This window comes from Amycolatopsis circi, assembly GCF_003385235.1.
Classification (GTDB): Bacteria; Actinomycetota; Actinomycetes; order Mycobacteriales; family Pseudonocardiaceae; genus Amycolatopsis; species Amycolatopsis circi.
Window position 1 is genome coordinate 1 of record NZ_PQIA01000077.1, and the last position, 44,247, is coordinate 44,247.

At 68.9% G+C, this 44,247-nt stretch carries 44 protein-coding genes and 1 pseudogene; 21 read left to right on the plus strand and 24 right to left on the minus strand.

The genetic code is table 11. From position 1 onward, the window contains the following. The 6 genes from D0D37_RS28210 to D0D37_RS28235 form a co-directional block, all read right to left on the minus strand. A partial coding sequence (locus D0D37_RS28210; protein ID WP_244223704.1) for a PfkB family carbohydrate kinase occupies positions 1 to 349 on the minus strand: 349 nt, incomplete at its 3' end. Positions 350 to 373: 24 nt separating this feature from the next. Continuing rightward, the gene (locus tag D0D37_RS28215) at positions 374 to 1,261 is read right to left on the minus strand and encodes a carbohydrate ABC transporter permease (RefSeq protein ID WP_116203619.1); all 888 of its coding nucleotides are present in this window, start codon (positions 1,259 to 1,261) and stop codon (positions 374 to 376) included. Then, positions 1,258 to 2,178, minus strand: a complete 921-nt coding sequence (locus tag D0D37_RS28220) for a carbohydrate ABC transporter permease (protein ID WP_116203620.1) — start codon at positions 2,176 to 2,178, stop codon at positions 1,258 to 1,260. The genes D0D37_RS28215 and D0D37_RS28220 overlap by 4 nt, the downstream gene beginning before the upstream one ends. Before the next feature lie 11 nt (positions 2,179 to 2,189). Beyond that, the gene (locus tag D0D37_RS28225) at positions 2,190 to 3,467 is read right to left on the minus strand and encodes an ABC transporter substrate-binding protein (RefSeq protein ID WP_116203621.1); all 1,278 of its coding nucleotides are present in this window, start codon (positions 3,465 to 3,467) and stop codon (positions 2,190 to 2,192) included. 60 nt (positions 3,468 to 3,527) lie between these two features. Beyond that, a complete protein-coding gene (locus D0D37_RS28230; RefSeq protein ID WP_116203622.1) occupies positions 3,528 to 4,709 on the minus strand; it encodes a Gfo/Idh/MocA family protein in 1,182 nt (393 codons plus the stop codon). A 79-nt stretch (positions 4,710 to 4,788) separates the two neighbouring features. Continuing rightward, positions 4,789 to 5,577: a DeoR/GlpR family DNA-binding transcription regulator gene (locus D0D37_RS28235; protein ID WP_116203623.1), complete on the minus strand. Its 789-nt coding sequence runs from the start codon at positions 5,575 to 5,577 to the stop codon at positions 4,789 to 4,791. 232 nt (positions 5,578 to 5,809) lie between these two features. Between D0D37_RS28235 and D0D37_RS28240 the strand changes: the two genes are divergently transcribed. The 3 genes from D0D37_RS28240 to D0D37_RS28250 are packed head-to-tail and all read left to right on the plus strand — an operon-like array spanning position 5,810 to position 8,357. Further along, on the plus strand, positions 5,810 to 6,637 hold the full coding sequence (locus tag D0D37_RS28240) for an SIS domain-containing protein (protein WP_116203654.1): 828 nt from the start codon (positions 5,810 to 5,812) through the stop codon (positions 6,635 to 6,637). Beyond that, positions 6,637 to 7,524 (plus strand): 1-phosphofructokinase family hexose kinase, encoded by an 888-nt coding sequence (locus tag D0D37_RS28245; protein WP_116203624.1) that lies wholly within the window; start codon positions 6,637 to 6,639, stop codon positions 7,522 to 7,524. Before D0D37_RS28240 ends, D0D37_RS28245 begins: the two co-directional genes overlap by 1 nt. Next, on the plus strand, positions 7,521 to 8,357 hold the full coding sequence (locus tag D0D37_RS28250; RefSeq protein ID WP_116203625.1) for a class II fructose-bisphosphate aldolase: 837 nt from the start codon (positions 7,521 to 7,523) through the stop codon (positions 8,355 to 8,357). Before D0D37_RS28245 ends, D0D37_RS28250 begins: the two co-directional genes overlap by 4 nt. Before the next feature lie 498 nt (positions 8,358 to 8,855). Here D0D37_RS28250 and D0D37_RS28255 read toward each other — a convergent pair whose 3' ends face one another. Then, on the minus strand, positions 8,856 to 9,512 hold the full coding sequence (locus D0D37_RS28255; protein WP_116203626.1) for a GntR family transcriptional regulator: 657 nt from the start codon (positions 9,510 to 9,512) through the stop codon (positions 8,856 to 8,858). A gap of 137 nt (positions 9,513 to 9,649) precedes the next feature. Here D0D37_RS28255 and D0D37_RS28260 point away from each other — a divergent pair, with 137 nt between their 5' ends. After that, positions 9,650 to 11,116: a chlorohydrolase family protein gene (locus tag D0D37_RS28260; RefSeq protein WP_116203627.1), complete on the plus strand. Its 1,467-nt coding sequence runs from the start codon at positions 9,650 to 9,652 to the stop codon at positions 11,114 to 11,116. A gap of 68 nt (positions 11,117 to 11,184) precedes the next feature. On the opposite strand, the gene D0D37_RS28265 is transcribed toward D0D37_RS28260, so the two are convergent. The 3 genes from D0D37_RS28265 to D0D37_RS46890 are packed head-to-tail and all read right to left on the minus strand — an operon-like array spanning position 11,185 to position 14,008. Continuing rightward, a complete protein-coding gene (locus D0D37_RS28265) occupies positions 11,185 to 12,345 on the minus strand; it encodes an amidohydrolase (RefSeq protein ID WP_116203628.1) in 1,161 nt (386 codons plus the stop codon). Further along, positions 12,342 to 13,796: a sodium:solute symporter family protein gene (locus D0D37_RS28270; protein WP_162834512.1), complete on the minus strand. Its 1,455-nt coding sequence runs from the start codon at positions 13,794 to 13,796 to the stop codon at positions 12,342 to 12,344. Before D0D37_RS28270 ends, D0D37_RS28265 begins: the two co-directional genes overlap by 4 nt. Beyond that, positions 13,793 to 14,008 (minus strand): hypothetical protein, encoded by a 216-nt coding sequence (locus D0D37_RS46890; protein WP_162834513.1) that lies wholly within the window; start codon positions 14,006 to 14,008, stop codon positions 13,793 to 13,795. The genes D0D37_RS28270 and D0D37_RS46890 overlap by 4 nt, the downstream gene beginning before the upstream one ends. A gap of 312 nt (positions 14,009 to 14,320) precedes the next feature. Between D0D37_RS46890 and D0D37_RS28275 the strand changes: the two genes are divergently transcribed. Beyond that, complete coding sequence (locus tag D0D37_RS28275; protein ID WP_116203630.1) at positions 14,321 to 14,668, plus strand: hypothetical protein; 348 nt, start codon at positions 14,321 to 14,323, stop codon at positions 14,666 to 14,668. 30 nt (positions 14,669 to 14,698) lie between these two features. Here D0D37_RS28275 and D0D37_RS48520 read toward each other — a convergent pair whose 3' ends face one another. After that, entirely contained in the window at positions 14,699 to 15,313 is a 615-nt protein-coding gene (locus D0D37_RS48520; protein WP_116203655.1) for a TetR/AcrR family transcriptional regulator, read from the minus strand. 101 nt (positions 15,314 to 15,414) lie between these two features. Here D0D37_RS48520 and D0D37_RS28285 point away from each other — a divergent pair, with 101 nt between their 5' ends. The 3 genes from D0D37_RS28285 to D0D37_RS28295 all read left to right on the plus strand — a co-directional run bounded on the left by D0D37_RS28285 (position 15,415) and on the right by D0D37_RS28295 (position 17,893). After that, entirely contained in the window at positions 15,415 to 16,200 is a 786-nt protein-coding gene (locus tag D0D37_RS28285; protein ID WP_116203631.1) for an SDR family NAD(P)-dependent oxidoreductase, read from the plus strand. A gap of 88 nt (positions 16,201 to 16,288) precedes the next feature. After that, positions 16,289 to 17,197 carry an NAD-dependent epimerase/dehydratase family protein gene (locus D0D37_RS28290; protein ID WP_116203632.1) on the plus strand — a complete coding sequence of 303 codons (909 nt, stop codon included), beginning with the start codon at positions 16,289 to 16,291 and terminating at the stop codon, positions 17,195 to 17,197. Between the two features lie 51 nt (positions 17,198 to 17,248). Then, positions 17,249 to 17,893 carry a GntR family transcriptional regulator gene (locus D0D37_RS28295; RefSeq protein WP_116203633.1) on the plus strand — a complete coding sequence of 215 codons (645 nt, stop codon included), beginning with the start codon at positions 17,249 to 17,251 and terminating at the stop codon, positions 17,891 to 17,893. A 366-nt stretch (positions 17,894 to 18,259) separates the two neighbouring features. Here the strand turns inward: D0D37_RS28295 and D0D37_RS28300 are convergent, their stop codons facing one another. Further along, a complete protein-coding gene (locus D0D37_RS28300) occupies positions 18,260 to 18,493 on the minus strand; it encodes a hypothetical protein (protein WP_244223705.1) in 234 nt (77 codons plus the stop codon). 192 nt (positions 18,494 to 18,685) lie between these two features. On the opposite strand from D0D37_RS28300, the gene D0D37_RS28305 reads away from it, so the two are divergent. After that, positions 18,686 to 19,684, plus strand: coding sequence for an alpha/beta fold hydrolase (locus D0D37_RS28305; RefSeq protein ID WP_116203657.1), 999 nt, complete (start codon positions 18,686 to 18,688; stop codon positions 19,682 to 19,684). On the opposite strand, the gene D0D37_RS28310 is transcribed toward D0D37_RS28305, so the two are convergent. Together D0D37_RS28310 and D0D37_RS28315 are read right to left on the minus strand one after the other, a co-directional pair. Next, on the minus strand, positions 19,681 to 20,445 hold the full coding sequence (locus D0D37_RS28310) for an ABC transporter permease (RefSeq protein WP_116203634.1): 765 nt from the start codon (positions 20,443 to 20,445) through the stop codon (positions 19,681 to 19,683). The two genes, D0D37_RS28305 and D0D37_RS28310, sit on opposite strands and share 4 nt — an antisense overlap. After that, complete coding sequence (locus D0D37_RS28315; protein ID WP_116203635.1) at positions 20,442 to 21,206, minus strand: ABC transporter ATP-binding protein; 765 nt, start codon at positions 21,204 to 21,206, stop codon at positions 20,442 to 20,444. The genes D0D37_RS28310 and D0D37_RS28315 overlap by 4 nt, the downstream gene beginning before the upstream one ends. A 159-nt stretch (positions 21,207 to 21,365) precedes the next feature. Here D0D37_RS28315 and D0D37_RS28320 point away from each other — a divergent pair, with 159 nt between their 5' ends. Beyond that, positions 21,366 to 22,064 carry a GbsR/MarR family transcriptional regulator gene (locus D0D37_RS28320; RefSeq protein WP_116203636.1) on the plus strand — a complete coding sequence of 233 codons (699 nt, stop codon included), beginning with the start codon at positions 21,366 to 21,368 and terminating at the stop codon, positions 22,062 to 22,064. A 131-nt stretch (positions 22,065 to 22,195) separates the two neighbouring features. Here the strand turns inward: D0D37_RS28320 and D0D37_RS28325 are convergent, their stop codons facing one another. Further along, the gene (locus D0D37_RS28325; RefSeq protein WP_162834514.1) at positions 22,196 to 23,044 is read right to left on the minus strand and encodes an 8-oxoguanine DNA glycosylase OGG fold protein; all 849 of its coding nucleotides are present in this window, start codon (positions 23,042 to 23,044) and stop codon (positions 22,196 to 22,198) included. Between the two features lie 236 nt (positions 23,045 to 23,280). On the opposite strand from D0D37_RS28325, the gene D0D37_RS28330 reads away from it, so the two are divergent. From D0D37_RS28330 to D0D37_RS28340, 3 genes are read left to right on the plus strand one after another with little or no spacing between them, the layout of a single operon-like run. Then, on the plus strand, positions 23,281 to 25,131 hold the full coding sequence (locus D0D37_RS28330; protein WP_208720177.1) for an alpha-L-fucosidase: 1,851 nt from the start codon (positions 23,281 to 23,283) through the stop codon (positions 25,129 to 25,131). Positions 25,132 to 25,140: 9 nt separating this feature from the next. After that, positions 25,141 to 27,012, plus strand: a complete 1,872-nt coding sequence (locus tag D0D37_RS28335; protein ID WP_116203638.1) for a glycoside hydrolase family 84 protein — start codon at positions 25,141 to 25,143, stop codon at positions 27,010 to 27,012. Positions 27,013 to 27,023: 11 nt separating this feature from the next. Continuing rightward, entirely contained in the window at positions 27,024 to 28,853 is a 1,830-nt protein-coding gene (locus D0D37_RS28340) for a beta-galactosidase (RefSeq protein ID WP_208720178.1), read from the plus strand. 13 nt (positions 28,854 to 28,866) lie between these two features. Here the strand turns inward: D0D37_RS28340 and D0D37_RS28345 are convergent, their stop codons facing one another. From D0D37_RS28345 to D0D37_RS28360, 4 genes and pseudogenes are all read right to left on the minus strand, one after another. Further along, on the minus strand, positions 28,867 to 29,706 hold the full coding sequence (locus D0D37_RS28345) for a TolB-like translocation protein (RefSeq protein WP_162834515.1): 840 nt from the start codon (positions 29,704 to 29,706) through the stop codon (positions 28,867 to 28,869). A gap of 448 nt (positions 29,707 to 30,154) precedes the next feature. Continuing rightward, positions 30,155 to 30,367, minus strand: a complete 213-nt coding sequence (locus D0D37_RS28350) for a hypothetical protein (RefSeq protein ID WP_116203640.1) — start codon at positions 30,365 to 30,367, stop codon at positions 30,155 to 30,157. A gap of 52 nt (positions 30,368 to 30,419) precedes the next feature. Continuing rightward, positions 30,420 to 30,866 (minus strand): hypothetical protein, encoded by a 447-nt coding sequence (locus D0D37_RS28355; protein ID WP_116203641.1) that lies wholly within the window; start codon positions 30,864 to 30,866, stop codon positions 30,420 to 30,422. Next, positions 30,863 to 31,300: pseudogene (locus tag D0D37_RS28360) on the minus strand (ferritin-like domain-containing protein). The gene D0D37_RS28355 and the pseudogene D0D37_RS28360 overlap by 4 nt, the downstream one beginning before the upstream one ends. 396 nt (positions 31,301 to 31,696) lie before the next feature. Here D0D37_RS28360 and D0D37_RS28370 point away from each other — a divergent pair. Further along, positions 31,697 to 32,860, plus strand: coding sequence for a hypothetical protein (locus D0D37_RS28370; RefSeq protein ID WP_116203644.1), 1,164 nt, complete (start codon positions 31,697 to 31,699; stop codon positions 32,858 to 32,860). A gap of 16 nt (positions 32,861 to 32,876) precedes the next feature. On the opposite strand, the gene D0D37_RS28375 is transcribed toward D0D37_RS28370, so the two are convergent. Then, positions 32,877 to 33,359 carry an Lrp/AsnC family transcriptional regulator gene (locus D0D37_RS28375; RefSeq protein WP_116203645.1) on the minus strand — a complete coding sequence of 161 codons (483 nt, stop codon included), beginning with the start codon at positions 33,357 to 33,359 and terminating at the stop codon, positions 32,877 to 32,879. A 61-nt stretch (positions 33,360 to 33,420) separates the two neighbouring features. Here D0D37_RS28375 and D0D37_RS28380 point away from each other — a divergent pair, with 61 nt between their 5' ends. Beyond that, the gene (locus tag D0D37_RS28380) at positions 33,421 to 34,437 is read left to right on the plus strand and encodes a Glu/Leu/Phe/Val dehydrogenase dimerization domain-containing protein (protein WP_244223706.1); all 1,017 of its coding nucleotides are present in this window, start codon (positions 33,421 to 33,423) and stop codon (positions 34,435 to 34,437) included. Positions 34,438 to 34,503: 66 nt separating this feature from the next. Here D0D37_RS28380 and D0D37_RS47150 read toward each other — a convergent pair whose 3' ends face one another. Further along, positions 34,504 to 34,659, minus strand: coding sequence for a hypothetical protein (locus D0D37_RS47150; RefSeq protein ID WP_086024889.1), 156 nt, complete (start codon positions 34,657 to 34,659; stop codon positions 34,504 to 34,506). A 296-nt stretch (positions 34,660 to 34,955) separates the two neighbouring features. On the opposite strand from D0D37_RS47150, the gene D0D37_RS28385 reads away from it, so the two are divergent. After that, a complete protein-coding gene (locus D0D37_RS28385; RefSeq protein WP_244223707.1) occupies positions 34,956 to 35,411 on the plus strand; it encodes an STAS domain-containing protein in 456 nt (151 codons plus the stop codon). 120 nt (positions 35,412 to 35,531) lie between these two features. Beyond that, complete coding sequence (locus D0D37_RS28390; RefSeq protein ID WP_116203647.1) at positions 35,532 to 36,494, plus strand: TIGR03557 family F420-dependent LLM class oxidoreductase; 963 nt, start codon at positions 35,532 to 35,534, stop codon at positions 36,492 to 36,494. Positions 36,495 to 36,551: 57 nt separating this feature from the next. On the opposite strand, the gene D0D37_RS28395 is transcribed toward D0D37_RS28390, so the two are convergent. Both D0D37_RS28395 and D0D37_RS28400 read right to left on the minus strand, forming a co-directional pair. Next, entirely contained in the window at positions 36,552 to 37,643 is a 1,092-nt protein-coding gene (locus D0D37_RS28395) for an Rv2629 family ribosome hibernation factor (RefSeq protein WP_116203648.1), read from the minus strand. Positions 37,644 to 37,676: 33 nt separating this feature from the next. Next, positions 37,677 to 38,969 (minus strand): NAD(P)/FAD-dependent oxidoreductase, encoded by a 1,293-nt coding sequence (locus D0D37_RS28400; RefSeq protein ID WP_116203649.1) that lies wholly within the window; start codon positions 38,967 to 38,969, stop codon positions 37,677 to 37,679. 116 nt (positions 38,970 to 39,085) lie between these two features. On the opposite strand from D0D37_RS28400, the gene D0D37_RS28405 reads away from it, so the two are divergent. Together D0D37_RS28405 and D0D37_RS28410 are read left to right on the plus strand one after the other, a co-directional pair. After that, the gene (locus tag D0D37_RS28405) at positions 39,086 to 39,547 is read left to right on the plus strand and encodes an SRPBCC family protein (protein WP_116203650.1); all 462 of its coding nucleotides are present in this window, start codon (positions 39,086 to 39,088) and stop codon (positions 39,545 to 39,547) included. 111 nt (positions 39,548 to 39,658) lie between these two features. Continuing rightward, positions 39,659 to 40,165, plus strand: coding sequence for a type 1 glutamine amidotransferase domain-containing protein (locus D0D37_RS28410; protein WP_116203651.1), 507 nt, complete (start codon positions 39,659 to 39,661; stop codon positions 40,163 to 40,165). Positions 40,166 to 40,317: 152 nt separating this feature from the next. On the opposite strand, the gene D0D37_RS28415 is transcribed toward D0D37_RS28410, so the two are convergent. Next, the gene (locus D0D37_RS28415) at positions 40,318 to 41,670 is read right to left on the minus strand and encodes a cytochrome P450 (RefSeq protein ID WP_116203652.1); all 1,353 of its coding nucleotides are present in this window, start codon (positions 41,668 to 41,670) and stop codon (positions 40,318 to 40,320) included. 341 nt (positions 41,671 to 42,011) lie between these two features. On the opposite strand from D0D37_RS28415, the gene D0D37_RS28420 reads away from it, so the two are divergent. After that, on the plus strand, positions 42,012 to 42,413 hold the full coding sequence (locus tag D0D37_RS28420; RefSeq protein WP_116203653.1) for an STAS domain-containing protein: 402 nt from the start codon (positions 42,012 to 42,014) through the stop codon (positions 42,411 to 42,413). A 167-nt stretch (positions 42,414 to 42,580) separates the two neighbouring features. Next, a complete protein-coding gene (locus D0D37_RS28425) occupies positions 42,581 to 43,609 on the plus strand; it encodes a GAF and ANTAR domain-containing protein (protein ID WP_244223708.1) in 1,029 nt (342 codons plus the stop codon). Positions 43,610 to 44,247: the final 638 nt, after the last annotated feature.

Consider the following 44,247-nt stretch of genomic DNA (forward strand, 5'->3'; position numbering starts at 1 on the left):
CTCCGGAACTGGTGATGATGGCCCGGCTGTCGTCGCGGGTCAGGATCGCGGTGAGCGGGGTCGGCAGCGTCGGATCCACCGTGAGCGCCTGGGTGTCGACGCCGCGGTCGTCGAGGATGTCGCGGACGAATCGACCGGCGGCATCGTCGCCGATCCGTCCGGCGAAGGCGACTTTCAGCCCCAGCCGAGCGGCCCCGGCGGCGGTGATCGCGGCGGACCCGCCGAGCGTGAGCGAGCCGTGGCCGACGAGGTTCTCCCTTTGCCGGAAGTCGAGGTCCTCGGTCAGCGGCCCGAGGACGACGTCGGGATTGACGTCGCCGAGCACGAGCAGGTCGAAGCGGTGCGGCATGCGTGATTCCTCGGATGACTCGGTTCAGCCTTTGAGACCGCTGGAGGTGATGGACTGGATGAACGTCTTCTGCGCGCCCAAGAACGCCAGCAGCACCGGCAGCACGGTGATGACGTTCCCGGCCATCACCGCCGCCCAGTTGGTGTGGTGCTGTCCCTGGAAGGTGGTCAGGCCGAGCTGCAGGGTGTACTGGGTGTCGTGGTTGATCGCGATCAACGGCCAGGTCAGGTCGTTCCAGGTGCTGAGGAAGGTCAGCACGGCGACGGTGCTCAGCGCGGGCCGGGACAACGGAAGCACGATCCGCACCAGCACTCGCAGCCGCGAACAGCCGTCGATCCAGGCCGCCTCTTCCAGTTCGCGCGGCAGCGACAGGAAGAACTGGCGCAACAGGAACACCGCGAACGGCGTGACCAGCGACGGAACGATCAGCGCGCCGAGCGAGTCGATGAGGCCGAGCTTCTTCATCACCAGGAACGTCGGGATCATGGTGAGCTGGAACGGCACCGCCATGGTCGCCATCATCAGCCCGAGCATCACCTTCGAACCGCGGAACCGCATGCGCGCGAACGCGTACCCGCCGAGCGAGCCGAACACGAGGTTGGCCGCCACCGTGACGACCGAGACGATCAGCGAGTTGGAGAACCAGCGCAGGAACAGCGCGTTCTCCAGCACGTACCGGTAGCCGGAGAAGTCGATGCCGGACGGCCACAGCGACGGCGGGAACCGGTTGATCTCCGCGTTGCTCATCACCGAGCTGAGCAGCAGCCAGACCAGCGGGGCCGCGAACACCAGCGCCAGCGGGGCCAGCAGCAGATGCCACGGGCTGAACGGGAGCCGCCAACGCCTGCGCTGACGGAGCACGTCGGGCAGTTGAGCTGCCGAAACCGGGGCGACGTGCGCGCGCGTGGTCATCGAACCTCCTTGTTGCGGCGCAGCAGCCGAGCGCCGAGCCCGAGCGCCAGCAGCACGACGGCGAGCACGTACGCGGCGGCGGCGCCGTATCCGGCGGTGAAGTTCTGGAAGGCTTGCTGCCAGATGAAGTAGACGATCACTGTGGTCGAGCCGAGCGGCCCGCCCTTGGTGGTGACATACGTCAGATCGAACACTTGGAGCGATTGGATCAGCTGCCACAGCGTCAGGAACGTGGTCACCGGCAGCACCGCGGGCAGGGTGACATGCCTCAGGATCCGGAATGGACCGGCGCCGTCCAGTCGTGCGGCTTCGACGAGCGACGGCGGCACGTCCTGCAGCGCGGCCAGGAAGACCACCATGCAGAATCCGGTGCCGCTCCACAGCGTGATGGCGACCAGGATCAGCAGCGCCTGCGACGGGTCGGTGAGAAACCCTTGCTGGCTCAGGCCGATCCGGTGCAGCAGCGAGTTCGCGACCCCGAATTCCGGGTCGAGGATGAACGAGAACAGGACGCCCTGCGCGGTCGCCGACAGCACGAACGGAACGAACATCAGCGTCCGGTACGCGCCGATGAAGCGCACCTTCCGGTTCAGCGCGAGCGCCAGCGCGAGGCCGAGCACGATGCTCAGCGGGACGTATAACGCCGTGTACAGCAGCGTGTTGCCGACCGCTTGGCCGAAGTGCGGGTCCTGCGCGAGCGCCGCGTAGTTGTCGACGCCGACGAACCGGGACGGGGTGACGAGGTCGTCGGCCTGGAAGGACAGGATCAGCGACCAGACCACGGGCACCAGGCCGAGGCCGATGATGACGATGACCGAGGGACTCAGGTAGGCCCAGGCGGAGGCGGTTTCGCGGCGGCGCCGGGACTTCGCCGCCGCGGCCGGAGCGACGGTGATCGGGCCGGGATGTACGGACATGGGCGGGGGTCCTAACGGGGGATGATGAGGGCGGCGTTGGCCGCGGAAGCGCAGTCGCGCATGGCGTCGGCGGGGGTCGCGCGCCCGAGCAGCACGGAGACGATCGCCGCGGCGACGGCCTGCGAAACCTGCGGGTAGGCGGGGTGGTTGGCGCGGACGTGCGAGTTCTCGAGCGACTTGACGAACACGGAAAGGCCCGCGGTGTCCTGGGTTTTGCGCTGCCACTCCGGAAGCCGCTGCGATTCGGCGCTCAGCGGGAGGCTGCCGGCTCCGACGTCCCAGACGACGTCCTGGGCCGGCGCGGTCAGCCAGCGCAGGAACGTCTTGGTCGCGGCGAGGCGGCGGTCGCCGTTGTCGAACACCGTCCAGGTGTCCGGGCCGGAGATGGTGATCGGCTTCCCGGTGAACGTGGGCAGCGGAACGATCTCGTAGTCGATTCCCGCGTCGGCGATGTCGGGCAGCTGCCACGGCCCGGTCGGCACCATCGCGATCCGGCCCGAGGCGAAGGCTTGGTACATCTGCTCGGAACCGGGTTTCGGGTCGATGTAGACACTGCGGTCGGCAGCCAGTTTCCGGATCACTTCGAGCGCTCGCACTCCGCTGTCGGCGAAGCCGATGCTGCGGCCGTCCTGTCCGACGATGGTGCCGCCGAGGTCCCAAATCATCGGCCACAGTCGCCAGACCGTGTCCTCGTCGCCCGCGCCGGGCCAGGCGGTGCCGAACTGCCCCTGGTCGCGGTTGCTCAGTTTCTTCGCCGCGTCGACGAAATCCTGCCAGAGCCAGTTTTCCTTCGGAAGCGGAACGCCGTGGTCCTGGAAGAGCTTCTTGTTGCAGGCGACGGCAAGCGAGTCGAGCATCGCGGGCACCGCGCGGACGCGCTCGTTCACGGTGACTGCATCGAGCGCGGGCTTCCAGAACTGGCCGTGCACGACGTCGCCCATGTCGGCCACCCGCGGGCTGCGGGCGATGCTGGCGAGGTCGGAGCCGAAGATGTACGCGATGTCCGGGTAGGAACCGGACGCGAGCGCCGCGGTCACCTTCTGCAGCATGGCGTCGGCGAGCACGCCGCCGCCGAGGTCGATCCGGATGTCGGGGTGCTCGCGCTCGAACGCGGCGACCAGTTGCTTGATGACTTTGAGGCCGGTGTCGTTCTGGCCGTGCCACATTTCGACGGTGACCGGGCCGGAGGTAGCGGCGGGGGCCTCGGCGCAGGCCGCGGCGGCGGGCACCAGTGCCATGGCTGCCGCGCCGCGGAGAAACCCGCGCCGGGTCAGGGTTCGCACGCGCATGGGAGTGTTTTTTCCTTCCCTTGCGCTAGCGGTGCGGGCGGGGACGGCGGGAGAACGAGGTCATCTGCGGTTTCCTTCCGGCGGGGAGAAATGAGCGGCTACCGTTTCGGGCAGGGGAGGGATATCGATCGGCACGGAGCCGGAACGCAGGGATTGCGTGGCGAGCGCGCCCGCCGCCACGGCTTCGCGAGCGGCGATCGGCGAAATTTCCGGCGGGTCGCCGTGCACCACGTAACGCAGGAACTCCGTCATGGTAAGGAGATCCGCGTCCTCGTGTCCTGATGCGACACCGTCGATCGGGTGCTCGCGGTCTCCGTCCAGAGACCACTCGCGGCGGCGATTCCACACTTTCACCACGCCGCCGCCGGTATCGCCGAAGTTCTCCGCGCGGCCTTCGGTGCCGATCACGGTGTAATTGCGCCAGTAATCGGGAGTGAAGTGGCATTGTTCGTAACTGGCGAGCACGCCGCTGTCGAGTCGCATGTGGACCATCGAGAGGTCTTCGACGTCGACGACCGGGTTGAGGCCGGTTTGTGCGGCGGGAGGCCAGTTGTCGAAGGAAAACCAGTCGTCGGCGAGCCGGTCGCCCTGGCCGCTTCGGTCGGTGATGGCGCCGTAGACGGCCAGCTCGCCCATCGCGGTGACGCGGCGGGTGAAGCCGCCGCCGAGGTAGTGGATGACGTCGAGGTCGTGGCTGGCTTTCTGTAGCAGCAAGGAGTTCACGCGGCTGCGATCGGCGTGCCAGTCCTTGAAGTAGTAGTCGCCGCCGTTGCCGACGAAATGGCGGCACCACACGGCCTTCACCTCGCCGATCTCGCCGCGCGTCACGACGTCGCGCAGCGCGCGGACGACGGCTGCGTGCCGGAAGTTGTGTCCAATGTAGAGCGGAGTACCGGTTTCCTGTGCGGCGGCCAGGACCGCGTCCGCGTCGGGAAGCGTTGTGGCGAGCGGTTTTTCGAGGTACACCGCCACTCCGGCGCGGAGGAGGTCGACGGCGATCTCGGCGTGCGTCCAGTCCGGCGAAGTGACGATCGCGGCGTCGACCAGGTTCGCGAGTTCCTGGTGCCCGGGCACGATCTCGATGGCGCCGAACATCTCGCGCGCTCGAGCCCGGCCGCGTTCGTCCGGATCCGAAGCGGCCGCGATCTCCGCCGTGATCCCGGATTCCGCCACGTGCCGGGCGATCTCGGCCCGCAGGCCGACTCCGACCCCGCCGACCCGCAGCACCCCGGGATTCACCACGTCGCCACCTCACCTCTGCGTGATATTGATCTGCATGATGGCAAATCAATCATAAATGCGCAATGGGTGGCGGGTTCGCTCATCCGGCGACGACGAGCTTCACGGAGGCCGCGGCCAGGTCGGCGGCGAACGGGGCGGGCACCTCGGCGTCGGTGACCAGGACGTCGATCGCGTCGAGCCGGCAGATGCGGGCGAACGTGGCCTTGGCCAGCTTTGTCGCGTCCGCCACCACGATCACGCGCCGCGCGACCTGGCTGAAGTGCCTGCTGACCTCGGCTTCTCCTTCGTGCAGCGTGGTCGCGCCGTACTGGGCGCTCAGGCCGTCGACGCCGAGGATCACCGTGTCCAGCGCGAACGCCGAGAGCCCGTCGGAGACGAGCGAGCCGACCAATTCGTAGGACTGCCGCCGCGCGACGCCGCCCGTCACGACGATCTTGACCTGCGCGCGCACGGAGAGTTCATAGGCGATGTTGAGCGCGTTGGTGACGACGGTCAGTCCGGTTTCGCCGTCCGCGCGGACGAACCGCTCGCTCTTGCCCAGCGCGCGGGCGACCTCGGTGGTCGTGGTGCCGCCGTTGATGCCGACTGTTTCGCCTGGTCGCACGAGGTCCGCGGCGCACGCGGCGATCGCGGTCTTGGCCTCGGCCTGCCGGGCGATCTTGTACTGCAGCGGCAGCTCGTAGCCGGTGCCCAGCGCGGCGGCCCCGCCGTGGGTGCGGGTGATCAGCCGCTGGTCGGCGAGGATCGAGAGGTCCCGCCGCGCGGTCGCGGGGGAGATGCCGAGCGCGTCGCCGATCTCCGCGATCGTGACGTTGCCCCGTTCGCTCACTAATTCGAGCAGGGCGTTCAGGCGTTGCTGGGGCGTCATGCCGGGTCTCTCGTTCCTGGTCGGAGGCGGGTCGGCGCTCATCCTAAGCGCCGCCCCGCCCGACTTGGTGATTGAAACTGCACTAGAACGCATAGACCAATCAAAAACACTCAAGTATGGTGACGATCGCGATCATGCTTCCCGCCCTGGATCGAAAGGCCTCCATCCCGTGTCCTCCCTTCCGGATGCCCCCGGCTCCTTCGTGGCCGCCGAACTGGATTCCCAGCCCGAGATGTGGCGCGCGGCCGCCGCCCTCGCGCCGTCCGCCGCCCTGCCCCAGCCGGGCGAACGAGTGGCGGTCGTCGGTTGCGGCACCAGCTGGTTCATCGCGATGAGTTACGCCGTCGCCCGCGAACAACGCGGCCACGGGGTCACCGACGCCTTCGCCGGCTCCGAATATCCGGCGTCGCGCGAATACGACCGCGTCGTGGCGATTTCCCGCTCCGGCACCACGACGGAGATCATCGACCTGCTCACCGCCATGACCGCGCAGCGCACCGTGCTGATCACCGCGGTCGGCGACAGCCCCGCCGCCGCGGTCGCGGACGAGGTCGTCGAACTTTCCTTCGCCGACGAACAATCCGTCGTGCAGACCCGGTTCGCCACCACCGCGCTCGCCCTGCTGCGCGCCGGTCTCGGCGACGACATCGAACAGCTCGCCTCGGCTTGCGCACAGGCTTTGGCCGAACCGATCGACGACCTGCTCGACGCCGAACAGGTCACCTTCATCGGCCGCGGCCCCGCCGTCGGCTTGGCTTGCGAAGCCGCGTTGAAAACCCGCGAGGCCGCGCAATTCTGGGCCGAGTCCTATCCCGCCATGGACTACCGCCACGGCCCGATCGCGATCGCTCAGCCGGGCCGTCTTGTCTGGTCGCTGGGCTCGCCGCCCGCCGGACTCGCGGACGACGTCGCCCGCACCGGCGCGCGATTCGTGCACCACGACCTCGACCCGCTCGCCGCACTCGTGGTGGCGCAACGCTTCGCCGTCGCACTGGCCGCCCGGCGCGGCCTGGACCCGGACCGCCCGCGCTCGCTGACGCGCTCGGTGATCCTCATCTGATGATCGTCGCCCTGACGCCGAACCCGGCCATCGACGTCACCTACCGGGTCGGCACCCATACGCCCGGGGACACGAACCGGGTGTTGGAGGTGCAGCGACGGCCGGGCGGCAAGGGCGTGAACGTCGCCCGGGTGCTGGCCGCGCTGGACGTCCCCGTCCGGGCAGTGCTTCCGTTGGGCGGCGACGCGGGCCGGTGGCTCGGCTCCGCGCTGGATGTCCCGTTCGACGCCGTCCCGATCTCCGGCGAGAACCGCACCACCGTGACGGTCACCGGGGACGGCCACCCGACCGTCTACACGGAACCCGGCCCGGAAGTGTCCGAGGCGGAATGGACCGCTTTCGGCGGGCGTCTGGCGCGATGCCTTCCTGGCACCGGACTGCTGGTGGTTTCCGGCTCGCTGCCCCGCGGCGCGTCGCCGGACCTAGTCGCCGATTGGGTCCGCATCGCCCGGGACGCCGGAGTGCGAACGCTGGTCGACGCGTCCGGCCCGGCCCTGGTGGCCGCCGCCCGGGCCGGTGCCGTGGTGAAGCCGAACCAAGCCGAACTGCTCGCTGCGACCTCCGCCGCCGACGAAGCTGCCGGTGCCGCAACGCTTCTCCGCCTCGGCGCGCAGCTGGTCGTCGTCTCGCGCGGAGCCGACGGCATCGCCGCCTACACCGGTCACAGCGTCCTGTCCGTGCCCGCCATCCCCGGCGTGCACGGCAACCCGACCGGCGCCGGAGACGCCGCCACCGCCGGTCTAGCCGCCGCGCTAACCACCGGTCGCCCCCTGCTCGAAGCCCTCCGCACCGCCGCCGCCCTGGGCGCCGCAGCCGTCCTACGCCCCGTCGCGGGCGAGGTCGATCTGCCCGCCTACCACCGATTCCTGAACGGAGCCCCCGCATGATCACCCGCCCCGACCTGCCCCGGCTGCTGGCCGCCGCCCGCGAGCGCGGTTCTGCCGTGGGCGCGTTCAACGTGATCATGCTGGAACACGCCGAAGCCATCGCCGAAGGCGCGGAACAGGCCGGTTTGCCGGTGGTGCTGCAGATCAGCGAAAACTGCGTCCGCTACCACGGCAGCCTGGCCCCGATCACCGTGGCGTCCCGGGAAATCGCCCGCAGCGCGGCCGTCGACGTGCTGGTGCACCTGGATCACATCGAAGACCCCTCGCTGATCCGCGAGGGCATCGCGCTGGGCGTCGACAGCGTGATGTACGACGGATCGCGCCTGCCGTACGCGGAAAACCTGCGCACGACCCGCGAAATCGCCGACCTGTGTCACGATGCGGGCGTGGCAGTGGAAGCGGAACTCGGCGAAGTCGGCGGCAAGGACGGCGTGCACGCCCCCGGCGCCCGCACCGACCCCGCCGAAGCCGCAGACTTCGTAGCCGCAACCGGAGTCGATGCGCTGGCGGTGGCAGTCGGTACTTCCCACGCGATGGTGGAACGGACCGCCCAGGTGGACCGTTCGCTGGTGACGAGGCTGCGAGATGCGGTACCGGTGCCGCTGGTATTGCACGGCTCGTCAGGACTGTCCGACGAAGAACTGCGCGGCGCCGTGGTGAGCGGGATGGCGAAGGTTAATATCTCAACGCATCTCAATGGCCTCTTCACGCGCTCGGTGCGGCAGTTCCTGAAGGAACAACCGGAGGCGGTGGACCCGAGGAAGTACGTCCGGCTGGGGCGGACGGCGGTGGCTTCGGAGACTGCCCGGCTTCTGCGACTGCTCGCCGGTTGAGCTGGTCGTTGTTCACCGCAGCCGGCCGTCGATGCTCCACAAGCCGTAGCTCCAGAGCGTGGACGGAAACATGCCGGTCGTGCTTGTGGTGACGACCGCGGTCAATGAGTTCGTGTCCGGAAGCATTCCGAATACGTTGCGGACGAGGCCGGGATTGTGGTTGCGAGCGAAGCCGGTCGTTTGAGGACCGATCAGGCCTTCCTTGCGCCATCTTCCGCCGCCGTTCCAGATGCTGCTTCCCTCGATGCTGACGATCTCGACCTGGCTGGAGATATAGGTCGGCGCGTCCTTCGGGTAAGAGCCTGCTTCGCGAATGGCGTAGAACGCGCGCCGACAAGGACACAGAACGGGTGGCGGACGGGCTGGCGGTTGTCGACCTCTGAGGGGGCGAAAGTCCGGCAGAGCCGGTGCTGCGGGCGGACACTGTGAGATCTCAACGCTGCCGGAGCGGGCGGCGTTGAGATCTCAGCAAGCTGCGATAGTGCTGGACGACCTGCCTCAACCCGCCGAAGCGGACTTCTCGGCCGGATGCCGCCGAACCGCCTCGCTGGTGCCCGTCGCGAGATGGGCCAGCACCAGTCGTTCCACCCGCTCGACATCCCGGTCCACGATGGCCTCGTACAGCAGTTCGTGCTCTGCCGCCACGGCTTCCAGGTCGTCGTGCTGGCCGAGCAGCCATCGCATCCGGCTGCGCAACGTCCGCTCCAGTTCGCCGAGCAGTTCGTTCGCCGACAGCGACGTCACGACCTCGTGGAAGTCCGCCGCCGCGCGACGTGCCGACACCGCGTCGCCGGCGCGGGCGGCGCGCAGTTCCGTGTCCAGCACTTCCCGCAGCCGCGCCAGGCCTTCGCGGGTGCGGCGTTGCGCGGCGAGCCGGAAAGTAAGGCCCTCGAAGGCCGTGCGCACCTCGTTGAGGTCCGCGACGTCCGACGCGGTGAACTCCCGCACCACCGACCACGACCGCGGCCGCGGCGTCACCAGGCCCTCGTTTCCCAGCGCGCGCAACGCATCCCGCACCGGCACCCGGCTCACGCCCATCTCCGCGGCCAGATCCCGTTCGACCAGCTTGCTTCCGGGAGCCCGCGTGCCGTCGAGGATCTCGTTGCGCAGCCGTTCCGTCACGCGCTCCGATTCCGAGGCGAAACCCGGCTCCATCCGATCCCCTCCCGCCGCCGTCACCGACAGTGCCGGCGAACCTGCTCCCAGGTTCCCGGAAAAACCCGCGCCCGGCAAGGTCTGGCCGCCAGGTTCCGCCGTTTGGTATACCTAAATGCACCGACGGAAGGAACCCGATGCGTACTCGCTGGCGTGCGCGCCATGTGCTGGCCCACCGGAACGGACAGCACGTCCTGCTGGAAAACGGCGAGGTCGTGTGGGAGGACGACGTGGTCTCCTACGTCGGCCCGCGGTATGCCGGAACGGCCGATCGGGACGTCGACCTCGGCGAATCGCTCATTCTCCCGGGCCTGATCGACCTCGACGCGCTGACCGATGTGGACCATCTCGTCCTCGATTCCTGGGCCACGGCGGACCGTGCGACCGGACTGCAGTGGTCCGAGGACTACTTCGCGAACCGCCGCCATGACGTCTTCACGCCGGAAGAACGGCAGACCATTCGCGAGTACGCGCTCGTTCAACTGGCGCTGCACGGCATCACGACGTTTATGCCGATCGCGTCGGAGGTCCATTCGTCGTGGGCCGAGCCGTACGAGGAACTCGTCGCGATGGCGGACTTTTCGCGGAACCTCGGGCTGCGCGGATATCTGGGCCCTGCTTACCGTTCCGGCGTCAATGTGGCCACTGTGGACGGTACGCGCACGGTCGCTTTTGACGAGAGTCGCGGAGAGGAGGGACTAGCCGACGCGCTGCGGTTCCTCGACCACGTAACGGAACTGGACGATCCGCTCGTCAACGGCGTTCTGCTGCCTTGCCGCATCGAAACTCTCACCGAAGACCTCATGCGCGCCACCGCCGACGCGGCGCGACAGCGCGATGTCTTGGTACGGCTTCACTGCCTGCAAGGCGTGTTGGAGCGGGAGCTGATCCTGGACCGTTACGGCGTAACGCCACTGGAAATGCTCAAGCGCACCGGCCTGCTCGGCGACCGGCTGCTGATCCCGCACGGTCAGGTGCTCGACCGCCATCCCGACGTCTACGGCGAAGACCGCGGCGACGTCGCGACATTGGCCGCAGCCGGTGCGTCCGTGATCCACTGTCCGCTCACGTCCTTCCGCTATGGCCACGCCCTGCGTTCCTTCCGCGACTACCGCGAAGCGGGCCTGAACCTGTGTCTGGGCACCGATTCCTTCCCGCCGGACCTGGTGCGCGGCATGGACGTCGGCGTCCATCTGGCGAAGGTGATGGACAACCGCGCCGACGCGGCCCCGGCCGAGTGGTACGTCGAAGCCGCGACGCTCGGCGGCGCCCGCGCACTACGCCGCGACGACCTCGGCAAGCTGGCTCCGGGCGCGCAGGCCGATCTCGTCGCGTTCCACGTCGGCGACCTCCGCGACGGTGTGCGGGACGACCCGATCCGTACGTTCCTGCTCAGCGGAACCGGCCGCCAGGCAACACATTCCGTCGTCGCGGGCCAGCCGGTGCTGGTGGACAGGCACGTGCCCGGCGTCGACGAGCAGGACCTCCGCCGCCGCGCGCAGGCGTTGTTCGAGAAGATGCGCGCCGCGTATTCGGAGCGGGACGTCGAACGCCGGACCTCAGCAGAACTGTTCCCGCCCACTTTCCCAGCGTTCCAGCCGTAACCGCTGATGTCCGTGAGGGGAACCCTGAGGGAATCAGAGTCCCTCAGGGTTCCCCTCACGGACCGGGGCTATCGCCGCGAGACGACAGCCCCGCCCTTCACCACGAGCCGCCGCGGAGGATGGGACACGACCGCTTCGGCCGGGTAAACCGCGTCCACGAGGAAGAAATCAGCGTGGTCGCCGATCTGCAGGCCGTAATCCTTGAGCCGTAACGCTTTCGCGCCGCCGTACGTCGCCGCGTGCAGTGCGAGTTCGATCTCCGGGTCGGTCCGGAACGAACTGCGGTACGCCAGGTGCATGGTGCGCGTCAGCATGTCGCCGTCGCCGTACGGCCCCCACAGATCGCGGATGCCGTCGTTGCCGCACGCGGCATTCGCGCCCGCTGCCCGCATTTTGGCCAGCGGCGGCACCGGCCGGTCGTACACCGCCGCGGTGGTCAGCGTGATCTGCTGCTCCGCGAGGCCTTCGATCAGCCGGTCCTGCTGCGCGTCCGGGATGCCGCAGATGCCGAACGCGTGTCCGATCGCGACTTTCCCGGCGAGGCCGAGCGCCTTCGTCCGTTCGATGATCAGCTCGATTTCCCAGGCTCCGAGCGGACCTTCGTCGTGCAGGTGCAGGTCGACGCCACACCCGTGCCGGGCGGCGATGTCGAAGATCGCGTCGAGATGTCCGCGCGGGTCGCGGTCGTAGCCCGCCGGGTCGATGCCGCCGACGTTCTCTACGCCGGACGCCACGGCCCGCTCCAGCAGTTCCAGCGTGCCGGGCCGGGTGAGCAGGCCGCCCTGGGGGAAGGCGACCTGCTCGACGGTGACCCGGCCGCGATGCCGCGCCGCCGCCTCCCGCACCGCCTCGATGCCGGACAGCCCGAGTTCGGGGTCGACATCGGTGTGCGTGCGGACGAACGAAGTGCCGTTCGCGATCATCGCGTCGAGCAGCGCGGCCGCGGGCTCGGGCGAGGGAAGCCCGAATTCCTTGCGGCGGCGCTGTTCGTTCGAGATCCGGTCGGCGAGGACCGAACCCGAGGTGTTCGGCACCCAGGGGAGGCCCCAGAGGGTCTTGTCGATATGGCAATGGGCGTCGACGAGGCCGGGCAACAGCAGCGCGCCGCCGCCTTCCTCCACTGGGACGTCCGCGTCGGTCGGCCCGAACCCGGCGATCCGGCCGTCGCGCACCAGCACGTCCGTCGGATCGCCGCCGCCGGGCCGGACGTTGCGCAGCAACAGGTTCACGCGACGCCCTCCACGGCTTCGGCCCGGACGGTCGGCTCGCGCCGCTCGGAGGTGGCGAGGCTGACGCCGACCGTGAGGACGGCGTTGACGATGATCGCGAGCAGGCCTGGATTGAGGCCCCACAACGTGTTCTTCGACGCGAGGACCGTCCACGCGACGATCGCGACACCGACCACGAGCCCGGTCGCCGCGCCCGTCTTGGTCAGCCGCCGCCACACCAGCCCCAGCACGATCGCCGGGAAGAACTGGGAGACGCCGTTCTGCCCGGTCAGCAGCAGGTTCACCAGCAGCGCCGGCTGGAAGATCGCGAACAGCAGCGCCACCGCGGTCACCACGACGACCAGCCCGCGCGACAGCCGGAACACGCCCAGTTCGGAGGTCTTCGGCCGCAGAACGCCCTGGTAGACGTTGCGGGCCAGCAGCGTCGCGGACTGCAGGAGCAGCAGGCTGATCGGCACGATCGCGGCCAGCGCGCCCGCGCCGCCGACGAGGCCGACCACCCACGACGGCATGGTCTTCACGGTCAGCGAAAGCAGCGCGCCGTTGGTGGCGCTGCCCTTCAGCCCCGGCACGACGAGCATCGCCGCGAAGCCGACGAACAGCGTCAGCGCGATCAGGATCTGGTACAGCGGAAGGTAAATCGCGTTGCGGCGGATCGTCTGCTCGGACTTCGCGGTGTACATCGCGGCGAGTGCGTGCGGGAACATGAAGAACGCCGCGCTCGTGACGAGCAGGGTCGACATCATCCACGGCACGCCGAGCGGGCTGCCCGGCGCTGGTACGCCGAGGAAGCCGGGGTGCTGTGCCTGCACGGTGTCGATGAGATGCCCGAAGCCGCCGAAGTAATGCACCGGAATCGCGATGCCGACGACCAGCACGGTGCCGATCAGCAGGATGTCCTTGAGCACCGACACCCACGCGGCGGCCTTCATGCCGGACGCGTAGACGAACACCGCGATCAGCACCACCGCGAGGACCATGCTGGTGACCCGGTTGATGCCGGTCGTCGTCTCGACGATCTGGCCGAGGCCGAGCAGCTGCGCCTCGATGTAGGGGATCATGAACGCCACGCCGACGATCGCGGTCAGCGCGCCGAACCACGGGCTGCGGAACCGGTGGGTGAAGAAATCCGCTTGCGTGACAAGGTTGTGCTTCTTCGCGTACCTCCACAATGGAGGGAGGAAGAAGTACGACAGGACGAAGGCGCACGTGCCGTAGCCGGCGATGTAGAACGCCGCGCCGCCGTTGGCGTAGGCGAACCCGGAGGCGCCGAGGTAGGTGAAGGTCGAGTAGGTCTCGCCCGCGGCGAGGACCCAGAACAACAATGTCCCGTAGGACCGGCCGGCGACCGTCCACTGTTCGAGGTTCATCTGCTTCCGGCCGCGCGCGGCCAGTCCGATGACCACGGCCAGCGCCACCACGGCCAGCGCTACCACCGCGCCCGCGTTCATCGCTGCTCCTGCTCGGTTTCGGCGGCGCTCGGGCGCCGGATGCGGTCGGCTACGCCGAGGAAGACGGGCGTGAGGGCCACCCAGAGGAGGATCCAGAACCCGATCTCGGGCAGGAACCAGATCCGGCCGTCGCCGCTGAACCAGGGCAGGCCGCCGATCATCGCCACGTAAGGGGTGAAGGCCACCGCGGCCACCACTGCGGAACGCTTCATCGCGCACACCCTTCGTTGTTTGGTATACCATAAGCGCGGCTGGTGGCGGGTTGTCAAGGGTGCGGCCGGGAACGATGCGGGCTCGCGACCGTTCCGGGCCGGTGGGTGGCGGTTGATGTGCTGGTGGTGGCAGGGAGCAGCGAAGCGCGCCCTGGTGACGGTCGGTGCGGGCTCTTGGCTGTTTGTCCGATTTGGACGCGACAGGGTTCGGCTGCGGCGTCCGGCTCGCGCTTTGGTAGACCGGATCGCCTGGGTAAACCGGTCGCCGGTGCTTTCTCCTGGCGGCTACCGTGCCGTCGAAAGGGGGACACAATGGACAACCCGACGACGGAGCTGTGGCGCCCGACCGGCCCGGCCGAACTGGAGCTGGTGCGCCAGTCCGGCTGTCGCGCGTGGCCGCCGCGGCTGCCGGAACAGCCGATCTTCTATCCGGTGCTGAACGAGGACTACGCGGTGAAGATCGCGCGGGACTGGAACGTCCGGTACGACGGCACCGGTTATGTGACCCGGTTCCGCGTCGAAACGGCGTTCCTGGACCGCTATCCGGTGCAGCAGGCGGGCGGCGAGACGATCCTGGAGCTGTGGGTTCCGGCGGAGGAACTGGCGGAGTTCAACGCGCACCTGGTCGGGGAGATCGAGGTCGTGCACGAGTTCCGCTGAGCGGTGGGCTCGTGAGTGGCAATCCCGGTTCTAACCGGGATTGCCACTCACGAGCCCGGCGGACAGCCCGCGGAAACACCGGACCGCCAGCTCGACCGGTGCCGCCTTCTCGTCCGTCCCCGCCCAGATCTCCAGCGAAATCCGGATCGCGTCCGTCGCCGCGGCCGCGACCAGATGCACCGTCACCTCGTCCGTCTCCGGAGCCAACCGCGCCAGCACCGGCCGCAAGCGGGTCTCGGATTCACCGTTCACCCGGTGCCAGACCGCAGCCAGCGCCGAATCGTCCCCGCTAGCGGCTCGCAGCAACCCGCGCGTCCAGGTGAACTCCTGGGTGGCGTCGGCGGCGGAGATCGTCTTGTGGATGGCATCCTCGACCGCCTGCAGCAGCGGCGTCCCCTCCGGCGTTGACGCGAGGTGTTCCCGCCACGAATCGGCGCCGACGACCAGCAGCGGCGCGACCGCGTCCTCTTTGGTGCGGAAGTAGCGGTAGAAGGTGCGCGGCGCGACGCCCGCCGCGGCGGCGATCGCTTCCGCGGTCGTCCCCTGTGCGCCATGCTCGGTGAACAGCCGCGCGGCGGCACGGGCGATGTCGAGTTGCGTCGCCGCTTTGCGCCGTTCGGTCAGGGTCGGGGTCTTTCCGCTCACCACGGCCACGCTACCCGATCACTGCCAATAGTGCCCGTTTCGCCAGAGTGGCACAGTCTGCCAGTAAGGCGTAACGTGACGGCTGGAGAAAGGAGCGGACCATGAACCGTTACGAAGGACGCCGCGTGCTGGTCACCGGAGCTGGTTCGGGCATCGGGCAGGCGACGGTCCTGCGGATGCTGGCCGAGGGCGGGCGCGTCGTCGCCGCTGACGTGAGCGAAGCGGGCCTGGCGGACACTGTCGAGAAGGCCGGCGACGCGGCGGACCGGCTGGGCACTGTAGTGGTGAACGTCGCCGATGAAGCGTCGGTCAAGGCCGGAGTCGCGTCGGCCGTCGAGCAGCTCGGCGGGCTGGATGCGGTCGTCAACGCCGCGGGGATCCTGCGATCGGCGCACACCCACGAGATGCCGGTCGAGGCGTTCGAGCAGGTGCTGCGCGTCAACCTGGTCGGCACGTTCCTGGTGATCCGCGAGTCGATCCCGGCGCTGCGCGAGGGGTCCGCGCCCGCGGTGGTGAACTTCAGTTCGACGTCGGCGATGTTCGCGCACCCCTACATGGCGGCGTACGCGGCGAGCAAGGGCGGCATCCAGTCGATGACGCACGCGCTGGCGTCCGAATACGCGAAGGACGGCATCCGGTTCACCGCGGTGCAGCCCGGTTCGATCTCGTCGGGCATGACCGACGGCAGCGGCAAGAGCAAGCAGAGCGTCGGCCCGGGCTTCCCCGAGGACGCCGATTTCACCCTGCTCGGCAAGCTGCTTCCCGCGCTGGGCCAGGGTTTCGCCGGTCCGGAGACGGTCGCGTCGGTCGTCGCGATGCTCGCCAGCGAGGACGCCGCGTTCATCACCGGCACCGAGGTCCGCATCGACGGCGGCACGCACTTCTGATGCGCGTTTTGTTCAAGAACTGACGGGCCGCCGGGCCGTAGCTTGGCGGCATGACAAAGTTCCTGAGCGGGCGATGCGAGGTGCCGCGGTGATCCTCGTGACCGGCGGACTCGGCATGATCGGCGCGCACACGGCCCGGGCGCTCGCCGATCTCGGACAAGACGTGCTGGTCACCGGGCACCGGCGGACGGACGTCCCGTCGTTCCTCGAGGGCCGGGTCGCCGTGGAGACGCTCGACGCGACCGACCGGGGCGCCTTCCTCGCGCTCGGCGACCGGTACGACATCAGCGCGATCGTCCACCTGGTGGGCAGCATCCCGGGAGACGATCCGGTCGCGTTCTTCCGGACCGACCTGGCCGGGCTGACCAACGCCCTCGACGCGGCCCGCGCGTGGAAGGTGCGGCGGTTCGCGGTCGCGAGCAGCCTCGGCGTCTACATCGGACGCGACGAGCCGTCCTGGCACGAGGAGCTGCCGCTGCCGACCGCGGATCTGCCGCATCTGATCGTGGCGTTCAAGAAAGCCGTCGAGCCGCTGACGACGCACAGTCTGCAGGGGAGCGGTGTCGAGCCGGTGGTGCTGCGGATCGGCACGGTGTGGGGGCCGCTGGTCGACCCGGAGTCGCCCTTCTTCCCGATTCCGTCATATCTCAACGCGGGGCTGTGCGGTGTCACGCCGCGCTCGCTGGTCGCCGACGAGGGGTTCGACTGCTGCTACGCGCCCGATGCAGGCCGTGCGATTGCATTGTTGATGACGACGTCTTCGCTGAAGCATCAGACGTACAACGTGTCTAGCGGGCAGCCGGTGACGAACCGGGAGTTCGCGGAGGCGCTGGCGGAGATTGTGCCGGGTGTTCCGGATCAGCTGCAGCCCGGCGGGGAAACTGGGCCGTATCTGGATATTTCGCGGCTCCGGGAGGAAACGGGCTTCGCGCCGGAGTTCGACGTGCGGGCGGCGGTGGCGGATTACGCGGCGTGGCGGAAGACGAATCCGCGCTGAGAAGCGACTGGCCACAGTGGACGGTCCGGGCGGCGGTGCGAGAATGGCGGGATGGCAGCAGAACAGGGCGTCGAATCCGAGACGGACCGGGTCGTCCGGCAGCTCCGGGACGAGATCCTGGACGGGGTGCGCAAGCCGGGCAGCAAGCTCGTCGAACGGGACCTCGCCGCGGACCTGGGCGTGAGCCGCGTTCCGGTGCGGGACGCGCTGAAAGCGCTGGTCGCGGAAGGCCTGGTCACGCCGCGGCCCCGGACGTGGGCGGTGGTGCGGGAGTTCACCGCGAGCGACATCGCGGACCTGCAAGAAGTGCGCGCCGCGCTGGAAGTCCTGACGTTCAAACTCGCGGCGACCCGCCATTCGCGCGCCGGACTGGACCGGCTCCGCGCCGCCCTGGACGAGGAGACGGCCGATGCTTCTGCCGGGGACGCGGTGACGGCGCATCGCGCGGCGGCCGACTTCCACGAGGCCGTGACGGCGATGGCGGGGAACGAGCTGCTCAACGAACTGGAGCTGACGCTGCGCAGCCGGATGCGGTGGTTGCTTGGGCAGCACGAGGACCTGGAGCGGGTGGCGGGGGAACACCGGGAGCTGTACGAGGCGATTGCCCGGCGGGACGTGGACACCGTTGAGGCGCTGCTGATGGAGCACATGGAGAGCGGACGGCATTTGCGCGGGCTGGGGCGCGGCGAAGACTGACCCTGGGCAACTGCCTGCGGGCCGGGAGTTGCCGATTCCCCAGGGGCGCAAAAAGATCGAGCGCTGCTGCGGGTGGGGGCAAGTCATCGCCGCGTGCGGCCAAGAGCCGCGCGCTCCGCGCAGGCGGAGGGCGATCCGACAGCGGGAATCGACGCCGGTCCGGACAGCCAGCGGCGGCCGGTTCGCTCGGCGATGAGCTGGGGCGAGAGCGGCTGCGGAATGCCCACAGCCGGACGGGCCGCGACCGGCCGAACCGAGACCGCCGGGCGGCATCGAGACCTCCGCCCGGCGGGTGCGGTGCTGGCTTCGGCTTCGTCCGGATGAGCTGGTTTCCCGGCTTTTCCGGCCGGAGACACCCTTTTTCGCTCAGTTCGTGTGCGAGATCTCGATGTAGTGCTTGCCGTTCATGGGAATGCACTCGGCACCGTCCACAGTGGGGTCCGGCGGCAATGCACGCAGAGCGTGAACGCAATCGTCCGGGGTTTCGTACGGGCCTTTGTACTCGAGGTGGCTGGCGAACGCGGTGCCGCTGAGCAACAGAGAACCGCCGGTGGCGGCGACGCAGACGGCAGCGGTGGCCCAGAATTTCCGCATGGTCATTTCGAGCGATCCCTCCGGTTGCGGCGATCGTGCTGACCGCCTCATCACCATCCCTACCCTCCTGAATTCGCGCCGAACCAGTCGTTGCCTGTTCGGCTAAAAGGAATTGCTCGAACGGGCATCGGACGCAACCCCTTGCCGGAACGGCAAGTTTCCGTGCCATCGCCGGGCTGGGTGGCGAAACTGGGCCACATGATCACCGCATCCCGGCTGGTGCCTCGCTCTGTCGCGGCGTTTGCTCTGTCCCTCTTGCTCACCCTCGGCACCGTGGGCTGTTCCACCCCTCCCGCCGAGCCCTACGCCGTCGCCACCCAGAACGACCCCGCGTTCGAGGGCGCTTTCCGGCACGAGTTCGCTGACGTCAACGGCGTCCGCATGCACTACGTCACCGGCGGGAGCGGGAGCCCGGTCGTCCTGATCCACGGCTGGCCCCAGACGTGGTACGGCTGGTGGCCGGTCATGCCCGCTCTCGCGAAACACCACACCGTGTACGCGATCGACCTTCCCGGGCTGGGCGACAGCACCGGTTCCCCGAGCGGCTACGACAAAGCCACCCTGGCGCGTTATGTGCACACCCTGGTCGTTGATCGGCTGAAGATCCGGGACGCGGCCGTTGTCGGACATGATTTCGGTGCTGCGGTGGCGTTTCAATACGCGAGCCAATTTCCTGGCGACACCGCTCGTCTAGGCTATTTCGACCTGCCGTTGCCTGGTCCCGCGATCAATGCGGCTACTTACCGGACATTGAGTTGGCATATCGCCTTCCATTCTCAGCGGCGGGTTCCCGAAGCGGTGGTCGGTGACGATGTCCGCGAATACCTGGCGCTGTTCTACCCTCAGGTTTCCTTTGGCGGTACGGCTTTCGGCGGCACCTCGGAGCGGTCTCCGTTCACGGACGCGGAGGTCAACGAGTACGCCCGGACTTACAGCCGTCCCTCGGTCCTGTCCGGTGGGTTTGAGCTTTACCGGGCGCTGGACAAGGACGTCCGCGACACCGTCGCGGCGGCCCCCGTGAAGGTGCCGACGCTGCTCCTGACCGCACAGGGCCAGCTCGACGCGATCCGGGGCACGGTTGCTCCACGGCTGACCGACATCGTCCAGGCCGCGGACGTGCCGCACGCGGGGCATTGGCTGGTGGAGGAGAACCCGCAGTTCGTCACGGGGGAGCTGGAGCGCTTCCTGAACGGCTAGCGGTGCTGCTTGCGGCGGTAGATCAGCAGGGCGACGCCGGATGCGAGGGCGAGGACGCTGATACACCAGGCGAGGGCGGTCCAGATCTCAGTGCCGACTGGCTGTTGGGTCAACAGGTTGCGGATTGCGTTGACGATGGACGTCGTCGGCTGGTGTTCGGCGAAGGCGCGTACGGGTCCGGGCATGGTGCCGGTCGGGACGAAGGCCGAGCTGACGAACGGCAGGAAGATGAGCGGGTAGGAGAACGCGCTCGCGCCGTCGCCTGTCCTCGCGGTCAGGCCGGGGATGACGGCGAGCCAGGTCAGCGCCAGGGTGAACAGGAGCAGGATGCCGGTGACCGCGAGCCAGGCCGGTATTCCTGCTCCCGAACGGAATCCCATCAGCACGGCGACGCCTACGACGACCGCGACCGACACCAGGTTGGCGACCATAGATGTCAGCACGTGTCCCCACAGGACGGCGGACCGGGCGATCGGCATGGACCGGAACCGTTCGAAAATGCCGCTCTGCAGGTCTTGGAACAGCCGGAACGCGGTGTAGGAGATGCCGGAGGCGACGGTGATGAGCAGGATGCCGGGCAGCAGGTAGGTCACGTAGCTGCCGGATCCGTGCTGGATCGCGCCGCCGAAGACGTACACGAACAGCAGCAGGAACGCGATCGGCAGGACTGCGGTGGTGATGACGGTGTCCGGGCTGCGGGCGATGTGACGAAGGGATCGTCCTAACAGGACAGTGGTGTCGCCGAAGAAGTGTTTGGTCATCGGGGGTCCTTGACGATCGCGAAGAAGATGTCTTCGAGTGTCGGCTGTTTCTCGACGTATTCGACCTGCGCGGGCGGAAGCAGCTTCTTGAGTTCGGCGAGGGTGCCGTTCACGACGATCCGGCCTTGGTGCAGGATCGCGATCCGGTCGGCGAGCTGTTCGGCTTCGTCGAGGTACTGGGTCGTGAGCAGCACGGTCGTGCCGTGCTCGGCGAGTTTCTTGACGGCTTGCCAGACTTCGGCGCGTGCCTGCGGGTCGAGGCCGGTGGTCGGCTCGTCGAGGAAGACGACCGGCGGGCTCCCGATCAGGCTCATCGCGAGGTCGAGGCGGCGGCGCATGCCTCCCGAATACGTCGACGCCCTCCGCGCGGCCGCGTCCCGCAAGGAGAAACGGGTCAACAGGTCGTCCGCGATCCGGCCCGGGTTCTCGAGGTGCCGCAACCGGGCGACGAGCAAGAGGTTCTCCCGGCCGGTGAGGATTTCGTCCACCGCGGCGAACTGCCCGGTGAGGCTGACGGATTCCCGCACGTGCGCCGATTGCGCGGCGACGTCGAATCCGTTGACGACGGCCGTGCCCGCGTCGGCTTTGAGCAGTGTGGCCAGGATGCGCACGACGGTTGTCTTGCCCGCTCCGTTCGCACCGAGCAGAGCGAAGATGCTGGCCCGCGCCACGGCGAAATCCACGCCGCGCAGCACGCGCACCGTTTTGTACGATTTTTCCAGGCCTCGCACCCGGATCGCCGGTTCGGAGGTCGTGGGCATCGGAGTTTTCCTTCCCGCGTACGGATGAACGACCCGAACCTATCGGCGGACTTCCGTGCCGGGGAAACTTCGCAACTCGCCGCGTTGAGATATCTCTGCAGGTCAAGCTCGGCTTGTCGGTGCATCAGGACTAGGGTTATTGCAACGAGGAGGTCTGAGATGCCTGGGTCCCGGCTCACTCGCCGCGACCGGCGGGCCATCGCCGCCGGTCTGGCCGACGGGCTCGGCTACGCCGAGATCGCGCGCCGGCTGGCCCGGCCGACCTCCACGGTGAGCCGCGAGGTCACGCGCAACGGCGGCCGCGCCGGGTACGCGCCGGACGCGGCCCACCAAGCCGCGAAACGCCGCGCGCACCATCGCAAACCCGGTGCGGTCCTGAGCCGTCGCGCGGAAACCGCTGTCGAGCAGCAGTTGGCCGCCACGTTGATCGGCACCGGAGTGCCCAGCATGGCCGGGAGAGTGCTCGCCGCGCTGCTCGTGACGGATGACGCCGGGATGAGCGCCGCGGAGCTGGTTCAGCACCTGCGGGTAAGCCCGGCGTCGATCTCCAAAACGGTCCGGTATCTCGAAGGCGAGGGCTTGCTCTGCCGAGAGCGGACCGGGAAAAGCCGAGCGGAACGGTACGAGGTCGGCCCCGATGCGTGGTTCCAGGCGTTCCTTGCCAGCGCGCAGCGGAATCATCAGCTCGCCGACGCCGCGCGTCGCGGATCCGCCCGCCTCGGCCGGTCGACTCCGGCTGGTGCACGGCTTCACGCATTGAGCCGGTTTCATCAGCAGCTTACGGACGACATCGTCGAGCGGGCTCGCCATTGGCGGTCGGTGCTTGCGGAGTCGTCCGACGTTACCCGCCGGAGCTGACTTGGTGCGGCCTCAGCCGGTCCGGTTCTGGCGCGTGATGCGTTCCAGCCTTGGCCGGACGGCTTCGGACAGGTGCCCGTTTTTACTCGCCGGGCGGGCGCCAGCAGTTCACAGCTGACATCGTCGAGACCTCAATGTGCCCAGCCCTGTCGGATGATCCCTTCCAGCGCGTCCAGATGTTGTCGGGCTTCCTGCGCGGCCTCCGCCTCGGCGGTGTCGAACAACCGCTCCAGTTCCAGGAGCGCCGCGTGCGCCCTCTGCTCTGGCGACACCGAATCGTCCGAGCCCGCCCACGACTCGCTCCACTGGCCAGGCCCCTCCCGGCTCACTGCGGATCGGAAGATCAGCTCCTCCACCGTGTCCACGGACAGTTCGAGCTGGGCCGACCAGGACGTCAGCAACCCGACGTACGTTTCGTAAACCTCGGGCCTCCATCCGTCGATCAGCAGGCGCACGCCGGTGTGCGTCGCCACCCAGCGGCGGACCACGGCGTCCAGGATCGGGGCGCTGTCCTGGGATTGGGCGGCCGTGACAAACCGGAGGTACTTCGTGCCGAAAGCCACCTCCAGGTAGCGCAGCGGCTCGCCGGCCAGGTCGCGGAACGCCGCCAAGCCACCTTGGTCGCGCGCGACGGCAGCCACCTTAGCCAGTCGATCGAGCGCATCCGGATTCTCGGTCAGCACCCGGGAGGTGCGCCAAGGGCCGTAGCCGACACGTCCGTAGCCCCAGATCATCGCGGCCAGGAACGCTCGTTCGGCACCTTCCGAGGTCACCGCGTGTGCTGCGTGGAGTGTGGCTTCGGCGCGGTCGATGCGCTCGGGCAGGGCGTCCAGGAACGCGTGGTGGCTTGGGAAATGCCGCCGCCACGGGTCGCGGGACCAGCGAATCGGCGGCTGTTCCGGCTTGCCCTGGTCTTGCCAGCGCTGGACTGTGGCAGTCAACGCGGCCGGAATTGGTATCTCACCTGGAGTGGTTGTCATCTCTCGCCCTCCGTACCTAGATAACTGTGGTACTACACGGCGATCCATCTGATCACTGGACCTCCATCGCGGTGCCGGACGAAACTCAAACAGAGGGCTTGGAACAGTGCTGATCCAAGCCTCGGCGCTCGGGTGAAAGCGCGGGCACCTCCGCCGATCAGGTCTAGACATCCGATGGATGCCCGACTTACGCTCCCCGCCGTCACCGTTCGGTCACGGATCCGACAGGAGGACCTATGGTGTCGATACCCGCGAGCCTGGCGCTGGCCGCGGTACTGGCGGCCGGGGGAACGGCTGCTCCCGCCGAAGCGGAGACCGCCGGCTGCCACGGGCCGATCCGTCCGGCGGCGATTCAGGCTGTGCAGTCGTGCGACGGCATGGACCGTGTTCTCGCCAAAGCGGCCGCGACCGTCCCGCGTCCCGGGCAGGTCGCTTGGCAGCAGCGGCCGGTCACCGCGTTCACGCACTTCGGCATGAATACCTTCACCGACCGGGAATGGGGCTCGGGCGCGGAAAAGGAGTCGACGTTCGCGCCTGCCGCGGTCGACACCGACCAGTGGATGCGGTCGATGAAGGCAGCCGGCGTCACGCAGGTGATGCTGACCGCGAAGCACCACGACGGGTTCGTCCTCTATCCGACGCGCTACACGAACCACTCCGTCGTCGCGAGTCCGTGGTGGGTCACGCCGGGGTGCGCCGACGACGCGGTGGCGAAGGCTCGTGCGGGGGCGCAGGACAGCCGGACGCAGGATCCGTCCGCGTATTGGCAGGTGCGGTCCGCCGGGTGCGCGAATCCGCGCGGTGACATCCTGCGCGACTACGTCGATTCCGCCCGGAAGGCCGGGTTGAAGGTCGGCGTGTACCTGTCGCCCGCGGACGGTGCGGAGTTGCCCGCGCAGTTCTTCGCGGACCAGGTGAAGCGGGTCGAGGCGAAAGTGGCCGCGGGGCAGCCGTTGAGCATCGAGGAGCAGGCGACCTACGACGACCGGGCGAACACGCCTGCCGGTCAGGGTCGATACGGCACCGGCAGCGCGGTGAAGGCCCGCACGATTCCGTCGCTGGTCCCGAATGACGACCGGGCGGCCGCGCTCGCTGCCGGAAAGTTGCCGAAATTCACCGTCAGCGAGGACGATTACAATACCTACTACCTGAACCAGATATACGAGTTGTTCACGCAGTACGGCCCCATCGACGAGCTGTGGCTGGACGGGGCGAATCCCTGGCGGGGCAACGGAATCAGCGAGGACTACGACTTCACGACCTGGTTCCGGATGATTCACGCGCTGTCGCCGGACACGGTCACGTTCGCCGGGCCGGCGGGCGTGCGCTGGGTCGGCAACGAGAAAGGCCAGGCCCGCCAGACGGAGTGGAGTTCTCTGCCGACGACCGGCGATCCGAACACCGCGCACAACGAAGAGCTGTTCGTCGGCGGCGCGGAGGGTGCCGACCTCGGGTCGCGGCAGGTGCTCGCCGACCCGTCCGTGCGGTACCTGGAATGGGCACCGGCCGAAGCTGATGTATCAATCCGGCCTGGTTGGTTCTACCACCCGGACGAACAGCCGAAAACGCCCGCACAGCTTGTCGACCTGTACCGGGCCTCGGTGGGACGCAACGCCTCGTTGCTGCTGAACGTTCCGCCCGGGCCCGACGGCCGGGTCGCTCCGGCGGATAGCGCGGCGTTGTCGTCCTTCGGGCAGGCCGTTGCCAGGACGCAGGCGCAGAACCTCGCCGCCGGTGCGCGCGGGTTGGACGCGGTCACGGATTCGACGCTCACCACGTCGTGGTCGCCGCCGCACGGTGCGCTTGCCGGGACGATGGATGCCGTGCTGCCCAAGGCGGTCACCTTCGATCAGCTCCGGCTGGGGGAGGACATCACTCGCGGCCAGCACGTCGAAGGCGCGACCGTACAGGCCGAAGTGGACGGTGCCTGGCGCACGATCGCGACCGTCACCACGATCGGCGCCAACCGTCTCGTCACCCTCCCGTCGCCGATCACCGCGCGCCACCTGCGCGTCGTCGTCACGCAGTCGCGGGCGACGCCGTACCTGGCTACCTTCGCGTTGTACCGCACTGTTCCCGCCGCCTGAAAGGAAGTCATGCCTCTACGCCGCAGAGCTTGGCTCGCCGCTGTCGTCGCGACGAGTGCCCTCACGATCGTCCAACCGGCTGCTGCCAAACCGGGTTCGGTACCGGTCGTTTCTCCGACACCGCAACAGATCAACCGCGACGCTGCCGACGTTTCGTTGCCGTATTCGGTCGTGCTCGTCACAGACGGCACCACTGACGGCCCGGCCAAGGACCTGCTGATTTCCCTGCTGAAACAGCACGGGGTCAAGAAGATCAGCACCGGCCCGCAGCGCGGATTTGTCGTCCGGCTGGGCAGCGGTGGAGATGCGCCGACGCAAGCGGAGGGCTATTCGCTCGCCGTGCGGCGTGACGGGGTGACGATCAACGGCCGTGACGGTGCTGGGCAATACTACGGCGTACAGACACTGCGGCAGCTATTTGTCCGAAATGGACACAGCTGGGCGGTGAGCGGTGTCGCGGTGCGAGACTGGCCGAACATGGCACTGCGCGGGTCGATCGAAGGCTTCTACGGTCCACCGTGGACGAACGACGACCGCGTCCGGCAGATCAAGTTCCTCGGCGAGACCAAGGCGAATACGTACATCTACAGCGCGAAAGACGACGCGTATCTGCGCGCGCAGTGGCGGGATCCGTATCCGCAGCAGGAGTTGGACGCGCTCGGCCAGCTTGTCCGCACGGCGAACGCGAACCACGTCGACTTCACCTATGCGTTGTCGCCTGGCGTCTCGATCTGCTTCTCGTCGCCGCAGGACATCGCGGCGGTGAAAGCGAAGTTCCAGGCTGTGTATGACCTCGGCGTGCGGTCGTTCTCACTGCCCTTCGACGACATCTCGTACACCAAGTGGAACTGCGCTGGCGACCAGGCGGCGTTCGGAGCGCCCGGCCAGGCCGCCGCAGGCAAGGCTCAGGTCTCGCTGCTCAACGAGATCACCAAGAACTTCGTCAAGAACCACGATGACGTCCGTCCTTTGCAGACAGTTCCGACGGAGTACAGCGACCTCAAGGATTCGCCGTACAAGACGCAGCTGCGGGAGAACCTCGATCCGTCCGTGGTCGTGCAATGGACCGGCACCGCGGTGGTGCCGCCGAGCGTGACGAACGACGAAGCGCAGCAGGTGTCCACAGTGTATGGACGGAAAGTGTTCCTCTGGGACAACTATCCGGTCAACGACTACGAGCAGTCCGCCGGACGGCTTCTGCTCGCGCCGTATGCGCATCGCGAAGCGGGATTGTCGAAGTATCTCAACGGGATCGTCTCGAATCCGATGAACCAGGAAGCGGCCAGCGAGGTCGCCGAGTTCGGTGTCGCCGACTTCTCCTGGAACGACGCGGGCTACTCGCCGGACCGGTCGTGGCCGCAGGCGTTGGCTCGACTCGCGGGAGGTGACCAGCGTGCGACGGCGGCGCTGAAGGTGTTCGCGGATCTCGAACACCTGGCACCTGTCTTCGGACCGACGCCGTGGCAGCCGCAAGCACCGGTCCTCGCGGCCAAGGTGGCCGATTTCTGGCAACACTGGAACGCTGGCGATCATCGTTCGCTGGGCGAACTACGTTCGTACGCCGAACAGATTCGCAACGCTCCCACGGTAATCCGGGGCGGACAGGTGCAGAGCGCGTTCGTCAGCGAGGCGGGCCCGTGGCTGGACGCGACCGCACTGTGGGGCGACGCGATGGTCACCAGGCTGGACGCCCTCGCCGCCGCGACGCGCGGGGACGACGCCAAAGCCGAGCAACTGACGACCGCCGCGGACGCGCTCGTCAAGCGCGCGGAGGCGGTCAAGACGGGCAACAACAACCGGTGGGGTGTGCGACAAGCACTAGTCGGCGACGGCGTGCTCGACGCGTTCCTCGTCCAGGCACGCGCGGCGACGGTCGGCTGAGCGGGGGAGTGATGGACGTGAGCAGGAGGAGCTTTCTCGGCGGCGCGGCCGCGGTCGCCGCGAGCACGGTATTCGCCGGACCGGCGGGTGCGGCCGGACGTCGCGGGCTGAGCGTGTCCGGCGATCATTTCCTGTTGGACGGCAAGCCGTTCCAGATCGTTTCCGGCGCGATCCACTACTTCCGGTTGCGCCCGGACCAGTGGCACGATCGCCTGTCGCGGCTCAAAGCACTGGGCCTCAACACCGTCGAGACCTATGTGGCCTGGAATTTCCACCAGCCGGCGCCGGGCCGAGCCGATTTCCGCGGCGATCGCGATCTCGCGGCGTTCATCCGGCTGGCCGGGGAACTCGGCTTCCAGGTCATCGTGCGCCCGAGTCCGTACATCTGCGCGGAATGGGAATTCGGCGGTCTGCCCGCCTGGCTGCTCGCGGACCGGAACATGGAATTGCGCTGCGCCGATCCGGCCTACCTCAAGGCGGTCGACGCGTGGTACGACCAGCTGATTCCGCAGCTAGCCCCGCTGGAAGCACAGCACGGCGGGCCGATCGTGGCTGTGCAGATCGAAAACGAGTACGGCAGCTACGGCAATGACACGAGCTATCTGGCGCATCTGCGGGACAGTCTGCGGTCGCGCGGAATAACGAGCCTTCTTTTCGTCGCCGACGGTGCTTCCGAATTCTTCATGCGCTTCGGTGAACTGCCGGGCACCCTGGAAGTCGGAACCGGCGACGGCGATCCGGCTCCGAGCATCGCCGCGCTGAAAGCCTTCCGTCCCGGAGCCCCGGTGATGATGGCCGAATACTGGGACGGCTGGTTCGACCACTGGGGCGAACCGCACCACACCACCGATGCCCGGCAAACCGCCGCCCACATCGACCAGCTGCTGGCGACGGGTGCGTCGGTGAACCTGTACATGGCCTGCGGCGGCACCAACTACGGCTTCTCTGCCGGCGCCAACACCTCCGGTCTGCAATACCAACCGACCGTGACCAGCTACGACTACGATTCCCCGGTCGGCGAGGCAGGCGACGTCGGCGCGAAGTTCGCCGCGCTGCAAGCTGTGATCACCAAATACACCAAGCAACCAGTCGTCCCGCCACCCGCTCGCTCGCCTCGTCTTGCGGCGCAATCGGTTATGCCCGCTGGTTCGGTGTCCCTTTTGGACTCTCTGCCCGAACTGTCCACAGTGGTCCGCTCGGCGCAACCGGTCTCCATGGAACGGCTGGGCCAGTCGACCGGGCTGATCCACTACCGCACGACCGTGCAGGGCCCGCATTCCGGCCCGCTGGGCATTCACGGCCTGGCGGACCGGGCGCTGGTGTTCGTCGACGGTGTGCAACTGGGCGTGCTGGACCGGAACCATCCGGACGCGACGCTGGACCTGAAATTGGAGAAACCGCGGACGCGACTGGACATCCTGGTCGACACCGGCGGCCGGGTGAACTACGGGCCGTACCTGGCGGATCGCAAGGGCATCGACGGCTGGGTAGCGATGAACACGCAGCAGAAACTGTTCGGCTGGGAGATCCGCCCGCTGCCGCTGGACGACTTGTCCCGCCTGCGGTTCTCCTCGGGCTCGCCCGGCCCCGGCCCGGCGTTCCACCGCGCGACCGCCGTGGTCGCCGATCCCGCGGACGGTTTCGTCGCCCTGCCCGGCTGGGAGAAGGGCGTTGTGTGGCTGAACGGCTTCAACCTGGGCCGGTACTGGAAAGTCGGGCCGCAGAAGACACTGTACGCGCCGAAGTCGTTGTGGCGGAAGGGGAAGAACGAATTGGTGGTGCTGGAGCTGCATCAACCGGGGTCGGCGATCGAAATCCGTCCGGAGGCAGACCTGGGCTGACGGAGAGCCGCCGTCACGGCCGATAGTCGAGGATGGCCGCCTGATAACCGAACGAGGCAAGCTTCTTCGGAGTGCCGCCGGTGATCGGGACGGTGTAAAGAGCTGATCCGGTGTCGGTTCTGCCGAGGAAGGCGAGCGTGGTTCCGTCCGGTGAAGGCGTCGCGTCACCCATCTCGAGTTTGTCGTTCTCGAACAGCAACGTCGGCTTCACCGTCCCGGCGGTCACGTCGAGGCGGTAGAGCTGCTTGTCCGCGTGCCCGATCAGGGTGGTGTCGGTGACAAAGGCGTCGACGCGAACCTGGTCGGCGACGTCGCCGGTGATCGGGATTCCGCCGTCGGTGGAGTTGTCGTAGTCGCTGAGGTGTTCGGGGGCCGCCAGGACGAGCCCGGGACGCGGGGTGACCAGCGCGCCGAGGGTGCCGGCGCGGTTGACAGTGCGGTGCACGGTCAGCACGGGTGCGGCGCTGTCGGCCAGATCGGCTTTCGCTTTGCCCGGGCCGCCCAGCTCCTGGGCGGTCAGCCCTTCCGCGCCGAACTTCTTCGCGAGCGCGGACTCGTCCCGGGAATTCCGGCCGTCGGGCTCGACGGACGTCAGCGTCGAGACGCTCTTGGTGGTGTGCCAGAAATAGATGCGGTTGCCGGCGGCGTGGTAGTTCGGGTACTCGTCGGATTCGGTGACGAGATCGTCCGCGGCCGCGGTGGGGGACAGCTGCGTGTACCTGCCGCTCGCGTCCAGCCATCCCATGCTGGTGTTCTGGCTCGCCGGGTCCGGCCGGGTAGCCAGGATGCGGGTGAAGTCGCGGTCGAACGCGTTTCGTTGTGCGGTGCCGTGCTCCGCGGAGATATCGGGCATGAGCGTGAGGCTCGAACAGGACGTCCGCGGCGACGGCCCTGGCGTTCCCGGCACCGCCAGGGAAAAGGCGGAGCGCGCGGAGACCTCTCCGGTGGCCGGTCGGTAGCCGGCGACCGTCAGGGTCGCGCCCGAACTGGTGGCCTCGCCGCAACTGGCGACCACGATCCCCGACGCAACGCCGGGCGCGGCTGGTTTCGGGGTCGTCGACGAAATTTCCGGCGATCGGGCGGCCGCGCTCGCAGCGGGTTGCGGGGCTGTCGGGGGAGTTCCGGAACAACCGGCTAGAGCGGCGAGGAAGACCGCCGAGATCAGGGCTGGCGCGCTGCGTCGTCTCTGTGTCATTGCTTCGCCTTTCCGCCCGGAACGTTCCCGCCGCGACCGGAGTCGGGGATCGAGGACGCGGTGTTACGCGGTCCATCGCCATTAGGCTGTTCAGGTGGCAGCCCCGTTACGCTGACGACGCCCGCAACTGCGGCACCATCGTGTCGGCGACGAACGTTTCGATGCTCGTCGGAGTGGTAGTTCGAGCCGAACGCGGCAGCAGCATCGCCGTGTGTCCTGAATGGATCGCGTGCACGACCTCGACCATGAGTCCGACGACGTTCTCTGACACTCCGGCACGGCGTTGCTCCGCGACGAATTCTTCGATCGATTGCCGCACTTACTGCAGCCGGGGCAGTCGGCGAGTTCGGCGATGACCTCAGTCGCTTCCGTCATGCTCGGGGGAGAGCCGGACCCGCCGTCGGATCGGCCGCGGTGTGGCTGTCGGCGGCGATCGGGGTCCACCTCAGCTCGGCGGCGAGCGGCGGAAGGCTCACCCGCATCGCGGGGACGACGCTGGTGAAGAAGAGGTCCCGGTCGCCGCGCAACGCTTTCTGCAGGTCGTCAACCAGCACACTGTAGGTGTGGTCGAACAGAACGCTGAGCGCGAGCGCCGTGTGATTCTCGTACTTCGCCTTGGCCGGGTTGGCGATCATCGGATACGTCGGGGGCAACGGGATGGTGCCGTCGGCGATCGCCTTGAACTTGTAGTAATGCGACATCTCGAGCGGTGTTCCCAATACCGGGCCGTAGGTGCCGTCGGCGCGCGGGCCGTAGTACTCGTACTGGCCCCACGGCTCGCGGACCCGGTATTTCGGATCGTCGAGCGCGCCGCTCATGTCCGGCCCTCGCCCTGTTCGACGATTTCGTTCACCGCCTTTTTCGCGGATTCGAGGTCCCGGACGAGGACGACGGTTCCTCCGCTGTCGCCGAAGTTCCACTGTTCGCTTTGCCGGGAGATGTCGTAGGTGCGCCCCGCGGTGCGGTCGTATTCCTCGAGCTTCTTCAGGATCGCCGAATACAGCTGGCCGATCGTCGAGAAGCCCTCCTCCTGCGGCAGCGCATCCGGCTGCGCTGGCTGTTCGATCCGCATGAAGGTGCTGCGGAACAGTTCCGGCGACGCCGCCATCAGCTGCAGGTACGGCCCGCCGTCAGCGGAGAGCGAAGCGGGTTAGCTCGGCGGAAACGGATCGGCCGCGCCCGCCTCGGTGACCAGGGTCGGCGTGCCGCCGACGGCATTGAGCAGGTTCGCGGCCAGGTTGAGGTGGAGCATTTCCTCGAGCGCGACCCCGTGCACGAACTGGTACGCCGAGGAAGCTTTGGATATAGCGGCGTTCGGTGGCAGCGGTCATGCCGACTCCTGCTCGGAATGCGCCAGTGGCGATACCGGGCAAATTCGCACGACGGCGACCCCCTGCCCGTGCAGCGACACTGGCAGTGGCCGGAGCGGCTCTCCAACGTCCGAACGGGCGCAGTTCCGCCTGAAGAAAGTGGTAAAACCGCATAGGCGGCCTAATGTTTTGCGAAGCTCAAAGGTCCGCTAATGCGGCAGGCGTTTCCGCGACGTGAGTTTCTTTTGCGGCACCGGGTTAATCGGTCTTTACGAAAAGCTGGCGACCGGATTGGCGTTTTCGGCTAGGCTGGTGCGGGACTGACAGGGGAGGTCAGGGTGAAGGGGTTCACGACGCCGGGCAAGCCGGTGGACGTCGCGAAGGTGTTTCCGGAGCTGGCCGGGCTGGAGCGGACCACGGTGCGGCTGCATCCGTGGCAGGACGCGGTGACAGTGCGGGATTCGTCGCTGGGCGGGCCGTTGCTGTGGCCTGCCGACGAGGCGTGGCCGGTGTGCTCCGTCGACCATCCGGATTCGCGTCCGTTGACCAGCGCGGAGGGGAAGCGGCTCCAGCAGCGGCTGGCGGAAATCGGCGAGGAAATGCGGAACTGTCGCGGATCTCGCGCTCTTGGCGTCGAGTTCACCGAGCTGGAAACCGCCGTCCGCGAGCTGCGGCGCGTGGAATTCGCCGACGATCCGGCCGCGTCGCTGCCGATGGTGCCGATCGCGCAGTTCTACGCGCGGGACGTCCCGGAGCTGCCGTTCCCGGACGGGACCGACGTGTGCCAGGTGCTGTGGTGCCCGACCGATCACGAGCCGCACTACGGTCCGCGGCCGCTGGTGCGGTGGCGGGATTCCGCGAGCGTGGCGGAGGTCCGCGCGGCGACGGAGCCGGACCGCGACCTCAGCGACGAGGAAAGCCTGCCGTCGCCCTGCCGGATCTGGCCGGAGCGGGTGACGGAGTTCCCGCACTGGGACGATCTGCCCTCCGCCGGGCTGCGGGCCCGGATCGAGGAGTGGGAGAAGGGGAAGGACTGGACGTATGACCAGCACCTGTCGGTCGCGCCGGGCTCGAAGGTCGGCGGCTGGATCAACTGGGTGCAGTCCCCGGATTGGCCGGACTGCGAGCGCGGGCACCGCATGGACCATCTGCTGACGGTCGCCTCCTCCGAGGGCGGCGGCTGGGAGTCCTGGATGCCGCTCGAAGAGCAGGCCAGGACGACCTTCGTGAAGAAGGTGGAGTTCGCGCTGGTCAACGGGGTCACGACCAGCCGGGAGATCGGGCTCGACGAGGAGTTCGACCCGGCTGGTTCGCACTACAGCTATTACGACCAGGCGATGCTGGCGGTCGCGCCGCAAACGGTGAAGGAACGCGTCATTCCCGGCGACCGGCGCGGGTCCGGCCGCCTGGATGTGATGCTGGGCGACGTCGGGGACGTGTACCTCTTCGTGTGCGCGGTCTGCCCGGACCGGCCGATCGGCGTGGAGTTCCAGTGCTGCTGACCGGTGTCCGACCGGATCACTGATCCTCGGCGAGGTTTTCGATCGCCCGTTTCCGGCTGTGGTCGAACACGATCGAACTGCGGAACTGCACGACTTCCTTGCGGCTGCTGAGATCCTCGACGAGGAACGTGTGCAGCCGCGCGACGTCCGGGACCGCGACGTGCAGCAGGAAATCGTCGCCGCCGGCGAGGACGAAGACGGCCATCACCTCGGGCATGGCGAGCGCGTCGCGGCGGAAGCGGTCGATGACCGGCCGGCTGAGCGGGCGGATCTGGGCGAACACCATGGCCTGCACCGACCTGCCCAGCGCGGGCAGGTCGACCTCGGCGTGGAAACCGGTCAGCACCCCGCGGGCCTGCAGCCTGCCGATGCGCTCGGAACACGTGGACGCGGCGACGCCGACGCGCTCGGCGAGGTCGCGCATCGGAATCCGGGCGTCCTGCTGGAGTTCGTGGACGAGCAGGCTGTCGATCCGATCCAGGTTCGGAAGTTCGGGCATTTGCCGAACATATCACTCTCCAGACGCCGGAATGGGAGACGGAAGCGGCAGTCTGGTGCTCGTGAGTCGAACAGAGAGTTTCGCTGGAGAGGCACTGCAGGTCGTCCGCGGCACCCGGTCGGGGGTCGCGATCGCTGTCGCGATCCATTCGACGGCGCGCGGGCCCGCGATCGGCGGGTGCCGGATCAAGCCGTACCCGTCGTGGCGCGACGGCGTGGACGACGCGCTGCGGCTGTCGGCGGCGATGACGACGAAGTGCGCACTGGCCGGACTTCCTTACGGGGGCGGCAAAACTGTCGCGGCGCTGCCCGCTGAGGGGCTGGATCCGGCGCGGCGGCCCGACCTGATCGCCGACATCGCCGAGGCGATCGCCGCACTGGGCGGGCGGTATCGCACGGGGCCGGACATCGGGTCGACGTCCCAGGACATGGCGGACATCCACCGTCTCGCGCACGGATGGGCGTTCTGCCGTCCGGAGGAACAAGGCGGCAGCGGCACGTCGAGCGCGGCGACCGCGCGAGGAGTCTTGGCCGCGCTACGGGCCGGTGTCGCGCCGCGTTCGGTCGCGGGGCTGCGGGTGGGCGTGCTCGGGTTCGGGAGTGTCGGGCGGCTCATCTGCGAGTCGCTGCTCGAACAGGGTGCGGACGTCGTCGTGACCGACGTCGACAGCGGGCTCCGGCCGGTCGCGGAACAGCTGGGGGCGACCTGGACGGAGGCGGACCTGGTGCGGGAGCCGCTGGATGTGCTCGTGCCTGCCGCGACCGGCGGATTGCTGACCGTCGAGTCGGCGGCCGGCTGCGGCGCGTCGCTGATCGTCGGACCGGCGAACAACCAGCTCGTCGCCGAGGAAGTCGCGATGGTGTTGCGGGACCGGGGAATCACCTGGATCCCGGACGTCGTCGCGAGCGCCGGCGGGATTATCCACGCGGTCGGCCGCGAGGCACTCGGAATGGACGAGGCGGCGGCGAACGCGAAGATCGACGCGATCGCCGACACGACGGCTGCGGTTCTGTCGCTCGCCCGCGAACGGGGGCTGACGACGGTGCGGGCCGCGCGAGAACTGGCGCCGCCCGCCTGACCGAAGGCGGCTGAGGCTCCGGGACAGGTCCCGGAGCCTCAGCCAGTGGTTTCCGTTTCCGTGCGATCAGTACCAATGGGCGCGGCCGCCGATTCGGCGTCCGGTCCCGCCGAGCACCGCGAGTATCGCGCCGATCACCACGAGGGCGATCCCGATGCTCCACAAAATCTGGATCGAGGTGATGAACCCGATCACTAGCAGAATGACGCCGAGAACAATCACGGGGAGGACCTCGTCTTCCTTCTCTCGGTGGGGAATGCGGCGTTCGTCGTGCTTACTGCCGGATACCCTCACTCGGACGAGTGAAACATGGCTTCGGGGAGAATTTCGGGGGGACCCGGACGGGGCCCGGGGCAATTTCCCGATCACGCCGCGTGAATTAGTCACCATATTGATCGGTCGGAAGGCAGAAAGTCAGGCAAATGGCGTAAGGAACGGCGCCGACGCTATTGCCGCCGCTGAACCGGACGAAGCGGACCGCTCCCGCTCGCCTGCGTCGTCGTCGCCGGACGGGCATCATGGGGTGGTGGCCGTACACCCCGGCCGCGCCTGCTCTCGCGTGCCCGGCCGGGCACGCGACGACCGACGACGGGACCGCGACGATGGACGAGCCGACCGACCCCAGCAGCGACCCGGCGCCAGAGTTCCGCGTCGAGCGCGCCGACCGGCCCCCGGCCGCGGTGCTGACGGTGTACGGCGAGGTCGACATGGTCACCGCGCCGCTGCTGACCGCCGCGGTCGACGAGGTGCTCGCCGGGGCTCCGCCGGTGCTGGTGCTGGACCTCGCCGCGGTGAAATTCCTGGCTTCGGCCGGGCTGACCGCACTGGTGACCATGACCCAGGTCGGGGCTTCCCGCGCCAGCCTGCGGATCGTCTCCTCCGGCCGGGCGACGGTGCGGCCCATCCAGCTCACCGGGCTGGAGCAGACCCTGCCGCTGTACCCGACAGTCGAGGCGGCGCTCGCCGGAGCCTGACCGCGTCCCTTTCGGACGGACAGCGCGGGTGAACCCGGCCCGGAGAGGGTAACCGGGCGGCGGAAAGAGGTTCCGGGGCGCTGGCGCCGCGGGAAGCAAAGCCCGTCGAACGGGGAGAACATGCGCATCGGCTACACCTTGATGACCGAACAGACCGGGCCGCGCGAGCTGGTCGGCTGCGCGACCGGCGCCGAACAGGCCGGTTTCGACTTCGCGGCCTGCAGCGACCACTATTCGCCGTGGCTCGCCGAACAGGGGCACGCGCCGTACGCGTGGAGCGTGCTCGGCGCGGTGGCCCAGGCGACCGAGCGGATCGAACTCATGACGCTCGTGACCTGCCCGACGATGCGGTATCACCCCGTGGTGGTGGCGCAGAAGGCCGCGACGGTGCAACTGCTGTCCGACGGCCGGTTCACCCTCGGGCTCGGCGCGGGGGAGAACCTGAACGAGCACGTCGTCGGCATGGGCTGGCCGTCGGTGTCGGTGCGGCACGACCGGCTCGCCGAGGCGGTGCAGATCATCGGCGGCCTCTTCGACGGCGGCACGTTCACCTACACCGGACAGCATTACCGGGCCGACGCGGCGAAGCTGTGGGACCTGTCGCCGACGCGGGTGCCGATCGCGATCGCGGTGTCCGGCCCGAAGTCGGTGCAGCGCTTCGCGCCGGTGGCCGACGCGATGGTGGCGGTCGAGCCGAACGCGGAGCTGTGCGCGGAATGGGACCACGCCCGGGTCGGGCCGCCGACGCGCAAGATCGGCCAGCTGCCGGTCTGCTGGGACCCGGACCGCAGCGCCGCGGTCCGGCGGGCGCACGAGCAGTTCCGGTGGTTCGGCTCGGGCTGGCCGGTGAACGCGGAGCTGCCGGGGACGCAGGCGTTCGACGCGGCGACGCAGTATGTGCGGGAGGACGACGTGGCGGCGGGTCTGCCGTGCGGTCCGGACGCGGGGCCGATCGTGGACGCGGTGAAGGAGTTCGAGCAGGCTGGGTTCACTGATCTGGCGCTGGTGCAGATCGGTGGCGCGGAACACCAGCCGGAGTTCTTGAAGTTCGCGCAGCGGGAGTTGCTGCCCGCGCTGCACTGAATTCCACTGTAGACGGTGGGGCCCGGGTGTCGAGGCACCCGGGCCGCACCACGAGCGTCACGGATGCCGCAGCAACGCCCCGAATCCGTCGGCCAGGTCGAGCCGCTCGTCCATCACCACCACATCGGCGCCGACTGCCACCGCCGCGTACGGCAGGGCCTCGTCCGCGCGCTGACGGGCCGGATCGTCCACCCCGAGCGCGTCCAGCCGAGGCCGGGCGACGCCGACCTGAGTCGGTTCCGAGCCGGTGTACACGCTGGCCTCGCCGGAGTCTCCGACCAGCAGCGTCGCCACGTTCGCCTCCGCCAGCGCGGCGGTGACAGCGGACAATCCACTGACCGCCAGCGCCGATTCGCGGCCAGCGTCGGCACGGAAGCGGTCGGCCAAGTCGTCCAGCTCGCGCAACCGTTGCCCGGTAAGCAGTTCGTGCACCGCACGGTCCAGCTCGGCTCGACCGGCCCCGGAAGCACGGCTGCCCGTGTCGACCTCCGCGGCGAGCGAGCGGGCCGGTTCGGGCAGGCGCTCGTGCAGTTCGGTGCGGGCCTGGACTTCACCGGCCAGCACGATCGCTCGCGGCTGCACGCGCTCGGCGGCCTTCGCGACGTGGTCGGCGACTTCCGTCAGGTTGCGGTGCGTGGTCTGCTCGGCGTGCGACTGGATGTCGCGGTGCGCCGGACCGCCGCCGCGGACCTTGTGCACCGGATGCTCCTGCCCGTGCACGGTCTCGGTTTCCACGCTGCCGTCGGGCCGGTGCACCTCGATGTCGGCACCGGTCCGGTCGACGAGGACCACCAAGTGCGCCGGTGCTTCTTCGAGGTGGCTCACGGTCGGCAGGAAGTACGGCAGCGCCGAGTAGCGCGCCTCCTGCGCCGGCGGCGGAGCCGCGAGCCGCCGGTCGAGCAGGACGGTGCCGTGCGCCGCGACGATGCTGCGTCCGGCCCGTCCGACCGGCGGGGAACTTTCCTCCACCGCGCCGAGAACGGCGTCGACTGTCGGCCGGTCGGCGCCCTGGTCTGCGAGCGTGGCTTCGATCTCCTTGAGCCGCAACCGCAATTGCTTGGCCGCGTCCTCGGTGTCGTGCGATTCGTCGAAGTGCACCGAGACGAACGGGCCGTCGGTCAGCAGTGCGCGCAGTTCGTGTGTGTCCATTTCGGATTCTTCCTCCCAGCGTTCGGGAAAGCCTCACCGGGTTTTGGGCAGTTCGGGCGAGGCGGTGTCCAGCGGCACCGCGCCGGAACGGATGAGGCCCAGCTGCACCGTCTGCCGGCGGCCGACCTTCTGCAACGCCCAGTCGGAGGCCGTGCGCAGCCGATTTCCCGGCAGGGACAGCAGATGGTAGCCGCGGGTCACCAGCCGGGCGGGAAGCCCGGCGAGCGGGATGTGCAGCGGATTGGCCGCGCCCTGGCCCGACCCGAGGTCGACGGCGAAGCCGAGATCGCGGTGCCGGTACTGGCGCGCGCGGCCGACGCCGAGCGACGCGGCGACGTTGCTTCCGGCCAGTTTCCCCTGCCGCTGCGCGTGTTGCGCGGTCATCGGAGTGGTCTCGCCGGGCCGGGTCAAGTCCGGTACCGCGGCCGCGTCGCCGCAGGCAAAAACGTCGTCGCGACCAGGCACGTTCAGCTCCGGTGTGACGACCAGACGGCCCTTCACGGTCTCCAAGCCCAGGTCGGAGACCAGCGGATCGGGCCGGACGCCGACGCACCACACGAGCGTGTGGGTCGGCACCGCGTCGCCCGTGGTCAGCGTGACGCCTTCGACGTCCGCCTGATCCACCGACGTCTTCATCCGGACCTCGACGCCGCGCTCGCGCAGCACCCGGTCGGCGGTGGCGCCGAGCCGGGGGTCCAATTCGGGCAGTACGCGTTCGGCGACGTCCAGCAGCAGCCAGCGAATCGGCTGTCCCTCGAGTTCAGGGTGGCGGCGCGCGAGGTCGGCGGTGAACTCCGGGCCCTGCGCGGCGACCTCCGTGCCGGTGTAGCCCGCGCCGACGACGACGAAGGTGCACCGGGCGTCGCGTTCGGCCTGGTCGTCGGTCGCGGCGGCCAGTTCGATCTGCCGGGTGACGTGGTCGCGCAGGTACAGCGCCTCGGGCAGGCCGCGGAAACCGTGCGCGTATTCGGCGACGCCGGGGATCGGCAGCAGCTTGTTGACGCTGCCCGCCGCGAGGATCAGCCGGTCGTAGTCCAGCGTCCGCTCGCGGTCTTCCGGGTCGGTGTAGGTCACGGTGCGGGCGTCGAAGTCGACGGATTCCGCGGTGCCGAGCGCCAGCCGCACGCCGCGCAGCGTGTCCGGAATGGACACGGCGACGTGCCTGGGGTCGACGATCCCGCTGGCCACCTCCGGCAGCAACGGCAGGTACAGGAAATAGTCGGTCGGGTTCAGCACGACGAACTCGGCGCGGTCGCCGAGGGTGCGCAGCAGTTGCCGCGCGGCGTGGTATCCGGCGAACCCGCCGCCGACGATCACGACTCGCATAGGCGGCCTCCTTTCCTCTCGACGGGTACCCGGCGCGCGGCCGGGCAATCGCGCCGGTTTCGCCCCGGGGAGCCCCGGGCATCCGGGTCCGGTACCCGCTTTGCGAGGAGGAGCGCATGAGCAGCACGATCACCGAAATCGTGGACGTCGACGTCCCGGTGTCGGCCGCGTACAACCAGTGGACGCAGTTCGAATCCTTCCCCGAGTTCATGGAGGGCGTGGAGGAGATCCGCCAGCTCGACGCGACGCACACGCACTGGGTCACCCGGTTCGGCGGCGTCGGGCGGGAGTTCGACGCGACCATCACCGAGCAGCATCCGGACGAACGGGTCGCGTGGCGCTCGGACTCCGGGCCGGACCACGCCGGGGTGATCACCTTCCACCGGCTGGGCGACACCAAGACGCGGGTCACCGCGCAGATGGAACTCGACCCCGAGGGACTTGCCGAGAACGCCGCCGACAAGCTCGGCATTCTCGACCGGCGCGTGAAGGGGGACATGCTGCGGTTCAAGCAGTTCATCGAGCAACGCGGACGCGAAACGGGTTCCTGGCGCGGCGACGTCGAGCGGCCCAGCTGACGCGGTTTTCCCGCTGGCGTGGGACACCGCACATCCGGGTGCCGCGGGCATGGCCCGGCGGCGCCGCGGGTAACCGGGCGGCAACGAACCCCGTTCAGAGAGGAGAACAGCATGGCCCGCGTGGCAGTGCTCGTCGACGAAATGACCGAGGACGACGAATTCCTGGTGCCGTGCGAGAGGTTGCGCTCCGCCGGGCACGAGCCGGTGGTGGTCGGCTTGGAGAAGGGCAAGAAGCTGACCGCGTTGCACGGCACGAAGATCACCACGGACCAGGCCGTGGACGACGTGGCCGCGGCCGACTTCGACGCGGTCGTGGTGCCCGGCGGGTATTCGCCGGACAAGATCCGCACCAGCGAGCCGATGGTCGCGCTGGTCCGGGAAACGGCTGCCGCGGGCAAGCCGGTCGCGGCCGTGTGCCACGGACCGTGGCTGCTCGCCGAGTCCGGGCTGGCGCGCGGGCGGACGGTGACGTCGTGGCCGTCGCTGCAAACCGACCTGCGCAACGCCGGCGCGGAATGGGTGGACCGCGAGGTCGTGACGGACGACGGCGTGATCACGTCGCGCAACCCGGACGACCTGCCCGCGTTCTGCGACGCGTTGCTCGAACGGCTGAAGTAAGGCTCAGGACGCGAGAACCGGATACGGAAGTGGTTGAGCGCCGCAGGGTGCCGCCCCGGCTATCGGTCGGCGGCGGTGCCCGGCGGCGCGAAGCCCGTTTGATGCCCGGGGTTGTCTTTGGTGCGGCCGCTTCTGAACGGCTGAAGTAAGCCTCAGGACAGCGAGAACCGGATGCCGAAGTGGTTCAGCGTCGCGGGGAGTCGTCCCGGTTGCAGGTCGGCGGCGGTGCCTCGCGGCGCGAAGCCCGTTTGCTGCAGCAGCGAGGCGAGCAGTGTCGAGGCGGTGAAGAGCACGACGTCGCGGCCCGGGCACACGCCGGGGCCGGCGCTGAACGGCACGAGCGCGGGGTTGGCTGCGGCGCGGCCGTCCAGCCAGATGTCCGGGACGAAGGAATCCGCGTACGGCAAGGTGTCCGGGTCGCGGTGGAAGAACGGCGTGTAGATCAGGAACGACGTGCCTGCCGGGCCCCATGCGGTGTCTTCGGTGCTTTCGCGCAGGAGCGCGGGCGTGGTGGGCCAGAGCCGGACGGACTCCAGGACGCAGGCGCGCAGGTACGGAAGCTGTTGCGGTGTCGAGAGATCTGCTTCGACGATCTCGCGGCGGGCCTCGGCTAGTTCGTCGGGATGCGAGGCGAGCAAGGCGAGTGCGCGAAGGGTGGCGATCGCGGCGGCGTCGAACGCGAACAGCCAGTGCGGGACTTGGCCGGTCGGGTCGACGTCCGGGTCGGCCGGTTGTTTCGCCATCGCCGCGCCGAGGCTGCCCGGGCGGTCCAGGCCGAGCTGCCGGTCGAGCAGGGACTGGAACTGGCGGCGCTGCTCCTCCCGGGGCGGGTGCGCGAAGGCCCAGTTCGCGTTGAGCCGCAGCTGGTCCAGGAGGTCGGTCACGCGCCGGTCGGCGGTGGTGTCCCCGCCGAGCACGATCTTGCGGATGATCGTCCAGAAGTGCTCGGTGAACTGGGTCGCGTCCAAAGCGGGATAACCCGAAAGCATTTCGGTTGCTTCGCTGCGGATGGTTTCCGCCCACGAGCCGGCGAGTTCGTGCGCGGCTCGGCCGGGTTCGAGGACCGTCTCGTTGAGCTTCCGGCGCCGGGCGCGCGTGGCGCCGTTGGAGATCAGCACGCCGTGCGGCTGGAAGTGGCGCAGGGCCGCGTCTTTTTCGGTGGTGTCCGGGCTGAACGGCGTGGGGGTGCCGGCCAGCAGTTCGCCGACGTGGTCGGCGTCGAGCACCAGCCGGAACGACCGGCCCGGCGCCGGCAGGTCGAGCGGGCCGGGGCCGTAGCGTTCGCGCAGGTCGTGCAGCAGGCGGATCGCCGAGCGGTCGACCTGCAGTTTCTGCGCCGCGGCCATCGCGCGCGGACGGCGTTTGACCAGTCCGATGCCGACGGTGGGGGCGACCACCCGCGCGACGATGCGCCCGGTGTCGCGGACCGACGCCCGCTGGGGGCGGATGTCGACCGGGGGCAGTGCGGACAAGTCCGGGCTCGCGGTCGCGCGGGTGGTCGCCATGCTGTTCGGGTACCCGGCCCGGTTCGGGTGAAACCTCCGCCGCCGGTTTCCGCTCGGCGGCGCGGAGCACACTGTCTATTATGGACTGCGGGTAATGGCTGGCATGAAACAGCTTTCGCGTCTCGGCCGTCGGCCGGACGGTGCTCGAGTCCGTCCGGAGCGTCCACAGTGCTTCATGCGAGATCGAGGCGCAGGGTGGTCGCGGGCAGTGCGCTGCGGTACCGTCGAGCCAGGAGCGGTTCAGCCCACGTGCCGTCGCCAGATCCCATGCGGCCCGTTGCTCCGGGCCCAGGGCCGGGCCGCACTCCACGGCCCGGTCTCGCGTCTGCGAGGAGGGCTCAATGCACGAAACGCTCGCTTATCTGCCGGGGACACCGGCGCGAACGCTGATCACGACCACCGCGGACGAAACCGTCGTCGCGGTCTCCGCGGACCTGGACCTCCGCTCCACCGCCCGGCTGCGCGAAGTGCTGGCCGAGGAAATGTCCCTGCATCCGCTCGCCTTGATCGTCGACGTCTCCGGCTTGGCCTTCTGCTCGGTCAGCGGTCTGGAAGTGCTGACGGACACCGCGCGGGCGGCGGACGCGGCGGGCATCGCTTTCGTCGTGGTGGCCGGGCAGCGCGCGGTGCTCCGGCCGCTGCGAGTTCTCGGCCTCGACCGGGAGTTCCGGGTGGTCGAACGCCTTGCCGACGCCGTCGGAGGGAGCGCCGCCGCACGGAACCTCACGGCCGAGGTCGGCTAGCCGTTCCGTTCAAGCCCGGCCCCTCCGGTTCTCCGGCGGGGCCGGGTATATCCGCGCGCGGAGGCGGGAAGCCTGTTAAGCATCCGGAATCCGAGTAGGTTGGCAGTCGCTTGCTGGTGGTCCGGGTCGGCGGGGAGGGATTTGTGGAAGCGCGAAGCAGAGCGGCGGTGGATTACTCGGCCGTGGTGCGGCTGAGCGGCGACCCCGCCGAGCTGCGCGGCGAGGTGGGCGAGGTGCTGTCCGCGGAGCCGCGAACGGTGGTTTTCGAGCTGAGCGAGCTGACCTCGTTCTCCAGCCGGGATCTCGCCGCGCTCCGCGAGACGGCCGAACCGGGCGAAGCGGTGTTCGCCTGCCGGGAGGGCGGAGTGGCCCGCCGGGTGCTCGAGGAGGAGGGCGTCCCGGTCTCCGACTCGGCGTCCGCGGCGCTGGCGCTGGAGGACGAGTCGCTGCGACCGTCGGGCGAGCGGTTCCGGTCGCTCACCGAGATGCTGCTGGCCGCACGGACGGTCGGCGAGGTCCTGCAGCTGGTCGTGGACGCGACGGCGTCGCTGGTGCCCTCCGCGGAGCTGGTGTCGATCACTCTGCGCGCGTCGGACGGCAGCTTCCACACCGCCGCCTACACCGACCGGAAGGCCGCCGAGCTGGACGTGCTGCAGTACCAGCTGGGCGAGGGACCCTGCCACGACGCGGCGGTGCCCGGCCGTCCGGAATTTCTCGAATGCCCCGATTTGCGCGGGGACGAGCAGTGGCCGCAGTGGTCCCCGGCGGCGGCCGAGCGGGGTTGGCGCGCGGTGCTGGCGACCGCCCTGGTCGACGACGCCGTTTCGCGGTTCTCCGGCGCGCTCAATCTCTACTCCCGCGCCCCCGGGGGCCTCGGCGACGCCGACCGCGACGTCGTGCTGCTCCTGGCCAGCCACGCGACCCTCGCGGTGGCCGAAACGGACGCGGTGACCCGCAACGAGCTGAACCAGGCGCAGCTGCGGCGCGCGCTGAACAGCCGGGACGTGATCGGGCAGGCGAAGGGCATCATCATGGCGCGCCGGGGGCTGGACGCGGAGGAGGCGTTCGACCTGCTGCGGCGGACTTCGCAGCAGCTGAACGTGAAGCTGGTGCAGCTGGCCGGGACGCTCGCGGCCCGGCACGAGGAGCTGGACAGCGGTCCGATCGCGGAGCTGGGCGAGCCGGACCCGGTGTGAGGGCGGAGGCGCGTTCTGCGCGCCTCGCTCCCGAGCGCAGCCCCGACGGTCGGGCGCGGCGGCCAGGGAGCAATACCAGGGACTTAAGGCGGCGCTGTGGGTGCGGCATGAGGGTTTCTGTCCTGGTCGCGGGGGCTGGGTGCGGGGTGCGCTGTCCGTGAGGGGAACCCTGGGGGACTCAGAGTCCCTCAGGGTTCCCCTCACGGACACGAGCAAGCGGTCGCGAGGGCATAGGGCGGGCTTTTCGGCGAGGTTGGCGTCCTTGTGGACGGTTGGCAATGCCGAAGGTCGCACGGCCTAAGTCCCTGGCATTGGCGGACAGGGGGCGAGCGCGTTCGGTCGCCGGGCAGCGTCCTGGCGAGGGTTTTGCCTGCTGAGCAGCGGTCGCGCGAGGCGGAGCGCTGGCTCGGTTTCCCGGTGCTGCGAGCGGGATCCGACGTGTCCGGAGCCGGTCCGCCGGGTAATCGGTACGGAGGAGTCGAGCCGACCGAGGAAGGAGCCCGTCATGGTGCACCCTGTGCCGCCCGGACCGGAGCCCGTCCCGTCGCCGCCGGAGCCGCTGCCGCCGTTCCCGCCGGAGCCTGCCCCGCCGCCGCGTCCGGGACCAGGTCCGTTGCCCCCGCCGGAACCGCCCGTCC

Coding starts and splice junctions, on each gene's coding strand:
- D0D37_RS28305 (WP_116203657.1), top strand. CDS start 18,686: ATGATCACCGCATCCCGGCTGGTGCCTCGCTCTGTCGCGGCGTTTGCT.
- D0D37_RS28325 (WP_162834514.1), bottom strand. CDS start 23,044: ATGACAACCACTCCAGGTGAGATACCAATTCCGGCCGCGTTGACTGCC.
- D0D37_RS28410 (WP_116203651.1), top strand. CDS start 39,659: ATGGCCCGCGTGGCAGTGCTCGTCGACGAAATGACCGAGGACGACGAA.
- D0D37_RS28400 (WP_116203649.1), bottom strand. CDS start 38,969: ATGCGAGTCGTGATCGTCGGCGGCGGGTTCGCCGGATACCACGCCGCG.
- D0D37_RS28235 (WP_116203623.1), bottom strand. CDS start 5,577: ATGACGCCCCAGCAACGCCTGAACGCCCTGCTCGAATTAGTGAGCGAA.
- D0D37_RS28275 (WP_116203630.1), top strand. CDS start 14,321: ATGGACAACCCGACGACGGAGCTGTGGCGCCCGACCGGCCCGGCCGAA.
- D0D37_RS28390 (WP_116203647.1), top strand. CDS start 35,532: ATGCGCATCGGCTACACCTTGATGACCGAACAGACCGGGCCGCGCGAG.
- D0D37_RS28245 (WP_116203624.1), top strand. CDS start 6,637: ATGATCGTCGCCCTGACGCCGAACCCGGCCATCGACGTCACCTACCGG.
- D0D37_RS28395 (WP_116203648.1), bottom strand. CDS start 37,643: ATGGACACACACGAACTGCGCGCACTGCTGACCGACGGCCCGTTCGTC.
- D0D37_RS28250 (WP_116203625.1), top strand. CDS start 7,521: ATGATCACCCGCCCCGACCTGCCCCGGCTGCTGGCCGCCGCCCGCGAG.
- D0D37_RS28420 (WP_116203653.1), top strand. CDS start 42,012: ATGCACGAAACGCTCGCTTATCTGCCGGGGACACCGGCGCGAACGCTG.
- D0D37_RS28375 (WP_116203645.1), bottom strand. CDS start 33,359: ATGCCCGAACTTCCGAACCTGGATCGGATCGACAGCCTGCTCGTCCAC.
- D0D37_RS28340 (WP_208720178.1), top strand. CDS start 27,024: ATGGACGTGAGCAGGAGGAGCTTTCTCGGCGGCGCGGCCGCGGTCGCC.
- D0D37_RS28385 (WP_244223707.1), top strand. CDS start 34,956: ATGGGGTGGTGGCCGTACACCCCGGCCGCGCCTGCTCTCGCGTGCCCG.
- D0D37_RS28260 (WP_116203627.1), top strand. CDS start 9,650: ATGCGTACTCGCTGGCGTGCGCGCCATGTGCTGGCCCACCGGAACGGA.
- D0D37_RS28295 (WP_116203633.1), top strand. CDS start 17,249: ATGGCAGCAGAACAGGGCGTCGAATCCGAGACGGACCGGGTCGTCCGG.
- D0D37_RS28405 (WP_116203650.1), top strand. CDS start 39,086: ATGAGCAGCACGATCACCGAAATCGTGGACGTCGACGTCCCGGTGTCG.
- D0D37_RS28220 (WP_116203620.1), bottom strand. CDS start 2,178: ATGTCCGTACATCCCGGCCCGATCACCGTCGCTCCGGCCGCGGCGGCG.
- D0D37_RS28335 (WP_116203638.1), top strand. CDS start 25,141: ATGCCTCTACGCCGCAGAGCTTGGCTCGCCGCTGTCGTCGCGACGAGT.
- D0D37_RS28285 (WP_116203631.1), top strand. CDS start 15,415: ATGAACCGTTACGAAGGACGCCGCGTGCTGGTCACCGGAGCTGGTTCG.
- D0D37_RS28330 (WP_208720177.1), top strand. CDS start 23,281: ATGGTGTCGATACCCGCGAGCCTGGCGCTGGCCGCGGTACTGGCGGCC.
- D0D37_RS28225 (WP_116203621.1), bottom strand. CDS start 3,467: ATGCGCGTGCGAACCCTGACCCGGCGCGGGTTTCTCCGCGGCGCGGCA.
- D0D37_RS28315 (WP_116203635.1), bottom strand. CDS start 21,206: ATGCCCACGACCTCCGAACCGGCGATCCGGGTGCGAGGCCTGGAAAAA.
- D0D37_RS28345 (WP_162834515.1), bottom strand. CDS start 29,706: ATGCCCGATATCTCCGCGGAGCACGGCACCGCACAACGAAACGCGTTC.
- D0D37_RS28310 (WP_116203634.1), bottom strand. CDS start 20,445: ATGACCAAACACTTCTTCGGCGACACCACTGTCCTGTTAGGACGATCC.
- D0D37_RS28415 (WP_116203652.1), bottom strand. CDS start 41,670: ATGGCGACCACCCGCGCGACCGCGAGCCCGGACTTGTCCGCACTGCCC.
- D0D37_RS28255 (WP_116203626.1), bottom strand. CDS start 9,512: ATGGAGCCGGGTTTCGCCTCGGAATCGGAGCGCGTGACGGAACGGCTG.
- D0D37_RS28270 (WP_162834512.1), bottom strand. CDS start 13,796: ATGAACGCGGGCGCGGTGGTAGCGCTGGCCGTGGTGGCGCTGGCCGTG.
- D0D37_RS28355 (WP_116203641.1), bottom strand. CDS start 30,866: ATGAGCGGCGCGCTCGACGATCCGAAATACCGGGTCCGCGAGCCGTGG.
- D0D37_RS28320 (WP_116203636.1), top strand. CDS start 21,366: ATGCCTGGGTCCCGGCTCACTCGCCGCGACCGGCGGGCCATCGCCGCC.
- D0D37_RS28300 (WP_244223705.1), bottom strand. CDS start 18,493: ATGACCATGCGGAAATTCTGGGCCACCGCTGCCGTCTGCGTCGCCGCC.
- D0D37_RS28215 (WP_116203619.1), bottom strand. CDS start 1,261: ATGACCACGCGCGCGCACGTCGCCCCGGTTTCGGCAGCTCAACTGCCC.
- D0D37_RS28240 (WP_116203654.1), top strand. CDS start 5,810: ATGTGGCGCGCGGCCGCCGCCCTCGCGCCGTCCGCCGCCCTGCCCCAG.
- D0D37_RS46890 (WP_162834513.1), bottom strand. CDS start 14,008: ATGAAGCGTTCCGCAGTGGTGGCCGCGGTGGCCTTCACCCCTTACGTG.